The organism is Xanthomonas citri pv. mangiferaeindicae (assembly GCA_002240395.1).
GTDB classification, from domain to species: Bacteria; Pseudomonadota; Gammaproteobacteria; order Xanthomonadales; family Xanthomonadaceae; genus Luteimonas; species Luteimonas citri_A.
In genome coordinates this window covers 3,711,572-3,767,987 of record CP016836.1, presented here as the reverse complement: position 1 = coordinate 3,767,987, position 56,416 = coordinate 3,711,572, and the positions used below count along the sequence as shown (strand labels likewise).

At 68.1% G+C, this 56,416-nt stretch carries 47 protein-coding genes and 5 pseudogenes (1 of these 52 only partly in view); 34 read left to right on the top strand and 18 right to left on the bottom strand.

Going from position 1 to position 56,416, the window contains the following annotated elements; translation table 11 throughout:
* Positions 1-331: 331 nt before the first annotated feature.
* The 9 genes from BEN78_16445 to BEN78_16405 all read left to right on the top strand — a co-directional run bounded on the left by BEN78_16445 (position 332) and on the right by BEN78_16405 (position 9,160).
* Positions 332-2,455: a hypothetical protein gene (locus tag BEN78_16445; GenBank protein ID ASR44720.1), complete on the top strand. Its 2,124-nt coding sequence runs from the start codon at positions 332-334 to the stop codon at positions 2,453-2,455.
* A gap of 415 nt (positions 2,456-2,870) precedes the next feature.
* The gene (locus BEN78_16440; GenBank protein ID ASR44719.1) at positions 2,871-4,142 is read left to right on the top strand and encodes an MFS transporter; all 1,272 of its coding nucleotides are present in this window, start codon (positions 2,871-2,873) and stop codon (positions 4,140-4,142) included.
* Positions 4,143-4,201: 59 nt separating this feature from the next.
* Positions 4,202-4,666 (top strand): hypothetical protein, encoded by a 465-nt coding sequence (locus BEN78_16435; GenBank protein ID ASR44718.1) that lies wholly within the window; start codon positions 4,202-4,204, stop codon positions 4,664-4,666.
* Entirely contained in the window at positions 4,663-5,286 is a 624-nt protein-coding gene (locus BEN78_16430) for a hypothetical protein (GenBank protein ASR44717.1), read from the top strand. Before BEN78_16435 ends, BEN78_16430 begins: the two co-directional genes overlap by 4 nt.
* 64 nt (positions 5,287-5,350) lie before the next feature.
* The gene (locus BEN78_16425) at positions 5,351-5,716 is read left to right on the top strand and encodes a hypothetical protein (protein ASR44716.1); all 366 of its coding nucleotides are present in this window, start codon (positions 5,351-5,353) and stop codon (positions 5,714-5,716) included.
* Positions 5,717-5,840: 124 nt separating this feature from the next.
* Complete coding sequence (locus BEN78_16420) at positions 5,841-6,056, top strand: hypothetical protein (GenBank protein ASR44715.1); 216 nt, start codon at positions 5,841-5,843, stop codon at positions 6,054-6,056.
* Positions 6,057-6,164: 108 nt separating this feature from the next.
* Positions 6,165-7,724, top strand: coding sequence for a hypothetical protein (locus tag BEN78_16415; protein ID ASR44714.1), 1,560 nt, complete (start codon positions 6,165-6,167; stop codon positions 7,722-7,724).
* A gap of 465 nt (positions 7,725-8,189) precedes the next feature.
* Positions 8,190-8,942, top strand: a complete 753-nt coding sequence (locus tag BEN78_16410; GenBank protein ASR44713.1) for a sulfurtransferase — start codon at positions 8,190-8,192, stop codon at positions 8,940-8,942.
* On the top strand, positions 8,939-9,160 hold the full coding sequence (locus tag BEN78_16405) for a hypothetical protein (protein ASR44712.1): 222 nt from the start codon (positions 8,939-8,941) through the stop codon (positions 9,158-9,160). Before BEN78_16410 ends, BEN78_16405 begins: the two co-directional genes overlap by 4 nt.
* Positions 9,161-9,238: 78 nt before the next feature.
* On the opposite strand, the gene BEN78_16400 is transcribed toward BEN78_16405, so the two are convergent.
* Positions 9,239-9,994: a hypothetical protein gene (locus tag BEN78_16400; protein ID ASR44711.1), complete on the bottom strand. Its 756-nt coding sequence runs from the start codon at positions 9,992-9,994 to the stop codon at positions 9,239-9,241.
* A gap of 108 nt (positions 9,995-10,102) precedes the next feature.
* Positions 10,103-11,932: an ATP-dependent RNA helicase gene (locus BEN78_16395; GenBank protein ASR44710.1), complete on the bottom strand. Its 1,830-nt coding sequence runs from the start codon at positions 11,930-11,932 to the stop codon at positions 10,103-10,105.
* Between the two features lie 334 nt (positions 11,933-12,266).
* Here BEN78_16395 and BEN78_16390 point away from each other — a divergent pair, with 334 nt between their 5' ends.
* The 3 genes from BEN78_16390 (at position 12,267) to BEN78_16380 (ending at position 15,257) form a co-directional block, all read left to right on the top strand.
* Positions 12,267-12,947, top strand: a complete 681-nt coding sequence (locus BEN78_16390) for a glutathione S-transferase (GenBank protein ASR44709.1) — start codon at positions 12,267-12,269, stop codon at positions 12,945-12,947.
* Entirely contained in the window at positions 12,944-14,536 is a 1,593-nt protein-coding gene (locus BEN78_16385; protein ID ASR44708.1) for a hypothetical protein, read from the top strand. Before BEN78_16390 ends, BEN78_16385 begins: the two co-directional genes overlap by 4 nt.
* A gap of 118 nt (positions 14,537-14,654) precedes the next feature.
* Positions 14,655-15,257 carry a hypothetical protein gene (locus tag BEN78_16380; protein ASR44707.1) on the top strand — a complete coding sequence of 201 codons (603 nt, stop codon included), beginning with the start codon at positions 14,655-14,657 and terminating at the stop codon, positions 15,255-15,257.
* A gap of 128 nt (positions 15,258-15,385) precedes the next feature.
* Here BEN78_16380 and BEN78_16375 read toward each other — a convergent pair whose 3' ends face one another.
* Positions 15,386-15,955, bottom strand: coding sequence for a hypothetical protein (locus BEN78_16375; protein ID ASR45201.1), 570 nt, complete (start codon positions 15,953-15,955; stop codon positions 15,386-15,388).
* Between the two features lie 604 nt (positions 15,956-16,559).
* Here BEN78_16375 and BEN78_16370 point away from each other — a divergent pair.
* Positions 16,560-18,455: an ABC transporter ATP-binding protein gene (locus tag BEN78_16370; GenBank protein ID ASR44706.1), complete on the top strand. Its 1,896-nt coding sequence runs from the start codon at positions 16,560-16,562 to the stop codon at positions 18,453-18,455.
* 20 nt (positions 18,456-18,475) lie between these two features.
* Positions 18,476-19,825: an aminodeoxychorismate synthase, component I gene (locus BEN78_16365; GenBank protein ASR44705.1), complete on the top strand. Its 1,350-nt coding sequence runs from the start codon at positions 18,476-18,478 to the stop codon at positions 19,823-19,825.
* Positions 19,826-20,135: 310 nt separating this feature from the next.
* On the opposite strand, the gene BEN78_16360 is transcribed toward BEN78_16365, so the two are convergent.
* Together BEN78_16360 and BEN78_16355 are read right to left on the bottom strand one after the other, a co-directional pair.
* Positions 20,136-21,212, bottom strand: coding sequence for an alanine racemase (locus BEN78_16360; protein ID ASR44704.1), 1,077 nt, complete (start codon positions 21,210-21,212; stop codon positions 20,136-20,138).
* A 25-nt stretch (positions 21,213-21,237) separates the two neighbouring features.
* Entirely contained in the window at positions 21,238-22,554 is a 1,317-nt protein-coding gene (locus tag BEN78_16355) for a D-amino acid dehydrogenase small subunit (protein ID ASR44703.1), read from the bottom strand.
* Positions 22,555-22,707: 153 nt separating this feature from the next.
* On the opposite strand from BEN78_16355, the gene BEN78_16350 reads away from it, so the two are divergent.
* The 4 genes from BEN78_16350 (at position 22,708) to BEN78_16335 (ending at position 27,417) form a co-directional block, all read left to right on the top strand.
* Positions 22,708-23,199, top strand: coding sequence for an AsnC family transcriptional regulator (locus tag BEN78_16350; GenBank protein ASR44702.1), 492 nt, complete (start codon positions 22,708-22,710; stop codon positions 23,197-23,199).
* 50 nt (positions 23,200-23,249) lie between these two features.
* The gene (locus BEN78_16345) at positions 23,250-23,900 is read left to right on the top strand and encodes a DTW domain-containing protein (GenBank protein ASR44701.1); all 651 of its coding nucleotides are present in this window, start codon (positions 23,250-23,252) and stop codon (positions 23,898-23,900) included.
* Positions 23,901-24,430: 530 nt separating this feature from the next.
* On the top strand, positions 24,431-25,201 hold the full coding sequence (locus BEN78_16340) for a 3-oxoacyl-ACP reductase (protein ID ASR44700.1): 771 nt from the start codon (positions 24,431-24,433) through the stop codon (positions 25,199-25,201).
* 137 nt (positions 25,202-25,338) lie between these two features.
* A complete protein-coding gene (locus tag BEN78_16335; protein ASR44699.1) occupies positions 25,339-27,417 on the top strand; it encodes a hypothetical protein in 2,079 nt (692 codons plus the stop codon).
* 48 nt (positions 27,418-27,465) lie between these two features.
* Here the strand turns inward: BEN78_16335 and BEN78_16330 are convergent, their stop codons facing one another.
* Both BEN78_16330 and BEN78_16325 read right to left on the bottom strand, forming a co-directional pair.
* The gene (locus BEN78_16330; GenBank protein ASR44698.1) at positions 27,466-28,617 is read right to left on the bottom strand and encodes a hypothetical protein; all 1,152 of its coding nucleotides are present in this window, start codon (positions 28,615-28,617) and stop codon (positions 27,466-27,468) included.
* A 526-nt stretch (positions 28,618-29,143) separates the two neighbouring features.
* Positions 29,144-29,536, bottom strand: coding sequence for a hypothetical protein (locus BEN78_16325; protein ASR44697.1), 393 nt, complete (start codon positions 29,534-29,536; stop codon positions 29,144-29,146).
* A gap of 729 nt (positions 29,537-30,265) precedes the next feature.
* Here BEN78_16325 and BEN78_16320 point away from each other — a divergent pair.
* The 4 genes from BEN78_16320 (at position 30,266) to BEN78_16305 (ending at position 34,255) form a co-directional block, all read left to right on the top strand.
* Complete coding sequence (locus tag BEN78_16320; protein ID ASR44696.1) at positions 30,266-30,463, top strand: hypothetical protein; 198 nt, start codon at positions 30,266-30,268, stop codon at positions 30,461-30,463.
* A 1,706-nt stretch (positions 30,464-32,169) separates the two neighbouring features.
* Complete coding sequence (locus BEN78_16315) at positions 32,170-32,841, top strand: hypothetical protein (GenBank protein ASR44695.1); 672 nt, start codon at positions 32,170-32,172, stop codon at positions 32,839-32,841.
* Positions 32,842-33,207: 366 nt separating this feature from the next.
* Positions 33,208-33,477, top strand: a complete 270-nt coding sequence (locus BEN78_16310; GenBank protein ASR44694.1) for a hypothetical protein — start codon at positions 33,208-33,210, stop codon at positions 33,475-33,477.
* Between the two features lie 76 nt (positions 33,478-33,553).
* The gene (locus tag BEN78_16305; protein ASR44693.1) at positions 33,554-34,255 is read left to right on the top strand and encodes a hypothetical protein; all 702 of its coding nucleotides are present in this window, start codon (positions 33,554-33,556) and stop codon (positions 34,253-34,255) included.
* 55 nt (positions 34,256-34,310) lie between these two features.
* Here BEN78_16305 and BEN78_16300 read toward each other — a convergent pair whose 3' ends face one another.
* On the bottom strand, positions 34,311-34,661 hold the full coding sequence (locus tag BEN78_16300; GenBank protein ASR44692.1) for a ketosteroid isomerase: 351 nt from the start codon (positions 34,659-34,661) through the stop codon (positions 34,311-34,313).
* Positions 34,662-34,917: 256 nt separating this feature from the next.
* Between BEN78_16300 and BEN78_16295 the strand changes: the two genes are divergently transcribed.
* Both BEN78_16295 and BEN78_16290 read left to right on the top strand, forming a co-directional pair.
* On the top strand, positions 34,918-35,286 hold the full coding sequence (locus BEN78_16295) for an HNH endonuclease (protein ASR44691.1): 369 nt from the start codon (positions 34,918-34,920) through the stop codon (positions 35,284-35,286).
* A gap of 205 nt (positions 35,287-35,491) precedes the next feature.
* Positions 35,492-36,682 (top strand): hypothetical protein, encoded by a 1,191-nt coding sequence (locus BEN78_16290; GenBank protein ID ASR45200.1) that lies wholly within the window; start codon positions 35,492-35,494, stop codon positions 36,680-36,682.
* A 42-nt stretch (positions 36,683-36,724) separates the two neighbouring features.
* Here the strand turns inward: BEN78_16290 and BEN78_16285 are convergent.
* Positions 36,725-37,170 (bottom strand): annotated as a pseudogene (locus tag BEN78_16285) (peptidylprolyl isomerase).
* A 132-nt stretch (positions 37,171-37,302) separates the two neighbouring features.
* Between BEN78_16285 and BEN78_16280 the strand changes: the two are divergent.
* Positions 37,303-37,719, top strand: a pseudogene (locus BEN78_16280) (DNA methylase).
* A 120-nt stretch (positions 37,720-37,839) separates the two neighbouring features.
* Here BEN78_16280 and BEN78_16275 read toward each other — a convergent pair.
* A complete protein-coding gene (locus BEN78_16275) occupies positions 37,840-38,784 on the bottom strand; it encodes a hypothetical protein (GenBank protein ASR44690.1) in 945 nt (314 codons plus the stop codon).
* Positions 38,785-39,131: 347 nt separating this feature from the next.
* Between BEN78_16275 and BEN78_16270 the strand changes: the two genes are divergently transcribed.
* Positions 39,132-40,049, top strand: a complete 918-nt coding sequence (locus BEN78_16270) for a hypothetical protein (GenBank protein ID ASR44689.1) — start codon at positions 39,132-39,134, stop codon at positions 40,047-40,049.
* Between the two features lie 86 nt (positions 40,050-40,135).
* On the opposite strand, the pseudogene BEN78_16265 reads toward BEN78_16270, so the two are convergent.
* The 5 genes and pseudogenes from BEN78_16265 to BEN78_16245 all read right to left on the bottom strand — a co-directional run bounded on the left by BEN78_16265 (position 40,136) and on the right by BEN78_16245 (position 44,368).
* A pseudogene (locus BEN78_16265) lies at positions 40,136-40,378 on the bottom strand (hypothetical protein).
* Positions 40,375-41,691 (bottom strand): hypothetical protein, encoded by a 1,317-nt coding sequence (locus BEN78_16260; protein ASR44688.1) that lies wholly within the window; start codon positions 41,689-41,691, stop codon positions 40,375-40,377. The pseudogene BEN78_16265 and the gene BEN78_16260 overlap by 4 nt, the downstream one beginning before the upstream one ends.
* Before the next feature lie 20 nt (positions 41,692-41,711).
* Positions 41,712-42,872: a virion core protein (lumpy skin disease virus) gene (locus tag BEN78_16255; GenBank protein ASR44687.1), complete on the bottom strand. Its 1,161-nt coding sequence runs from the start codon at positions 42,870-42,872 to the stop codon at positions 41,712-41,714.
* 142 nt (positions 42,873-43,014) lie between these two features.
* Complete coding sequence (locus tag BEN78_16250; GenBank protein ID ASR44686.1) at positions 43,015-43,995, bottom strand: 23S rRNA (adenine(1618)-N(6))-methyltransferase; 981 nt, start codon at positions 43,993-43,995, stop codon at positions 43,015-43,017.
* Between the two features lie 100 nt (positions 43,996-44,095).
* On the bottom strand, positions 44,096-44,368 hold the full coding sequence (locus BEN78_16245) for a hypothetical protein (GenBank protein ASR44685.1): 273 nt from the start codon (positions 44,366-44,368) through the stop codon (positions 44,096-44,098).
* 367 nt (positions 44,369-44,735) lie between these two features.
* On the opposite strand from BEN78_16245, the gene BEN78_16240 reads away from it, so the two are divergent.
* On the top strand, positions 44,736-45,188 hold the full coding sequence (locus BEN78_16240; protein ASR44684.1) for a hypothetical protein: 453 nt from the start codon (positions 44,736-44,738) through the stop codon (positions 45,186-45,188).
* Positions 45,189-45,256: 68 nt separating this feature from the next.
* On the opposite strand, the gene BEN78_16235 is transcribed toward BEN78_16240, so the two are convergent.
* Positions 45,257-46,462 (bottom strand): hypothetical protein, encoded by a 1,206-nt coding sequence (locus BEN78_16235; GenBank protein ASR44683.1) that lies wholly within the window; start codon positions 46,460-46,462, stop codon positions 45,257-45,259.
* A gap of 527 nt (positions 46,463-46,989) precedes the next feature.
* On the opposite strand from BEN78_16235, the gene BEN78_16230 reads away from it, so the two are divergent.
* The 3 genes from BEN78_16230 (at position 46,990) to BEN78_16220 (ending at position 49,488) form a co-directional block, all read left to right on the top strand.
* Positions 46,990-47,262: a hypothetical protein gene (locus BEN78_16230; GenBank protein ID ASR44682.1), complete on the top strand. Its 273-nt coding sequence runs from the start codon at positions 46,990-46,992 to the stop codon at positions 47,260-47,262.
* Between the two features lie 226 nt (positions 47,263-47,488).
* Complete coding sequence (locus tag BEN78_16225; GenBank protein ASR44681.1) at positions 47,489-48,364, top strand: hypothetical protein; 876 nt, start codon at positions 47,489-47,491, stop codon at positions 48,362-48,364.
* A gap of 443 nt (positions 48,365-48,807) precedes the next feature.
* Positions 48,808-49,488: a methyltransferase gene (locus BEN78_16220; GenBank protein ID ASR44680.1), complete on the top strand. Its 681-nt coding sequence runs from the start codon at positions 48,808-48,810 to the stop codon at positions 49,486-49,488.
* A 74-nt stretch (positions 49,489-49,562) separates the two neighbouring features.
* Here BEN78_16220 and BEN78_16215 read toward each other — a convergent pair.
* Positions 49,563-50,294, bottom strand: a pseudogene (locus BEN78_16215) (endonuclease).
* Positions 50,295-50,653: 359 nt separating this feature from the next.
* On the opposite strand from BEN78_16215, the pseudogene BEN78_16210 reads away from it, so the two are divergent.
* The 3 genes and pseudogenes from BEN78_16210 to BEN78_16200 all read left to right on the top strand — a co-directional run bounded on the left by BEN78_16210 (position 50,654) and on the right by BEN78_16200 (position 54,893).
* Positions 50,654-52,830: pseudogene (locus BEN78_16210) on the top strand (diguanylate cyclase).
* Between the two features lie 71 nt (positions 52,831-52,901).
* The gene (locus BEN78_16205) at positions 52,902-53,945 is read left to right on the top strand and encodes an LD-carboxypeptidase (protein ASR44679.1); all 1,044 of its coding nucleotides are present in this window, start codon (positions 52,902-52,904) and stop codon (positions 53,943-53,945) included.
* A gap of 168 nt (positions 53,946-54,113) precedes the next feature.
* Positions 54,114-54,893, top strand: a complete 780-nt coding sequence (locus BEN78_16200; GenBank protein ID ASR44678.1) for a DeoR family transcriptional regulator — start codon at positions 54,114-54,116, stop codon at positions 54,891-54,893.
* 15 nt (positions 54,894-54,908) lie between these two features.
* On the opposite strand, the gene BEN78_16195 is transcribed toward BEN78_16200, so the two are convergent.
* Positions 54,909-56,012: an amidohydrolase gene (locus BEN78_16195; protein ID ASR44677.1), complete on the bottom strand. Its 1,104-nt coding sequence runs from the start codon at positions 56,010-56,012 to the stop codon at positions 54,909-54,911.
* A gap of 117 nt (positions 56,013-56,129) precedes the next feature.
* Between BEN78_16195 and BEN78_16190 the strand changes: the two genes are divergently transcribed.
* Positions 56,130-56,416, top strand: the 5' end (the start) of a protein-coding gene (locus BEN78_16190; GenBank protein ID ASR44676.1) for a glycoside hydrolase. The gene runs 1,810 nt beyond the window's last position; only the first 287 of its 2,097 coding nucleotides appear in the window; it begins with the start codon at positions 56,130-56,132; its stop codon lies off the right edge, out of view.

The window sequence follows — 56,416 nt, the reverse complement described above, 5'->3', positions numbered from 1 at the left end:
CTGACCGGTGCGGATGCAAAGACCAGGCATTTCCGCCGTCGACAAGCGAAGCAGGGCGTTGACAGTTCGTTAACGAACGATAATCATTCTCGTATTCGGCGCATTCATCCGGCGCTGATCCGCCGCAGCCGCCAACCGCGCGAGACCGCTCGCCGGCCAGCCCTCCCTGCCACCCGTCGCGACGCTCGAAGCGCGCGATGCGTGCCGCCTTTTGCCTGTCGTCCGAGGAACCCCCATGTCCCGTTGTACCGCTCGACCTGTCCGCCCCGCTGTGTCGTCTCCCGCGCTCGGCGCCTCGGTCCCCGCCACTGCGCCGCCGGCCCGTCGTCCATTGGCGCTGGCGCTCGGGGTGCTCGTGGCAGCCGCGCCGTTCATGGCGCAGGCCGAAGACAACGACAGCGGCCGGTACGCGGACGCAACCTCGCTCGACCAGGTCGACGTGCACGGCACGCGCTACGCGGCCGGCATCAAGCAGGCGGTGGACCTGAAGGACATTCCGCAGACGATTTCGGTGATCTCACGCGAGCAGATCGAGCTGCGCAATCTCTATACGCTCGAGGACGCGTTGTTGCAGACGCCGGGCATCACGGTGACGGGCGTCAGCTCCGAGGGGCAGACCTACATCTCGCGCGGGTTCAACATCAGCACCTATCTCATCGATGGCGTGCCCTCGACCGGCTACCCGGGTCCGCGTCCGGACCTGACCGTGTACGAGAGCGTCGAGGTCCTGCGCGGTGCGTCGAGCCTGTTCTCCGGTGCCGCGCAGCCCGGCGGTGCGATCAACCTCGTGCGCAAGCGCCCGCAACACACATTCCACGCCAGCGGCGCGCTGCTGGCCGGCAGCTGGGACAACACCCGCGCCGAGATCGACGTCGGCGGACCGCTGGTCGAAGGCGGGCAACTGCGTGGCCGCTTCGCCGCCTCGGCGCACGAATCGGACATGTTCTACGACGTCGGCCGCCGCGAGCGCTATGTCGCCTATGGCGTGACCTCGCTGGACCTGGGCGACGCCGCGACGCTGACGGTCGGTGCGCACTACCAAGATTATCTGGCGCCGATCCAGACCGGCCTGCCGGGGTACGTGGGCGGCGGCCTGTTGCCGGTCCGGCGTTCCACCTATCTGGGCGCCGACTGGAACGCGCTCGACAGCCAGAGCATTGTCGGCTTTGCCGAACTCGACTGGCGCCTGGGCGAGGACTGGCGCGCCAAGGTCACGTTCCAGCGCGCCCGCGACGAGTCCGAGAACTACTACGCCTATGTCGGCAACGGGGCGGTGCGGCCGGACAACGGCTGGGTCAGCCAGATCGCCTACTACGGCGACACCACCGAGCGCTGGACCAGCGTCGATGTCAACGTCGGCGGCGCGTTCGAACTGTTCGGCCGCGACCATGACGTGCTGATCGGCGCGGACCTGCAGAAGAGCGACTACAGCTACGTCGAATGGCGCGACAGCGCGTTTGCGCGCATCGACGTGTTCAACCCCGATACCGCGATCCCGCGTCCCGGCTATCAGCCCAACAGTGGCGGCCTGAGCAAGACCCGCCAGTGGGGCGTGTACGGCCACGCCAACCTCAGCCTGAGCGAGCGCCTGCACCTGCTGGCCGGCGCGCGTCTGAGCCAGTGGCAGATCCAAGAGCGCGACGGCTTCACCCGCGACCGTCCCAGCCTGAGCAATCCGCAGCCGGTGCGTCTGGGGCCGTGGACCGAAAACCGCATGCCCTCGGAAGTCACGCCGTTCGCCGGCCTGACCTACGAATTGAGCCCCCAGTGGACGGCCTATGGCAGCTACGTCGAGAGCCTGCAGCCGCAGCAGAATCGCACGGCGGCCGGCCGGCTGATCGATCCCTCGCGCGGCGAGCAGTGGGAGGGCGGCGTCAAGGGCGCACTGATGGACGGCCGTCTGTTGCTCAGCGCCGCCGCCTACCGCATCGACCAGGTCGGGCGCGCGCAGCCCGACCCTGACAACGAGGGTTTCTACGTCGCCGAGGGCGAAGTCGAGTCGAAGGGCGTCGAACTCGAAGCCAATGGCCGCATCACCGACAACTGGTCGATCTTCGGCGGCTACGCCTACAACACCAACGCTTACGCCAAGGACTCCACCAACGAGAACCGGCCGTTCACGCGGATCTCGCCCAAGCACGGCCTGAAGCTGTTCACGCACTACGACGTGACCGCCGGTGCACTCGCAGGCCTTCAGCTGGGCGCGGGCGTGAACTGGTACTCGCCGGTCGAAGGCGGCAGCGCGTACGTCGCCGTGCCGACCGTGGTGCGGCAGGGCGGCTACGCCGTCGTCGATGCGCTGATCGGGTATCGGGTGCGCGACAACCTGACCGTGCGCCTGAATGTCGGCAACCTGTTCGACAAGGTCTACTACACCCGAATCTCCGCCACCGGCCGCGGCAACTTCTACGGCGAGCCGCGCAACGTGACCCTGTCGCTGCGCACCACGTTCTGATCGGGGAGCGTGTCGGGCGGGCCCGCGCCCCCACCCGACACGCTGCGCGTGTCGACCTCCCCCGCACGCGGGGGAGGTTGATCTCGCGCGATCCCCGCACGCGGAGGAGGTGGATCCCGCGCGATGAGGGCTTTTGGCCCCTTCCCCCGCAGGCGGGGGAAGGCTGGGATGGGGGCCGCTTTCTGCGACCAGCCCGTGCCCCCGCTCGACGCGCTGTGCGTGTCGACCTCCCCCGCAGGCGGGGGAGGTGCTCTCGCGCGATGGTGGCTTTTAGCTTCTTCCCCCGTTTACGGGGCATTGCGCCCTTTACGGGTGGAAGGTGGGATGGGGGCCACGTTCCGCGGCGCAGTCCGCACCTTTGCAAGCCACGGCCCGTCCTGTCCAGAATGCCGGCTCCCCCCGCGCTGCCTTCGCCATGTCCTCGACGCCGCCCAACTCGAAAGGCCGTGTGCTGTTCGCCAGCCTGATCGGCACGACCATCGAGTTTTTCGACTTCTATATCTACGCCACGGCCGCGGTGCTGGTGTTTCCGGCGCTGTTCTTTCCCGACGCCGATCCGGCCGCAGCCACGCTGCAATCGCTCGCCACGTTCGCGTTGGCGTTCATCGCCCGCCCGATCGGCTCGGCGGTCTTCGGCCACTACGGCGACCGCATCGGCCGCAAGGCCACGCTCGTCGCCGCATTGCTGACGATGGGCATCTCCACCGTCGTCATCGGCCTGCTGCCCACCCACGCCCAGATCGGCATCGCCGCGCCGATCGCGCTGGCGCTGTGCCGCTTCGGTCAGGGCCTGGGCCTGGGAGGCGAGTGGGGCGGGGCGGTGTTGCTCGCGACCGAGAACGCACCGCCGGGCAAGCGCGCCTGGTACGGCATGTTTCCGCAGCTCGGCGCGCCGCTGGGGTTTTTCCTGTCGACGTCGACCTTCCTGCTGCTCGGCCGGCTGATGGACGAGGCCGCGTTCCTCGCCTGGGGCTGGCGCATTCCGTTCCTGGCCAGCGCCCTGCTGGTGCTCGTCGGCCTGTGGGTGCGCCTGCGCATCACCGAGACGCCCGATTTCCAGCGTGTGCTCGATCGCCATGCGCGGGTGCGCCTGCCGATGCGCGAAGTGCTGCTGCGCCATGGACGCGGCGTGGTGCTGGGCACGCTGCTGGCGCTGGCGACGTTCGTGCTGTTCTATCTGATGACGGTCTTCGCGCTGAGTTGGGGCACCGCGCAGCTTGGCTATACCCGCGAGCAGTTCCTGCTGCTGCAATTGGTCGGCGTACTGTGCTTCGCCGCGACGATTCCGGTCTCGGCGCTGTATGCCGATCGCGTCGGCCGTCGTCGCACGATGATCCTGGCCAGCATCGCGATCGCGCTGTTCGGCCTGGGATTCGCACCATTGTTCGTCGCGGGCAGTCCCGGTGCCACGCTCGCCTTCCTGATGCTCGGCCTGGGGTTGATGGGCCTGACCTATGGCCCGGTCGGCACCTTGCTGGCCGAGCTGTTCCCCGCCACGGTGCGCTATACCGGCGCGTCGCTGGCGTTCAACCTGGCCGGCATCTTCGGCGCCTCGCTCGCGCCGTACCTGGCGACCTGGCTGGGCGGGCGCTTCGGCCTGCACGCAGTCGGTGCCTATCTCGCGGTGGCGGCATTGTTGAGTCTCGGGGCATTGCTGGCCTTGCCGCGCGACCGCCCGGCGGCGTGAGCGCGCGCAGACGCGGGCCGCGGCACGTAGACTGATCCGCCGCCGTGCCGGAGTCCCGCATGAACATCTGGCTGTTGTCCAGCATCGCGCTCGCTGCGGTCGTGGGCATGGCGTTGCCGCTGCAGGCATTGCTCAACGCGCGCCTGGGCGCGCTGACCCACGGGGCGCTGTTCGCGTCCTTCGTCTCGTTCGCTGTCGGCACCTGCGCGCTCGGGCTGGTGCTGGTGGCCAGCCGCACGCCCTGGCCGACGCTGCGCGAGCTTGTCGCACTGCCGCCGTGGCTGTGGTTGGGCGGGCTGATCGGCGCGGTGTTCGTGTTCAGCGGCACCTTGCTGGTGCCGCGGCTCGGCGCGGCCGGCATGATCTGCCTGATCGTGGCCGGGCAACTGGTCGGCTCGCTGCTGGTCGATCACTTCGGCGTGCTCTCGCAGCCGCGCCCGATCGATGCGATGCGGGTGTTCGGCGCGTTGCTGGTGGGCGTCGGCGCACTGCTGGTGGTGCGGCCGTGGCGGGTGGCCACATGACCCGGCCGGCCCCGATCGCGTTGCCGGCGCCGATGCGCGCTGCGCTGGAAGCCGCCTACGCCACGCCGCCGCGCGCCTATCACAACCTCGAGCATGTGACCGAGCTGCTGCGCCATTACGATGCCGTCGCCGCGCGCGAGGGCTGGGCGCAGCCGGTCGAGGTGTGGCTGGCGGTGCTCTACCACGACGCCATCTACGAGGCCGGCCGCGGCGACAACGAGACACGCTCGGCGCAGCTGGCGGCCGAGGCGATCGCGCGTTGGCTGCCCGAGGCGGACGTCGATGTCGCGCGCGTGGTCGAGCTGATCGAACTCACCGCGCGCCACGGCAGCCTCGCGCCGGATGACTTCCCGCACGATGCGCAGGGCGACGACACCCGGCGCTTCCTCGACTGCGACATGGCGATTCTCGGCGCCGATCCAGCCGCGTTCGATGCCTACGATCGCGGCATCGCGTCCGAGTACCGCCACGTCCCGCGCTGGCTGTATGCGCTCAACCGTCGACGCTTTCTCAAGTCGTTGTTGGCGCGCGACCGGCTGTATCTCGACGACGGCTTCCATGCGCGCCTCGATGCCCAGGCGCGCCACAACCTGCGCCGCGCGGTGACGACCAAGCGCTGAGGTCGGGCTATCATCGGCGCACGCTGCCGCTGCAGCGCCGCCGTCTCCGTTTTCTTCGATCGCCATGGCCAAACTGCTGCTCAACCTGCGCTACGTGCCCGAAGACGAGGCCGCCGACGTGCGCGCCTTCCTCGACGAGGCACGCATCGACTGGTACCAGACGCGGCCCAGCCCGTTCGGGATCTCGCAGGGCGGTATCTGGCTGCGCGACAACGATGACCTGCCGCGCGCCAAGGCGCTGATGGCCGACTACCAGGCCAAGCGCCAGACCCAGGCGCGCGCCGCGCAGGCCCAGGCCGAGCGCGACGGGACCGCCGAGACCTTCGCCGAAATCTTGCGCGAGAATCCGTTGCGCGTGGTGCTGATCGTCGCCGCGATCGTGGCGACGATCGGGCTGATGGCGGTGCCCGGGTACATGCTCTCGCGCTGAGCCTACGTCACGCCGGGGCGACGTCAGGCGCTGCAAGCTCGCGCCCGTCCCGTCGTCGTCCTGGCCGGCATCGCTGCCGGCGGACGGGGACGGGCGATCCTTCGCACTCGATGAGCGCATCGCCATGTCCGGCACGCCGACCCGCGCGCAGCCCAAACCCAAGAGCAAGCCCTGGACACGGCCGAATCCGAAGCCGCGACCCGCACGCACCCGGTTGAGCACGGCGCAGAAGAACGCAGCGCAGCAGCGGGCCGACGAGAACGGCCGGCGCTATCCCAACCTCGTCGACAACATGTGGGCCAGTCGCCATCTTGCGAAGGACGGCTCGCCGAAAGCGTGAGCGCGGTTCGGCAGGCATGACCATCGGCACGGCGTCAGACGCGCCGGCATTGTTAAGGTCGATGGTTGCCCGCGTGCGCGGGCCCGCCCATCGCCCTTCGGAGATTCCATGCGCCGACCCCGACCGCTGCAGCCGCTGCTGCTCGCGAGCCTGATCGCCACGTTCGCCCTGCCTGCCGCCGCGCAGCGCGACATCCGCTTCGACAGCGCACAGGCCCCGGCCGGCGGCACGTTGGTGCTGGCGGTCCCGGAAGCGACCGATGGCGCGGTGCGCAGCAGTGCGTTCGCGCGGATCGACGACGCCAGCCAAGGCGCACTCTCGCGGGCCATCGCCGCTGCCGGCTTCAGCGGCAGGGCGGACAGCCAGCTCGATCTGCCGGGGATCGCCGGCTACGACCGCGTGCTGCTGATCGGGACCGGGGCGGGCACGCCCGATGCGCGCCGGATCGAGGACGTCGGCGGCCTCGTCGGACGGTTCGCCGCGCGCAGTCGGGCGCCGCAGGTCGACGTGCTGTGGGAGGGCACCGAAGCGGGCGCCGCCGCGCACCTCGCGTTCGGCGCCGCGTTGGGCCAGTACCGCTTCGACAAATACCGCAGCAGTGGCGATACCGAAGCAACCGGCACCGGCACCCTGGTCGTGCGCAGTCCCGCCGGCGCCGATGCTGCGCGTCAGTGGGACGGCGATTGGAAGGCGGTGGCCGAGGGTGTGGCGTTCGCGCGCGATCTCGTCACCGAGCCGGCCAACGTGCTGTACCCGGAGACGTTCGTCGCACGCACGCGTGCAGCCTTCGCCGGCAAGTCGAACGTCAGCATCGAGGTACTCGACGTGCCGGCGATGGAGAAGCTGGGCATGGGCAGCCTGCTGGCCGTGGGGCAGGGCAGTGCGCGGCCACCGCGGCTGATGGTCGTGCGCTACAACGGCGGCGCGCGCGGCGAGGCCCCGGTCGCGTTCGTCGGCAAGGGCATCACCTTCGACACCGGCGGCATCTCGATCAAGGGCAGCGAGAACATGTGGCGCATGAAGTACGACATGACCGGCGCGGCCAGCGCGACCGGTGCCGTGCTCGCGCTCGCCGGCCGCAACGCCAAGGTCAACGCCGTGGCCGTCGCCGCACTGGCCGAGAACATGCCCTCGGGCACCGCCGCGCGTCCCGGCGACGTGGTGCGTACCGCGTCCGGCAAGACCTACGAGATCATGAGCACCGATGCCGAGGGGCGCATGGTACTGGTCGATGCGCTGTGGTACGTCCAGCGCCAGGACAACCCGCGCGTGATCGTCGACATCGCCACGCTGACCGGCGCGATCGTCACCGCGCTGGGCAACGATTACGCCGGTCTGTTCACTCGTGACGATGCGCTGGCCGCGCAGCTCACCGCCGCCGGCCAGGCGGCCGGCGAGCCGGTCTGGCGCATGCCGATGCATCCGGGCTACGGCAAGCTGCTCGAATCGCCGATCGCCGACCTGCGCAACGGCGGCGGCCGCCCGGGCTCGGGCACGGCGGCGCACTTCATCGGCGAGTGGATCGATCCGGGCCGGGCCTGGGCGCATCTGGACATCGCCGGCATGGCCTGGCGCGACGGCAACGAACTGCCGACGACCCCGGCCGGCGCATCGGCCTATGGTGTGCGTCTGTTCGACCGCTTCGTGCGGGACAACTACGAGCGCTGAGGTCCAGCCACCACACGCCATTGCGATCGCGCGCCCTCCTCGCGGCGCGAGGGCTGTCCCGCAACAACGGCACCCCGATGCGATCGTGCTCCTTCCCCCGCGGCGCGGGGGAGGGTTGGGGGGGGCATGGGCCCGCGGGCGGAACGTCTCGACTCCCGAGATCGGCGCACATGTCTCGCTCCCGCTTTCCGCGGCCTCAACCTTTGCTCCTACCGATGAAGGGGCAGGGCGGCTGTGCCGCAACAACGGCACGCCGATGCGGTCGTGCTCCCTCCCCCGCGGCGCGGGGAAGGGTTGGGGTGGGGGGCATGGGCCCGCGGGCGGAACGTCTCGACTACCAAGATTGGCGCACATGTCTCGCTCCGGTTGTTCGGCGCCCCGATCGTTCGCGCGCTTCCAACCGATTCCCGCAGGGAGCGCACGTCGGCGCAGAGGCCGTGGGCGGGCACCGCTACAATTGCGTCCATGATCGACAACCTCGCCGCCTACCACTTTGTTGCCATCGACGACCCGACTGCCGTCGCCGACTGGCTGCGCGCGCTGGCCGAAGCCGGCGAGCTGCGCGGTACGGTGCTTGTCGCGCCTGAGGGCATCAATCTGTTCCTGGCCGGCCGCGTCGAGGCGATCGATGCACTGGTCGCGGCGGTCCGCAGCGATCCCCGCTTCGCCACGCTGCAGGTCAAGCGCAGTCGCAGTGAATCGGTGCCGTTCGCGCGCCTGAAGGTCAAGGTCAAGCCCGAGATCATCAGCTTTCGCCGGCCCGACGCAATGCCCCTGGCCGCACCAGCGCGCGCGCCCGACGTCGCGCCCGAAGATCTGGCGCGCTGGATCGCGCAGGGCCACGACGATGCCGGTCGCCGGCTGGTGCTGCTCGACACGCGCAACCGCGAGGAGGTCGCCCACGGCAGCTTCGCCGGCGCGCTGACCCTGCCGATCGACAACTTCACCGAGCTGCCCGATGCGCTCGCGCCGCACCGCGACGGGCTGCGCGATGCGACCGTCGTGAGCTTCTGCACCGGCGGCATCCGGTGCGAGAAAGCGGCGCTTTGGATGCGCGCCGACGGCATGGACAACGTGTTGCAGCTCGACGGCGGCATCCTGGGCTACTTCGAGCGCGTGGGCGGCTTCGGCTACGACGGCCGCTGCTTCGTCTTCGACGACCGCGTCGCGCTCGACCCCGCACTGCGCCCGCTGCACGACGGCGCGGAGGCCGCATGAGCTGGCTCGGCTTCGTGCTGGTCATCGTCGGCATCTGGCTCGCCTTCAAGGTGGCCGGCGTGGTGCTGCGTCTGCTGGTGACCGTCTTGATCCTGGTCGCCGCCTACTGGTGGCTGGCACCGTATCTGGGCTGGCCGCCGCTGGCCGAGGTCTGGCATGTGCTGGGGCCGGATGTCCGGCTGCCGGATGTATCGCTGCCGGACATCGGAACGCGGTAACGCGCGCACTGTGCCGCCCCGTCCGGCTCATCGTGGTGCATCGGCCCGCTGTGCTGGAGAGGAGGCGGGTGGGGCGGCTCAGCCAAACTCCCGCGACGGCAGCACGAAGCGGCGGTCGGGACGGCCGACCAGGTCGAGAAAGGTATTGAAGACCGCTTCGGCGCGCGCCTGCATCGGGGCGATGTGCTGGGCGGTGAGTGCGCGGATCGCCTCGGCGTCGTGCGGCAGGCCTGCGCTGGCGAGCTCGTCGCGATAGGCCGGCGTGCCGAGCCAGCGCTCGATCAGCGGCGCGTCCATCTCCAGGTGGAACTGGAACCCGTAGGCGTTGTCGCCGTAGCGGAAGGCCTGCTGCTCGCAACTGTCGGTGCGTGCCAGGTGCACGGCGCTGCTGGGGATGTCGAAATGCCGGCCATGCCACTGGAACACAGGCGCGCCTGCGCCGAGCGGGGCGAGCACGGGGTCGCTGAGCCCGGCCTCGGTGCTGCGTAGCGGATACCAGCCGATCTCCGGTCGTGCGATGCGCCGCACCGGCGCGCCGAGCACGTGCGCCAGCAACTGCGCGCCCAGGCAGATCCCCAGCACGGGACGGCCGAGTTCGAGCATGCGCTCGATCGCGCGCAACTCGGTCAGCAGGTGCGCCCGCGCATGCCGGTCCTCGACGTTCATCGGACCGCCCAGCACGATCAGGCCGCGGTAGCGGTCGACATTGGGCTGCGCATCGGGTTCGCGCTCGAAGTTGACGAAGCGGATTCGATGCCCACGCCGGCGGATCAGCGGATCGAGCGTCCCCAGCGGCTCGGCGGCGACATGCTGGAAGACAAGAATGCGGGGCATCCCCCGATTCTAGGCATTCCCAAAACCTGGGTCAGAGTCGAATTTCGACAACAACCGGGGTCAGAGTGGATTTTCGGGTGAAATTCGACTCTGACCGCGGTTTTGGAGTCAGTCGCGGCGGGGGCCTTTGCGCGGGCCGCCGGGGCGGAAGCCGGGCTTGCCGTGCGGCTTGCCTGCGAACGGCCGCTTGCCAGTGCGCGGCGGGGCGGCAGCCATGTCGGCCTCCTCGGCGCGGCGCATGCGGATCGACTGGCCGGCGACGCGGACTTTCTTCAGGTGCTCGAGCAGTTCGCGCGGCATGCCTTCGGGCAGGTCGACCAGGCTGTAGTCGTCGCGGATGTCGATCCGGCCGATGTAGCGGCTTTCCAGGTCGGCCTCGTTGGCGATCGCGCCGACGATGTTGCCCGGCTGCACGCCGTGCACGTAGCCGACTTCGATGCGGAAGGTCTCCATGCCCACGTCGGGCTCGCGCGGGCCCTGGTCGGGGCGCGGCGCGCGGGGCTCGCGGGGTTCCCGCGGTTCGCGTGCGGCGCGCGAGGCCTCGCGGCCGCCGGGTCGCTCGACGAACTCACGCTCGAACGGCTTCTCGGGCTTGCGCGGCGGGTCGAGCAGCAGCGGCGTGTCGCCCTGGACCAGGGTCGCCAGGGCCGCGGCGATCTCGACCGCGGGCACGTTGTGCTCGCGCTCGTAGCGTTCGACCAGATCGCGGAACTGCGCCAGCTGCGGGCTCTCCAGCGCGCCGGTGATCTTCTCCAGGAAGCGGTCGACGCGGCGCTCGTTGACGATCTCGACCGTCGGCAGTTGCATCTGCTCGATCTTCTGTCGGGTCGCGCGCTCGATCGCGCCGAGCATGCCGCGCTCGCGCGGGGCCACGAACAGGATCGCCTCGCCGCTGCGTCCGGCGCGGCCGGTGCGGCCGATCCGGTGCACGTAGCTCTCGGTGTCGTAGGGGATGTCGTAGTTGAGCACGTGGCTGATGCGCTCCACGTCCAGTCCGCGCGCGGCGACATCGGTCGCGACCAGCACGTCGATGCGGCCATCCTTGAGCTGCTGGATGGTCTTCTCGCGCTGCTTCTGGTCGAGGTCGCCGTTGATCGCGGCCGCGGCCAGGCCGCGCGCCGAGAGCTTCTCGGCCAGTTCTTCGGTCGCCAGCTTGGTGCGCGCGAAGATGATCATCGCGTCGAACGGCTCGGCTTCCAGGATCCGGGTCAGCGCATCGAGCTTGTTGGTGCCGCTGACCATCCAGTAGCGCTGGCGGATATTGGCGGCGGTCGTGGTGGTCGCCTTGATCGCGATCTCGACCGGCTCGCGCAGGTAGGTCTGCGCGATGCGCCGGATCTGCGTCGGCATCGTCGCCGAGAACAGCGCCACCTGGCGCGAGTCGGGCGTCTTCTTCAGCACGGCTTCGACATCGTCGATGAAGCCCATGCGCAGCATTTCGTCAGCCTCGTCGAGCACCAGCGCGCGCAGTTCGGACAGGTCCAGCGAGCCGCGCTCGAGGTGGTCGATCACGCGGCCGGGCGTGCCGACGATCACCTGCACGCCGCGCTTGAGCGCCGACAGCTGCTGGCCGTAGCCCTGGCCGCCGTAGATCGGCAGCACATGGAAGCCGGGCATGTGCGCGGCGTACTTCTGGAACGCCTCGGCGACCTGGATCGCCAGCTCACGGGTGGGGGCGAGCACCAGTGCCTGCGGCTTTTGGGCGGCCGGGTCGATGCGCGCCAGAATCGGCAGCGCGAATGCGGCGGTCTTGCCGGTGCCGGTCTGGGCCTGACCGAGCACGTCGCGGCCCTCGAGCAGCGGCGGAATGGTCGCGGCCTGGATCGGCGACGGCGACTCGTACCCCACGCCGGCCAGCGCGCGCAGCAGCGGCTCGGGCAGGGCGAGGTCGGTGAACTTGGGGGTCGAAGCGGGGGCGATGGGCGTCTCGGCGCTCATGGTGCGGTCTCTCGTAGCGCCGGCGCAGTGCCGGTCGGGGGAACCGCATAGTGTAACCCGCCATGGCGTCTGGATTGACGAAAGACGGCGCAAACACCAGGGGAACGCCGGTCAAGGGCGCAGCGCAGGCGTGGTCCCGGTTCTGGTGCGGGCACCTGCGATGAGGCCCGGCGAGGTCCTGATCCGGAGCGAGCGCAGCAAACGGGCATGGCCCATCGGGGGGGCAGACTTGCAGCGATTGCCGGGCCCCACGGTGCGCGGGCCACCCCGATTCTCCGCGTCTTGTCATGCCCTGGCCCATCATGGTGGCCACGAGCCGAACGCAGAGGACCCGATGGCGACGATCCGCGTGCATCACCTGAACAACTCCCGCTCCCAGCGCGTGCTGTGGTTGCTCGAGGAACTGGGGCAACCCTACGAGGTCGTGCGCTACCAGCGCGACGCCCGCACGATGCTCGCCCCCGAGACGCTGCGTGCGGTGCATCCGCTGGGCAAGTCGCCGGTGGTCGAGCTCGATGGCCGCGTACTGGTGGAGTCGGGGGCGATCGTCGAAACCCTGGTCGAGCGCTTCGACACCACACATACGCTGTCGCCCGAACCGGGCGACGAGGACGCACGGCTGCGCTACCGGCAATGGCTGCATTACGCCGAAGGCTCGGCGATGCCGCCGCTGCTGCTGACCCTGGTGATGGCGCGACTGCGCAGTGCGCCGATGCCGTTCTTCGTGCGGCCGATCGCACGCGGCATCGCCGACCGGACGATGCAGGCCTTCGTCGGCCCGCAACTGGGCACCCATCTTGGCTATGTCGAGCGCGAATTGCAGGCGCAGCCGTGGCTGCTCGGCGAGCGCTTCAGCGCGGCCGACATCCAGATGAGCTTTCCGCTGGAGGCCGCGGTGGCACGCGCCGGCGAGTACGTCGGTCCCCGCATCCGCGACTTCGTCGAGCGGATCCATGCGCGGCCAGCCTACCGACGCGCGCTCGAGGTCGGCGGTCCCTACGAGCTGGGGCGATGAGCGCGACGGTCCTGCCGCAGGTCGCGCTGGCGCATGGCCTGCGCTTCGACAACCGCTTCGTGCGCGAACTGCCGGGCGATGCCGAGGCCGGTAGCCGGCGGCGCCAGGTCGAGGGCGCGCTGTGGTCGCCGGTGCTGCCGACGCCGGTTGCCGCGCCGCGCCTGCTCGCGCATTCGGCCGAAATGGCGCAGGCGCTGGGCTTCGATGCCGACACCGTCGCCTCGCCGGCGTTCGCGCAGGTCTTCGGCGGCAACGCGCTGGCACCGGGCATGATGCCCTTCGCCGGAAACTACGGCGGGCACCAGTTCGGGCATTGGGCCGGGCAGCTCGGCGATGGCCGCGCGATCACACTGGGCGAGGGCGTCGCCGACGACGGCCAGCGCTGGGAACTGCAGCTCAAGGGCGCCGGTCCGACGCCGTACTCGCGCACGGCCGATGGGCGGGCGGTGCTGCGCTCGTCGATCCGCGAATTCATCTGCAGTGAGGCGATGCATCACCTGGGCATCCCGACCACCCGCGCGCTGTCGTTGGTGGCCACCGGCGATGCGGTCGTGCGCGACATGTTCTACGACGGCCATCCGGCCGCCGAGCCGGGCGCGGTGGTGTGTCGGGTCGCGCCGTCGTTCGTACGGTTCGGGCATTTCGAGCTGCCGGCCGCGCGCGGCGACCTTGCGCTGCTCAAGCGGCTGGCCGACTTCACGATCGCGCGCGACTTCCCGCATCTGGCCGGCCAGGGCGAGACGCGGTACGGCGACTGGTTCGCAGAGGTCTGTACCCGCACCGCGACAATGATCGCCGGCTGGATGCGCGTGGGCTTCGTGCACGGCGTCATGAACACCGACAACATGTCGATTCTGGGCCTGACGATCGACTACGGGCCGTATGGCTGGGTCGACGATTACGACCCGGAATGGACGCCCAACACCACCGATGCCCAGGGCCGGCGCTATCGCTTCGGTTGGCAGCCGCGCATCGCGCACTGGAACCTCGGGCGACTGGCGCAGGCGCTCGCGCCGCTGTTCGGTGAGGTCGCGCCGCTGCAGGCCGGGCTCGACGCCTATGCCGCTGGCTACGGCGCTGCCGATCGCAACAACACCGCCGCCAAGCTCGGTTTGCCGGATGCGCGCGAAGGCGACGTCGCGCTGATGCAGCGCCTGTACGGCCTGCTGCAGGCTGGAGAGGTCGATATGACGCTGTTCTTCCGAGGGCTGGCCGATCTCGACCCGGCCGCGCCGTCGCTCGATGTGGTCGACGAGGCGTTCTACGAGCCGGCGCGCCGTGCGGCGGTCGAGGACGGGCTGGTCGCGTGGTTGCGCGACTATGCCGCGCGCCTGGCCGACACCGCCGAACCTGCCGAGGGCCGGCGAGCGCGCATGCACGCGGCCAATCCGCGCTACGTGCCGCGCAACTACCTGGCCCAGCAGGCGATCGACCGCGCCGAGGGCGGCGATGCGGCGGGCATCGCGGAGTTGCTGGACGTGCTGCGCCGCCCCTACGCCGACCAGCCGGGGCGCGATGCCTTCGCCGGCCGCCGTCCGGACTGGGCGCGCACGAAGCCGGGCTGCTCGATGCTGTCGTGCAGTTCCTGACGGCGCGTGCCTGCCGGGGCGATCGCGCGGGGATGTGGCGCCGGTCGTGACCGCGGTCGCGGCCTGCCGACACGGGGCATGGCAGGCTGGCGTGGTCTCTGGCCGCCTGGAGTTATCCATGAAAGCGCTTGCCGCCTCGCTCTCGCTGCTGCTGCTCGCTGCGTGCTCCGACGCTGATCGTGCAACGACGCCCCCCAGCACCACGGCCGACCCCGGCGCTGCATCGCCATCGGACGCCCGCACCACGCCCGCTGCTTCGCTCGGCACAGCCGGCGCTGCGGCGCCGGCGCCGGAAACCGCCCCATTCTGTCCGGACGACGAGACCATCGTGTTCGGCTGCCGCCACGCGGCGGGCGTCGATGCGCTGTGCGGGTCGCCCGACGGCGCGCGCATGACCTACCGAAACGGCGCCGCGCAGGGCGCGGCGGCGCCCGCGGTCTATCCGTCCGACGACACCACGCCGTCGCAGGCATTTCGTGGCGGCACGTTGATGTACTCGGGCGGCGGCGGTGCCTTCCTGCGTTTCGACCACCAGGGGCAGGTCCATACGCTGTACACCGGCATCGGCCGTGGCTGGGAAAAGGCGGGCGTGGTGATCGCGTCGACTGGCGGCGCTGCAGTCGAGCGCAGTTGCGACGGTGATGCGGTCTCGCAGATCGGGCCCGCACTGTTCACGCAATACGGCATCCCAACCGACCCCGAAGGCTTCGAGATTCCCTGAGTGCGATGCGCGCGGTGCCCGGCATCAGGCGCGCCGATGGCCGGTCGCAGTGCAACCGGCCGAGCGCGTCAGTACCGGTACTCCGAGATGCACGCCGCCACCGGCCATCGCTGGTGGCGCAGCGGGGCTCAGTCCAGGATCGCGCTGGCGCGCGCGTAGTAGGCCTCGCGATCGGCCAGGCCATTGGTGCCGCCGTTGATCAGCCGCGTGACCTGGGTGAAGTTGCCGGCATCGGCGGCGGCATTGATGTCGCGGCTCTGCCAGTACCAGGCCGCTATCCGCGCGGCATTCTCGGGCTGCGCGGCGAGCTCGGGGTTGTTCACCAGGTCCAGGCCAAGGGCGCGCCCGGCCTCGGTGTAGTTGTGGCGGCCGGTCACCTGGATGTAGCCGCGGCCCTTGTAGCGCTCGCCGTCGCCCGGCTGGGTGTTGCCCAGGTCCGCGCGGCCTTCGTACGCCGCGCCGCTGGCGATCTCCTCCATGTAGTGGAAGCCGCCGCTCTCGTGCGCCAGCTGAGCGATGAACATCGCCTGGCGCTGCGGCGTGTCGATATTGGCCTCGGCCATCGCGGCGTTGAGGTGCGGCGCGACCGCCTCGGCCTTTGCGGCGCTGAGCGTCGGCACGATCTGCTGCAACTCGGCTGCGGTGACGCCGCCCGCGCCGCCTGTGGCTGGCGGTGCGGTCGGGTCCGGGCCCGTCACAGGACCGGCGCCGTCGCCACCGGTGCCGCCGCCCGTGCCGCCAGGCAGCTGGATGCGGTCGCCGACGCCAATCAGATCGGGGTTGCGAATCTGCGGGTTGGCCTCGAGCAGCGCCTGCACCGTCGTGCCGTTGGCCGAAGCGATGCCCGACAACGAGTCGCCGGGCTGCACGGTGTAGCTGCCGCCCGCCGCATTCGCGGCCTGGACGGTGTCGCCTGGGACGCTGATGCGATCGCCGGGATAGATGACATCGGGGTTCAGCACCTGCGGGTTCGCCGCCAGCAGCTTGTCGAGCGGCACACCGAGCTGTGCGGCCAGGCCGGACAGCGTATCGCCATGCTGGACAGTGACCGAGCGTCCGGAGGCCGGATCGGTGGCGGGCAGGGCGGCCTGCGGGCCGACGGCGGAAATGGCGTTCATCGACGTCTCCTTCGTGGCGGATCGCGATGCAGCGCATGCGGTGCGATCAGGTTGTCATCCTGGATACCGCCATGCCGCCGGCGCTCCAACTAGGGAAAGCCCTAAGGCGCCCGGTTCAGGGACGTTGGATCGTCGAGACTGAGACGGCGGTCCGGTCCGCGGCGCGGACCGCTACACTGTGCGGATGCCTTTGATGACCTTGAATGCCGTCGACTACAGCGTCGGCGGCCCTTTGCTGCTGGACGGTGTCGAGCTGTCGATCGACCGTGGCGAGCGGATCGCGCTGATCGGCCGCAACGGTGCCGGCAAGTCCACCCTGATGCGCCTGATCGATGGCGAGCTCAAGCCCGACGACGGCGAGATCCGCCGCGAGCAGGGCGTGCGCGTGACGCGCCTGGAGCAGGAAGTGCCCGCGGGCGCCGACGGCAGCATCTTCGACGTGGTGGCGGGCGGTCTGGGCGAGGCGGGCGCGGCGCTGGCCGAGTACCACCGCCTGCTGCACGCCGAGGACTACGACGCACTCGCCGACGTCCAGGCGCGCATCGACGCCCTCGACGGCTGGCGCATCGACCAGCGTGTGACCGAGGTCCTCGAACGCCTGCAGCTCGACGGCGATGCGGCATTCACCCGGCTGTCGGGCGGCATGAAGCGCCGCGTGCTGCTGGCGCGCGCAGTGGTGTCGGCGCCGGACATTCTGCTGCTCGACGAACCGACCAATCATCTTGATATCGCCGCGATCGACTGGCTCGAAGGCTTCCTCAAGCAGTGGCCCGGCGCGATCGTGTTCGTCACCCATGACCGCCGATTCCTGCGTTCGCTGGCCACGCGCATCATCGAGATCGATCGCGGCAAGCTCACCAGCTGGCCCGGCGACTGGGACAACTACGTGCGCCGCCGCGAGGAACGCCTCAACGCCGAAGCGCAGGAGCAGGCGCGTTTCGACAAGATGCTGGCGCAGGAAGAGGCCTGGATCCGCCAGGGCATCAAGGCCCGCCGCACCCGCGACGAAGGCCGTGTGCGCCGGCTCAAGGCGATGCGCGTCGAACGTGCGCAGCGCCGCGATCTCACCGGTAACGTGCGCATGGCGGCGGCCTCGGCCGGCAATTCCGGCAAGAAGGTCGTCGAGCTCAAAGACATCAGCTTCGGCTTCGGCGATCGCGTCCTGATCCGCGATTTCTCCACGACGATCTTCCGCGGCGATCGCATCGGCCTGATCGGCGCCAACGGCACCGGCAAGACCACGCTGCTCAAGCTGCTGTTGGGCGAACTGCAGCCGCAGACCGGTGAGGTGCGCGCGGGCACGCAGCTTCAGATCGCGTACTTCGACCAGTACCGCGCGACGCTGCGCGAGGACTGGAACGCGTTGGAGAACGTGGCCGAGGGTCAGGATTTCGTCGAGATCAACGGCACCCGCAAGCACGTGATCGGCTATCTGCAGGATTTCCTGTTCACGCCCGAGCGCGCGCGTGCGCCGATCACCCGCCTGTCGGGCGGCGAGCGCAACCGTCTGCTGCTGGCCAAGCTGTTCGCGCAGCCGTCCAACCTGCTGGTGATGGACGAACCGACCAACGACCTCGACGTCGAGACGCTGGAACTGCTCGAAGAACTGCTGGGCGAGTATCCCGGCACGCTGCTGCTGGTCAGCCACGACCGCGACTTCCTCGACAACGTGGTCACCTCGACGCTGGTGATGGAAGGCGAGGGTCACGTCGGCGAGTACATCGGCGGGTACGAGGACTGGCTGCGCCAACGCCCGCAGCCGGGCGAGGCGCTGCCGGCGATCACGCTCGCGGCGAAATCCGCGGCGAGCGCAGTGCAGGCCGCTTCGACGCCGGCCGTGGGCGAAGCGCCGGTCATGGCCAAGCGCAAGCTCAGCTACAAGGACCAGCGCGAGCTCGAACAGTTGCCCGGTCGCATCGAGCAGTTGGAGACCGATATCGCGCGCATGACCGAGGAGATGAACACGCCGGCGTTCTATCAGCGCGACGCCGCCGGCATCGCCGCGCATGGCCAGCAGTTGCAGCAGCTGCAGGACACGCTCGACGCCGCCTATCTGCGCTGGACCGAACTCGACACCTGACCTTCGACGACCGCCGCCCCGTGCTGATCACCCGACCGCTGCCCGCCGACACCGATCTGCTCGCGCTGCAGCGCGCCGCGCCCGCGCGCCATCCGCTGCTGCTGCAGTCGGTCGCGCACGGCACCGCACAATCGCGCTGGGACCTGCTGCTGGCGACCGACGGTGCCTTGCTGCGGCTGGACGCCGACGGCACCACCCGCGATGCCGACGGTCGCAGCCTCGAGGGCGCGTTTCTCGATCTGCTCGATGGCCAGTGGCGCGCCGCACGCATCGATCGCGACGAACCGCGCTGGCCCTTCCGCGGTGGCTGGGCGCTGTATCTGGGCTATGAGCTCGCCGGCCAGGTCGAGCCCGTGCTGGACCTGCCGGCCGCTGTCGGCCATCTGCCGGTCGCGATGGCCTGGCGCTGCCCGGCCGCGGTGCTGCGCGACCATGCCACCGGCGAGGTCGTCGCGGTCGCCGAACCCGGCCACGCTGCCTTGCTCGATGCGCTGACCGAGGCGGCCTCGGTGTCGCCCGCGCCGTTGCCGGCCTGGCGCGCGCCGCTCGCGCTCGACGAAGACGCCCCGTCGCGCTTCACCGACGGTGTGCGCCGTGTGCTCGACTACCTCGCCGCCGGCGACGTGTTCCAGGCCAACCTCTCGCGCGGCTGGCGTGCGACCTTCGACGGCGCGCTCGATCCTGCCGCGCTCTACGCCCGCCTGCGCGAGCACAACCCCGCGCCATTCGCCGGTCTGCTGCAGGGTGCGGGCTGGGCGGTCGCCAGCGCCTCGCCCGAGCGTCTGGTTTCGGTGCGCGGCGATCTGGTCGAGACCCGGCCGATCGCCGGCACCCGCGCCCGCTTCGACGGCGACGACGACCTGGCCCGCGTGCAGGAGCTGGTCGGCCATCCGAAGGAGCGCGCCGAGCACGTGATGCTGGTGGACCTGGAGCGCAACGACCTGGGACGCGTATGCGTGGCCGGCAGCGTCGAAGTCGACGAGCTGATGTGCGTGGAAAGCTATGCCCACGTGCACCATATCGTCAGCAACGTCCGTGGCCGGCTGCGCTCCGATGCGACGCCTGGGCGGACGATCGCCGCGGTGTTCCCCGGCGGCACGATCACCGGCTGCCCGAAGGTCCGCTGCATGCAGATCATCGCCGAACTCGAAGGGCAGGGCCGCGGCGCCTACACCGGCGCGATGGGCTGGCTCAACCGCGACGGCGACCTCGACCTCAACATCCTGATCCGCAGCGCCGAGATCGAAGGCGACACCGCCCGCTTCCGTACCGGCGCCGGCATCGTGGCCGACTCCGACCCCCAGCGCGAACTCGACGAGACCCGGGCCAAGGCCCGCGGCACCCTCCGCGCGCTGGGGTGCGATGGCTGACGCGTTCTTCGCGCGACGAAGGACGCCCTCTGCGATGACCTCCCGCCCGCGGGGGGAAGTCGGCGCGCATCGCGAGTCGAGTGAGGCAGGAGCTCGCGAAAAGCAGCCCCCATCCCAACCTTCCCCCGTAAAAAACGGGGGAAGGAGTTAAAGCGTCATCGCGCGGGATCACCTCCCCGCTCGCGGGGAGGTCGGCGCGCATCGCGCGCCGGGTGGGGGCATGGGCTCGTCGCGTAAAGCACCCCCTTCCCAACCTTCCACCCGTAAAGGGCGCAATGCCCCGTAAAACGGGGGAAGGAGGCAAGCGCTGTCAGTGCTCCGCCATCGACACCAGTGGCACGCGCTTGACGCCACACAGCAGCCGGTACGCGCTTGTCTGGCTGCGGGCGACGACCTCGCCGGCCGGGACCTGGCGGCCCCACAGTTCGACACGGCTGCCGACGCCAGCGTCCGGATGCTCGGTCAGGTCGACGGTGAGCATGTCCATCGACACCCGCCCGATCAACTGGCCCGGGCGCCCGTCGATCGCGACCGGCGTGCCGGTGGCGGCGAACTGCGGATAGCCGTCCGCGTAGCCCATCGCCACGACGCCCACGCGCGTCGGACGCGGTGTGACGAACGTGCCGCCGTAGCCCACGGGTTCGCCGGCCGGCAGCTCGCGCACGGCGATGACCTGCGACTCGAGCGTCATCACTGGCTGCAACTGCGCCGCGGCCAGATGGCCCGGCGCGAACGGCGAGGCGCCATAGAGCATCAGCCCGGCGCGCCCCCAGTCGCCGCGCGCCTGCGGCCAGGCGAGCAGGGCGGGGGAGTTGCACAGGCTGGTCTCGCCCGGCAGGTCGGCAGTGACCGTGGCGAACGTGGCGATCTGCTCGCGCGTGCGGTCATGCGCAGGCTCGTCGGCACGCGAGAAGTGGGTCATCTTCACCAGACGGCCGACCTGCGGCAGCGCGCGCAGCCGGTGCCAAGTGTCGGCGTAGGCATCGGGATCGATCCCGACGCGGTGCATGCCCGAATCGAGCTTGAGCCACACGTCCAGCGGCCGCGACACCGTCGCGCGCGCGAGCGCCTCGACCTGCCAGGGCGCGTGCACCACCATCCACAGATCGTGCTCGGCAACCAACGGCAGCTCATCGGCGGCGAGCACGCCCTCCAGCAGCAGGATCGGTGCGGTGATGCCCGCTTCGCGCAGCGTCAGCGCTTCTTCCAGGAACGCGACCGCGAACCCGTCGGCTTCGCTCGACAGTGCCTGTGCGCAGCGCACCGCGCCGTGGCCATAGGCATCGGCCTTGATCACCGCCAGGGCCTTGCCGCCGCCGAGCCGGCGAGCGAGTCGATAGTTGTGGCGCAGGGCGTCGAGGTCGATCAGCGCGCGAGCGGGGCGCATTGCGGTGTCCTTGCTGCGGAGAAAATCAGCGCGCCATTGTCGCGCCTGCGACGCTGCGCGTGTCCGACCGCGACGCAGTGTCCCGCGCGTGTCCGTAGCGAGAGAGGTCGAGCCCGTCGCCGCGGATCGCGGTCGGTTGCATCGCCATCAGGTCGGCCAGATAACGCCCGGAGCCACAGGCCATCGTCCACCCCAGCGTGCCGTGGCCGGTGTTGAGGAACAGGTTCCGGTAGCGGGTGGCGCCGACCACGGGTGTGCCGTCGGGCGTGGTCGGCCGCAGGCCGGTCCAGAAATCGGCCGCAGCGAGGTCGCCACCACGCGGATACAGGTCGCCGACCACTTTCTCCAGCGTCGCGCGCCGACGCGGGTCCAGGCGCATGTCGAAGCCGGCGACTTCGGCCATGCCGCCGACGCGGATGCGAGTGTCGAAGCGGGTGATCGCGACCTTGTAGCTCTCATCGAGCACCGTGGAGACCGGCGCCATCGCCGGGTCGCGGATCGGGATCGTCAGCGAATAGCCCTTGAGCGGGTACACCGGCACGTCCAGACCCAGCGGCCGCAACAAGGCCGGCGACCAACTGCCCAGCGCCATCACATAGCGGTCGAAACGTTCCAGGCGACCATCGATGCGCACGCCGTCGATCCGGTCGCCGCTGCCCTCGATGCGCTCGATCGTCTGTCCGAAGCGGAATGTCACGCCCGCGTCCCGGGCCAGTTCGGTCAGCCGCTCGGTGAACAGCCGGCAGTCGCCGGTCTGGTCATCGGGCAGGCGCAGCGCGCCGGTCAGGCGGTCGGCGACGCCGGCCAGCGCCGGCTCCACACGCGCGATGCCGGCGCGGTCGAGCAGTTCGTAGGGCACCCCGGCCTCGTCGAGCACTGCGGTGTCGCGCCCGGCGTGATCGAGCTGCGCCTGGGTGCGGAACACCTGGAGCGTGCCCAACTGGCGCGCCTCGTAGGCGATGCCGGTCTCGGCGCGCAGCGCGTCCAGGCAGTCGCGGCTGTACTCGGCCAGCCGCACCATCCGCTCCTTGTTCACCGCATAACGTGCGGCGGTGCAGTTGCGCAGCATCTGCGCCAGCCACAGGTACTGCTGCGGATCGGAGGTGAGCCGGATTGCCAGCGGTGCGTGCCGTTGCATCAACCAGCGGATCGCCTTGAACGGCACGCCCGGCGCCGCCCACGGCGACGCGTAGCCGGGCGAGATCTGGCCGGCGTTGGCGTGGCTGGTCTCGCAGGCCGGGCCGTTCGCCCGGTCGACCACCATCACCTCGAACCCGGCGCGCGCCAGATACCAGGCGCTCGTCACGCCGATCACACCGCTCCCCAGCACCAGCACCCGCATGTGCGCGACTCCGCAAGACATTTCGCCGGCGCAGGGCGCGGCCGGCACGCAATCCGCGCAGTATAGTGGCGGTCCGATAGTCGATTCCGCTGTTTTGAGGCACGGTTCACGGCGGATTGTCCTGTCGCGCGCCGCTCTTGCCCGGAGTTTTTCATGCCCGTCCCGCGCACCACCCGCAGCCGCCCGCTCGACCGCATCGACGCGCGCATCCTGCGCATCCTGCAGGAGGATGCGCGCATCTCGTTCACTGAGCTCGGCGAGCGCGTCGGGCTGTCGACGACGCCATGCACCGAACGCGTCCGCCGGCTCGAGCGCGAGGGCGTGATCCAGGGCTATCACGCCCGGCTCGACCCCGCGCGGCTGAAGGCCGGGCTGCTGGTCTTCGTGCAGATCGGCCTGGCCTACAAGTCCGCCGATATCTTCGAGGAATTCCGCCGCGCCGCCCTGCGCGTGCCCAACGTGCTCGAGTGTCACCTGATGTCCGGCGATTTCGACTACCTGATCAAGGCCCGCATCCCGGAGATGGCCGCCTATCGCGAACTGCTCGGCAGCAGCCTGCTGACGCTGCCGCATGTGCGCGAATCGCGTAGCTACATCGTGATGGAGGAGATCAAGGAGACGCTGGCGCTCGCGATCCCCGACTGAGACGGCGGACAGCGCGTCCGCCCAACGTCTCACCGACGCCCGCCCTTGCCATGGCCCGCATCCGCTGCCCCCGCTGCCTGCGCCCGGTCTCGCATTGCCTGTGCGCGTGGATCCCCGATCTGCCCAGTCGCAGTCGGGTCCTCGTGCTGCAGCACCCCGACGAGGCCGCGCATCCGCTCAACACCGCGCGGCTGGCCGCCCTCGGCTTGCGCCACGCCACGCTGTGGGTGGGCGAGCGGTTTGCCGACCTGCCGGCCTGGCTCGAGGCGCCCGGTGTGCGTGCGCTGCTGCTGTTTCCGGGCGAGACGGCCGTCGATCCCGAGGCCTGGACGGCGGCAGGCGAGGGCGCGCAGACGCTGCTCGTCGTGCCGGACGGCACCTGGCGCACGGCGCGTCGCCTGCTGCGCCTGAACCCCGAGCTCGCCGCGCTGCCGCGCCTGGCGCTCGCGCCGGACCGGCTCTCGCGCTACCGCGTGCGCCGCGCCCGCGAACCGCATGCGCTCGCGACCGTCGAAGCGATCGCCGCCGCACTCGACGTGCTCGAGCCCGGCGGCGGCTTCGAGGCGTTGCTCGCCCCGTTCGACGCGATGGTCGACAGGCAGATCGCGGCGCAGGCAAAGCGGGAGGCGGGCGAGGCGGGCGAGGCGGGGGTGTCGGCAGATACCGCGATTACGGACGAGGCCGGGGCTGCAGACAGGTAAGCCGTGGATGGCGCATGACGTGCGTTGTGCTCTCGCATGCGTGTTCGTGGGGGGGGCGCCATCGCGCCAGTCCGTGCCCCCACCCGCCACGCTGCGCGTGTCGACCTCCCCCACGCGTGGGGGAGGTGACCTTGCAACGCCACGCGGCTACTTCGTTCCCCGCTTGCAGTCAGGATGACGCCCCGCTTTGCTCCTTCCCCCGCTTGCGGGGCATTGCGCCCTTTACGGGTGGAAGGTTGGGATGGGGGGCGCTTTTCATGCCTGGGTCTGCTCCCCTCCGAGACGCTGCGCGCGTTGTTCCTTGCGGCGGATGTGTCTATGCGTCTCTGCACGGGTTACTTCGTTTCCATTTGCAGTGAAGGGCGCGCGTGCTACTCCTTCCCCCCCACTTGCGGGACATTGCGCCCTTTACCGTTGGAGGGCTGGGATGGGCGTGCTTCTCGCACATTCCGATCCGCTGGTCGCACGCGCCTTCAACCCGCGCAGCAATGGCATGCTTGCCGACTGTCCTCGCTTTTACGGATTTGCCGATGTCCCTCCCGCTCTCCGACCAGATCGTCCTCGTCACCGGTGGCGCCCGCGGCCTGGGGGCCGCGATCGTGCGCGCGTTCCTGGGCCAGGGCGCACGCGTGGTGGTCAATCATTTCCGCAGTGCTGCGGCCGCGCAGGCGCTGCAGGACGAATTTGGTCCCGAGCGCGCGCTCTCGCTGCGCGCCGATGTCACCGACCCCAAGCAGGTCGCGGCGTTGTTCGAGCAAGCGCGCGTCCGGTTCGGTGCGCCGGTGACCACCGTGGTCAACAACGCACTCGTCGATTTCGCGTTCGACGGCGATGCCCGCCCGCAGGGCGAGACGATCGAATGGACGCGGTTTTCCGCGCAGTTCGAGGGCAGCGTGCGCGGGGCACTGAATACGATCCAGGCCGCCGCGCCCGGCATGCGCGAGCGCGGCTTCGGGCGCGTGATCAACATCGGCACCAACCTGTTCCAGAACCCGGTCGTCCCGTACCACGACTACACAGCGGCCAAGGCCGCGCTGCTCTCGCTCACGCGCACGATGGCCGCCGACCTCGGTCCGCACGGCATCACCGTGAATATGCTGTCGGGCGGGCTGCTGCGGACCACCGATGCGAGCGCCGCGACCCCCGAGGCGGTGTTCGACCTGATCGCCGCCAGCACCCCGCTGCGCCGCGTGACCACGCCGGCCGAATTCGCCGACGCGGTGCTGTTCTTCGCCTCGCCATGGGCCCGCGCCGTGACCGGGCAGAACCTCGTCGTCGACGGCGGCCTGGTCAAGGACTGATCGGTCGCGGCTGATGCGACCGCCCCCGCGCACGCTGCCGCGACGGCGACCTGCAACCGGTGCACACTGCACCCGGGCATCCGCCAAGGCCGGTGGCAGGCATCGGCCGCGTTCGACGCAGGCACGCAGGAGGCAGCATGGCGACCACGACGACCCGCGCCGGCAAGGCGCTGCGCACCACGGCGGCCACGCCGCGGCTGTTCGACGCCCGGCCCGACACCGCCGACTTCCGCGACCGCATGTTCGAGCCCACGCTGGTCGACGTGCCCTCTGAGATGCCGCTCGAGCACTTCCTCGCGCTGAAGGTGCCCGTGCTCGACCAGCGCAGCGACGGCGCCTGCACCGCCTACGGCCTGGCCACCGTGGCCCACACACTGCTGCGCCGCCGCCGGCCCGAGCCGGTCACTCGGCGCGTGAGCACGCGCATGCTCTACGACATGGCACGCCGCTACGACGAATGGGAAGGCGAGGACTACACCGGCTCGAGCTGCCGCGGCGCGATGAAGGGCTGGCACCGCCACGGTGTCTGCGCCGAAGAGTGCTGGCCGGCCCGCCCCGGGCCGCTGCACGAGGTCTACACCGAGGAACGCGCCCGGGCCGCGCAGGAACATCCGCTCGGCGCCTACTACCGCGTCAACCACAAGGACCTGGTGGCGATGCATGCTGCCTTTGCCGAGGCCGGCGTGCTCTACGCCTCGGCCGCCGTGCACGACGGCTGGCTCGCGCCACCGGCCACCGGCGTCATCACCTGGGCCGAGCAGCCGGTCGCCGGCTGGCATGCGTTCGCGATCGTCGGCTATGACCGCGATGGCTTCTGGCTACAGAACTCCTGGGGCACGCGCTGGGGCCGACGCGGTTACGGCTGGGTGAGCTACGACGAATGGCTGCAGCGCGGCACCGACGTCTGGGTGGCGCGGCTGGCCGTGCCGGTGCGCCTGCAGCGCGTCCAGGCCACGGCCACCAGCAACTCGTTCCTGGCCCGTCAGTCCAACAGCTACGCCCAGGCCGACCTGCGCCCGCACATCGTCAGCCTGGGCAACGACGGCCGCCTGCGCACGACCGGCCGCTTCGGCACCAGCCAGGACGCCGTGCGCCACCTGGTGCGCGACGATCTGCCGCGCATCACCCGCGACTGGCCGAAGAAGCGCATCGCGCTCTATGCGCACGGCGGCCTGGTGCCCGAGGAAGCCGCCATCCAGCGCGTCGCCGATCTGCGCGAGCTGATGCTGCCGCAGCAGGTCTATCCGCTGTGCTTCGTCTGGAAGACCGGCTTCTGGAACACGCTGGGCAACCTGCTGCGCGATGCCGTGCGCCCGCGCACCGAGGGGCTGATGGACCGCGCCAAGGGCCTGCTGCTCGACCGCGTCGACGACACCATCGAGCCACTGGCCCGCGCTCTGGGCGGCAAGGCGTTGTGGGACGAAATGAAGGAGAACGCCCTGCTGGCAACCAATGCCGTCGTGCGCAGCGGCGATGCGATCACCGAAGCCGGCGGCGCGGCCCAGGTCGCCCGCCTCCTGGGCGAATGGATGCAGGCCGACCCCGACGTGGAACTGCACCTGGTCGGCCACAGCGCCGGGGCGGTGCTGCTGGCGCCGCTGGCGCAGTTGCTGACCGGCGACGGCCGCGTCGCCGACGGCCCGGCCGCCACGATGCAGGGCATCGGCCAGCGTATCGCCAGCCTCACGCTATGGGCGCCCGCGATGACCATGGACCTGTTCGAGCAGACCTTCCTGCCGGCGCTGCAAAACGAACGCATCGGCCACGCCGCGCTGTTCACGCTGACCGACCGTGCCGAGCAGGACGACCATTGCGCGCGCGTCTACAACAAGTCCCTGCTGTACCTCGTGGCCCATGCCTTCGAGGTCCGGGCGCGGAGCTGGGTACGCAGCGAACACCGCCATGGCACCCCGTTGCTGGGCATGGCCCGCTTCATCGAGGCCCACGCCGGCATCCGCGACCTGCTGGCCACCGATCGCCTGGACTGGATCCCGTCGCCCGCGCGCGAACCGCCCGCCACGGTGGCCGACGGCAGCGCCGCAACCCGGCACGGCGATTTCGACGACGACCCGGAAACCCTGCAGGCCACCGTGTGCCGGATCCTTGGCCGTCGCGACGGCCGCGTTCCGGTACGCATCCACCGTACCGAATCCGGGCTGGAGGAAAGCCGCAACCGGCTGTGCGAGGCGTTGGACGCCGCGCCGCCGCTACGCTAGGCGAGGGCGGCGCGCATCATCGCGTCGGCCATCGAAGGCCGGCGATGCTCAGGGCGCCTCGAGCCGGCACCGCGGCGGGGAAAACATCGTGTTCGCGCACGGCGACCTGCCCAGCTGGACGAGCCGCAGGCTGTCCAGTACCGCTGCATGCCGCACCACGGCCGCCAGCCAGCGGATCTCGAATTGCGAGCCGATGCAGGCGCCAGGGCCAGCGGAGAAGGGCATGAATGCGGCCGGTCGTGGGTCCTCCTGCCAGCGCTGGGGCGCGAAGGCGCGCGCATCGGGCCAGGCGTCGCGATGCCGATGCAACACGAACACCGGAATCACCAGGTCGTCGTCGCGCAGCGCCTTGACCGGCCCCACCTGATGGTCCTTGAGCACGCGTCGGCCATGCGCCGAGGCCGGCGGCCACAGGCGCAGCAACTCCAGCGCGACGTGCTCGGGCTTGCAGGCGAACAGCAGGGCCCGCGTCTCGGCGGAGGTGTCGATGCCGGCCACCGCGTCCATGTGCAACACGCACGCGAGCCACGCCAGCATCACGCCCGACGCGCCGACCACCGACAGCACGGCGTGCAGGTAGACCTCGCCGCGCGCGGCTCCCGTCAGGACGCCATCGGTACGCAACACCGCCGGCAGCTCGGCATCGCAGGTCGTGAGCATCGCCGCGACCCGCGAGGCCAGCCCCTGGGCGCGTGCGATCTGCGCATCGTCGAGTTGCGCATTGACGAGCTTGGCGTGGAAGACATCGCCGATGTACACCCGGACCGCGGCTGCCAGTTCGGGATTGCAGTCGAAGCCCAGCATGTCAGCGACCGAATCGAGCGCGGCCAGCAGGGCGGCGCGATGCAGATCGCCCGAGGCCGCCGCGAGCGCCACGACCGCGACACGCGCTGCCGCATCGACATCGTGCCGAGCGGCCGCACCGTGCAGCCAGCGGTTGAGTTCGGTGACCGTGGCGGCGGGCACCCGCTGCTTGTCGCCGAACTGCCACACGCTCGGCTCGCGCGCCAGGCAGTTGTCGCTGTCGAGCAAGGCCCGGCGTGCCAGCGCGGCATCGCACACCACCACATCACCGATCCAGGCACGGTAGACCGGCCGGCGCTCGCACTTGCGCAGCAACGCCTTCATGCGGCGCCAACCCGCGTTGTCGGCGACGCGGCCGCCCAGGAATCGGCCCACGACGGGGAGCTTGTCGAGCATGGATGTCCTTCTCCACAAAACAAACGCCGCGCAGCATGACGCTACGCGGCGCAGTGTCGACGCGCGACTCAGCCCAGATAGATGCTCGGCCAGAGGTAGGCGTACTTCCACACGGCCTTCTGGCGGCCAGACCCGGTACGCAGCACCGAACGCACGAAACGCTTCATGATCCTGTCTCCTTGTGTCGTCATGAGATCGAGAACAACGGGGCAAACCGCCGATACGACCGCAAACCGACCGCGGGACATACCGACACCCGTTGCGTTCCAACTGTCCTAGCGCGAACCGATGCGTCTGCGCATCTTCCCCCACAAGCGCCGCGATCCGCGCCGCCAGTCTAGGCACAGTTTTTGGTTGCGTGCAATCGCTGGCCGCGCCGCTGCTCTAAAGGGGGGGTGCCATGGCAGCGCGTTGGGCAGAGAATGCGCGCAGCGGCGTCGAGACGGACGAGTCGCGGGACATTCGAAGGTCCTACAAAGAAGCCCCGCACGAAGCGGGGCTGCTCACTTGCCCGAGTGCTTACCCGTCACGGGGCGCCAAGCGCCATCCGGGCGATGTAACCCGACCGGCTTTCGCCGGCCGCCCGGGCCCGCTCGTCGAGCCGATGCAGCACGCGGCGCGGAATACTGATATTCACCCGCTCGATTCGATCGTCGAGCGCGGCGGGATCGACCTTGACGAAGCCGAACGTCCAGCCCGAGTAATCGTCCTCGTTCGCCCAGCGCGCCACGGTGGAGGGCGCAGGAATCTCCATGCCCTGATCGATGGCGGCCTCGATCCAGTGATGGATCGCCTCTTCAGCATGCGTCATGGCCTCGTCGATCGTGTCGCCGGCCGAAAAACAGCCCGGGAGATCGGGAACGACAACACCGAACGCCGTGCCGTCATCGCCCGGTTCGATTGCGATTGGATAGCGCATAGGGCCTCCTCAAATGCCTGCGGCCTTCTTCAGTTTCGCCACCAGTCCCCGGTCGAGGTCTTTCTTGGGGTGCGGGATCGAGAGGGGGTAATGACTTGGCTTGGTGAAGATGTGGTGCGACGTCGAGCGTCTTTACATACACTCGTGAGTACTTCGAGTGCCGTCTGAAGGAGCAAGGCAATCCTAGAGATGTAATTATCAAGACTTCTTGTCTGGTCGATGAGCGGAAGTATCCATGGTTTGGCCGAATCGGAAAATTCTTTGTTCTTCTATGCGTGTATTTCCTTAGGCGCATGCTCTTGGTGTTTAGACGTATTGCAGATAAATTAATTTCCCATATAAAATAGGAATTAATATGACTTGCGAAGCGGGCTCAAGTTAAATGAATTGTTATCCGGCGCCGCGACCGGCCAAAGCCCGAAGATAAGCGATTCCTGAGTGTGTGAGGGTATCCCTGTAGAGCCCATGCTCGCGGAGATCTTCGATGAAACGAGGTGGGAGATTTCGAATAATCTCTTCAAAGCGACGCCTGATGCTTGGCGGTGACGATTCTAGGATCTCACTTCGACCAATTTTGTCCACAACATGGCTTAAGGCGAAGCTGTTCATAGCTTTGTCTTCAGGAAGCTCCGCAGACGACGATGAGACCTTCGATCTGACCTTGTCCATCAAGATCCTTCTATTGATTTTAGATATCTCAAGCTGAGCATCTTCAAGTTCTTTCTCTTTTTGCTTGAGTTGTTCGGTAATCTGTTCTTTCTCTCCAGCCTGCAGCTGCGATCTCTCAAGAAGATCTCGGACAATGCTATTGCGCGCCTCTATGGTCTTCCGAAGATCCTCTTTCTCTTCCTCAAGCTTTTGCTTCGTTCGCTCTATCTCCTCAGGGTTGTTCGGCTTAGAGCCAGCCTGAAAATAGCTTCGCATTGATGCATAGCCTTCGTCTAGATTTCTGAGTCGCTCTCCGAATCCGCTCTCCATCTTGGCAAGAAGCTGAGCTATGTCACGGGTGAACTTGTAGGTATTGTCATAGAAAGTGTTGCTCGTTTCAGTTGCCTTGAAATAAAAAAGCGCCGATAGCCACATCGCGAACAGGGCTAGCAGTAGCGAAATCAGTGTGGCGGCATCGAGCGCAACCGAGAACGGAGTTGTCAGAGTTTTTATACATAGAACAATGGTAATTGCCGCAAGACTTGCAGCCTTGGAAAGGCCCCATAAATCTCGCTTCGGCTTCTGGCTTTGCTCTGAACTCATCGGAATCCTCTTCTTGTAGTAGCTATATAGCGCCTGAATTAAGCGGCGAGGTGCCGCGAAGCGGTATCGGCTTGCATGAATTGTTAAAAATCAAACGTGCGGCCATAGGCTCGCGACGTAGGCGAGCTCCGCATCCACCATAGGTTTGAAATTTTTCCCAGTGGCTGAGTAGGTGAAAAGCTTGCTGTTGCGAACGTCCAGGACGCTGAACTGCGTGCCGGCAGCGTGTGATGCGCCAAGAACATGGTTCATGAGCGTGACAATCAGATCTGCCTTTGTTTTGGCCAGTGCGTCGGTTTTTAGGTAGAGCTTCACGACGTGTGCTTGACCATTGACCTTCAGTCCAATCTCTGGGTTGATTGCAACGTCAATTCCCGAGGTAGTGTAGGTATCTCCAGGCGGGACAAACCACTCAAGCGTCTTTTGTCCCCACCACTTCTTGTATCCAGCAACCATGGGTGGGTAGTTAGCGGCTTTCTTTGGGTCCGCAAGCCCCTTGGTCAAGTTAGCCAGGTCGGCTTTAGAACCGCCCTTTCTGTGGAGCGAGACAAGGCCTTCTCGAAGTGGCTTGTAAAAATCCGTCGCCGGATCGTAGGCCTGTCTATTTTTAAGCTGACTGACCTTCGTTGCTTTTGGACTCCCTGACTTCGTCACGACCTCTATAAGATCCGTGAGCGTGATTCGTGGCACGAAACTCTCCTTGTGATGCCTAACGCCTACTGGACCGCTTAAACGCGGTGGTGCACGCAGTATGGCGCAGGTTAGGGGCGGTGGAAACAGGCAGAACCTGCCATCCATCAGTAGGTTGCCGGGTCGCGCCCGGTCCCGCATACGGGGGGTGCCGTTGTGTTATCCGGCGATTGAAAAGGCGTATGCATTGCCCCTGCGAACAGGTTGGCGTAACGGAGCGGAGACCGCCCAGATTGCTGTAGCAAGTTCGCGATTGACGGTGGGTTCGGCGCGCTACAGCTTGCGGCGGAGAAGGCTCCTTTCGGAGGGTTGATCCGATTCTACCTGGCTGACGGCCAGCCCTTGCTGGCGGACAAGAAGCGCATCGGTAGAGGCCTTCCTGGCACGGCTGGCAGCACTCGCAGATTCTGGGCGCAGCAGCTGAGAATGCCCTTGACACCTCGGTTTGCCCGTCGCAGACTCAATCCCAAGGAGCGTCGAAACTCCTCTACGAGCGGTCCCCACCTCCGTCAAACTGGTGGGTTTTTTGTGCCCGTGCGCTTGCGGGCATGGACCGACGCGATGCCTGCGTCGGGAGGGCGGCTAATACAACACCCTTCGGGGAAATACGCCCGCCGGCTCGTAGCGGTTTCGAACCTCCCGACTTCCCGTCCTCCGTCTGGCGGACGGGCACTTCATGGAATGAGGAGACGATGATGGCGAAGTTCGAGACTGAAGACCAAGGGACGTTTGCCTATCTGCTGTCCGAGGACGGCGAGCTGCGGCTGCGCAAGCTGCACCAGCACCTTGAATTGCTGGCGCGTCTGTCGGAGCCCCGCATGGGCGAGACGGAAAGCGGGCCCCCGATCGATCCACCGGCGCTGTCGAGTTACTTCGAGATGCTGGCGGAGCAGGTGCAGTTGGTGATGGACGAGGTGTCCGAGCCGAAGGCCCGGCACAGGCAGGGCGTGATGGCGGCTGCGGCGGAGGAAGCCGAGGACGGCGATGAAGCCGGCAGTTCGGATGCGGCGTTCCCCGTCGGCCCGGACGCTCCGGGCGCGTCCGTCGACCACGACTATGCGTTCGGCGTGACGCTCGATCAGCTCGACGAAGTGAACCGGCTGCTCGATCAGTTGACGGCGCAAGGCGACCTGTTGATGGCCAGCGAAGGCGGAGAGCTCGCGCCGGGCACGCTAATTGTCACTGGCACCACCATCTTCAATGACGCCGATGCCGCGCACACGATCATGCGGCAGGTGAGCGCGCAATCTCTCGACAACGAGCCCGCGCCCGGACTTCGGGTTCGGGAAGTGCCGCCGCTGTACAACGTGCATGCGGGTGGGGCCGCCAAGCGGCAGCGCGACCATCGCAGCGATCTGCATTGAGCGAACGCGGCCCGCAGCCGCTTTGTGTGCTGCGGGTCGCATCGGTGTCGGGCGGCACTCGCACCGATTTGGAGTGATCGCTTGCTGTCTCGTCGCATGGTCCAACGGCAAAGGGCAGTGCACCGCTGCGCGTACACAGGCACCGGCACGTTGACGACGCGGATGCCGGCGTGGACTTTGCCCGCCCGCAACCGCCTGATGGACGCAGCATACAAAGGTCTTTCTGCCATCTAGGGGCTGCCCTAGATATGGAAATGAGCGGTCTTTCACCTGCCATTTACGTAGTCCAATCTCGCCTGAAGGCGCATGGAGGCGACTGCAAGAACGCCGCTATATTCCGGACTCCCCCGAAGCAGGAGAACCCGAATGTTGCTCACCCCTCAGCGTCGTAGAACGGCGCAAATGATCGGCGTGGCGCTTGTTGCCTCTGTGGCCCTTGGTGGCTGCGCTACCTACAAGGAAGACTTCGCACGCATCGACTCGCGCCTGGATTCCCTCGACTCGCGCGTGCAGGGTGCGGCCCAGAGTGCGGAATCCGCCAACCAGTCCGCGACGCAGGCCAACCAGCGGTTGGATCAGATGGAGCGTCGCGTCCAACAGCTCGAAACTGCGCCGCGCCGTACGCCGCGCGGTTGATCTGATCGGACCGGGACCCGCTGGCTTGCCGGCCACGGGTCCCGGTGTTTCATCTGTCTTGTCGAGGAGTTGTTCCATGGCCCAGTCCACACACGCTGCGAGGCGGGTCTTTCACGGTGCCCTGTTGCTTGCATTGGCTTCCGCGAGTGTGGGCGTGGCGATGGCCGAAGATGCCGCGGCGCCACCTGTCGCTTCGGTCGACCAGCTTCCGCCGGGGCAAGAGGTGTCCGACACGGTGATCGAGCTCGCGGGCTGGGTCATCGCGGCCAACGACAACCACGGCTATCCGTTCGCGGTGATGGACAAGGCCGCTGCGCAGATTCTGGTGTTCGGTGGCGACGGCAGGCTGCGAGGCGCAGCCCCTGGGCTGTTCGGGTCTGCGGTGGGCGACCATGCCGCGCCCGGCATCGCCGGCCTTGCGTTGCGCGAGATTCCGGGGCGCGATCGCACCACGCCGGCCGGTCGCTTCGTGGGTGGCTATGGTCCGTCGATCGACGCCGGGCGCGTGCTCTGGGTGGATTACGACTCGGCGGTCTCGCTGCACCCGACTGCGAGCGGCACGCCGGCCGAGCGACGCGCCGAACGCCTGGCATCGCCTTCGCCGGACGACAATCGGGTGACCCACGGATGCATCAACGTCGCATCGGACTTCTATGATCAGGTCGTCCGCTCGACGTTCGAGAAGGGCGGCGTGTTCTACATCCTGCCGGACAAGGATTCGATTGCCGAGACCTTTCCGGACTTCGCGGCAAGCCGCGCGGCGAAGGGCGCCGATTGATTTAAGTTGCGGCGCCAGGGACGTGCCCCTGGCACCCGTAGGGAACGCGGGCCGGCTACGCGCGGTCGATGACGAACGCATGCAACTCCGCGAGTTTCCCGTCGCGAAGACGCCACGCGTCGCTGTAATCGGAAGTGGTGCGCTTGCCGTCGGCAGAGATGATGGTGATCGTGCCAATCGCGACCACATGGTCGGCGTCGGCGATTAGCTGGTCCACCACGACCTCCGGTGGAGTGACGTAGGTCTCGTCCATGAAGCGCCGGATCGCCTCCTTGCCTGTGATCGTGCGGTCTCCGACGAAGTGCCAGACCACGTCGTCGGTGCAATGGGCAAGGAAGCCGGCATGGTCGCCGCGCGAGACGGCGGCATTGGCTTCGGTCAACACGGCAGCGGGATCGATGGGCATGGTGCGTCTCCTGTCAGGTTGGCCAGACCTTAACGGCGAGAACGTAAGCCGGCGTGACTTGGACGAGAAGGCCGAGCTTGCCTTTGCGGGCTAAGTCACGCGAGCAGTCGGATCACAGTCTCCAGACAGGAGCGCGCGTCGACCCGTGATGCGGGCCCGGGATGCTCAGGTGTTCGAGGCCTCGAGCGGGCTGCCTTTGCACGCCATTTCTCGGATCTGTGAATCTGGCGCTGTCCCGTGGCGCTAGACTCGGCCGATGACACCCGACCAGACCAGGCTCGACCGCATCGTTGCCGAGGCCCGCCGCAGCGCCGAGCAGCGCAACAACGGATACCGCGAGCGGGCGTTGAAGCTGTACCCGTGGATCTGCGGCCGCTGCGCGCGTGAGTTCACCCGCGCCAACCTGCGCGAGTTGACGGTGCACCACCGCAACCACAATCACGACGACAACCCGCCCGATGGCAGCAATTGGGAGTTGCTGTGCATCTACTGCCACGACAACGAGCACGCCCGTCAACTCGACCACACCGGTGTGAGCGCACGCGACGCCGAGGACGTGCCGGCCGCGGCCACCTCCAACCCCTTTGCGGATCTGAAGGCGCGGCTGGAGAAGGCGCGGTCCTGAGTGATATCGCCCATCTGGATACTCATGCACGGTGCTGGGCAAGTGGGAGGTGTCCACGCTCGCTGTCACACGGCCTCAATCGCGGTAAGTTCAGCGGCGAGCGGGTCGGAAACCTTATAAAGCTCGGGCAGCTCTATAAGGTTTCTTGCTTTTCCTTATAGTAGCATTGGAGCATCATAAGGTTTCGCGTCCGGGAGGAATGGTCATGCGCCGAAGTCAGATCGCCGTTGAGCGGCATCCGTACTTGGTGCCAGTGGCCGGACATCCGAACGTCCATGCAATGGTGGCCCCCCCGACGCCTCGCCGGCTGCCGGAAGGCGCCTCCTATCACGCGGAGTTCGCTCAGGCGCACGCCGCATTGGGGCGATTGCAGGGTGTGATGGCGCACCTCCCGAATGCCGACATGGTGACCCGTACGCTGGCCCGGCGAGAAGCGGTGGTGAGTTCGCAGATCGAGGGAACGAAGGCGAATCTCTCGCAGTTGCTGACCTATGAAGCGACCCAGGGCGCGACGGGCATGCCCGCAGACGTCAAAGTGACCGAGCGTTACGTGAGCGCGCTGCAGCATGGCCTGACGCGCATTCGCCAGGAGGGACGCCGTGCGCTGGATCTTCGTCTCATCCACGAACTGCATGCGGAGCTGATGCAGGATGAGGCAGACGTGTTTCCAGTAGGCGCTTATCGGACAGAGCAGGTCTGGATCGGCTCCAGTCGTCGGATCGAAGACGCGACTTTCGTGCCGGCGCCGCCCGCATGTATCCAGGACTGCATGGAGGAAATGGCCGCCAGCATTTTGCAGTACGCGCCGCGAGATGATGAGCAGGGCGCCTTGTCATTGGTGGCGCAGTTGGCGATCGCCCATGCCCAGTTCGAGACCATCCACCCCTACCATGATGGCAATGGCCGCACCGGTCGGTTGCTGATGCCGTTGCTGCTGGCGGCCGAGCGGTATCCGCCGCTGTACTTGTCCGGCGCGTTGCTGCGTGCCAAGACGGCCTACTACGCGGCTCTGGCTGCCGTGCAGCTGCAGGGCAACTGGCGGCCGTGGATCGAACTGCTGACCGCAAGCGTGGTGGAGGCGTGCGACGAGTCGATCGCCATCGGACAGGATCTGGTCGCTATTGCCGAGCGCTGGGAACAGCAGCTCGGACACTATCGCGTGCATTCGGCAACGCGCCGGCTGCCTCGCTTTCTGCTGGGGCATCCCGTGCTGTCGGTACAGCAAGCCGTCGAAGGCCTCGACGTTTCGCAGCCTGCAGCGAATGCGGCCCTCAACAACCTGCTTGCTGAAGGCATCGTCAGTCTGGTCAACGAGCGGCAGTGGGGGCGCGTGTTTCAGGCGACCGAGATCATGGCGCGGCTGGACCGACCGCCTCAAGGGGCCGGAGCGGGCTGAACTGCTGTCACGCCTTCTCAACAACCGTGACACGCACCTTCATTACCGGTGCGTCCGGACCTCCAACAGTTCCACCTCGAACACCAACGATGCGCCCGGCGGAATGACCTTGCCGGCACCACTGCTGCCGTAGCCGAGCCAGGCGGGAATGTGCAGTTCCCGCGTGCCTCCGGGCCGCATGCCGGCCACGCCCTCGTCCCAGCCGCGGATGACGCGGCCGGCGCCCAGTTCGAATACGAAGGGCTGGCCATGATCGCGCGAACTGTCGAACTTGGCGCCTCGTTTGTCGGGCGCGTGCTCGTCGTAGAGCCAGCCGGTGTAGTGCACCGCCACTTCGTCGCCGGCCGCTGCGGGCGCGCCTTCACCTACCGTCATGTCGATGCGCTGCAACTCGGCAACATCGCCCCGGTGTAGGGCGCTGGACCGCCGCACGCGGCGAGCAGCAGGACAGCGAGCAGGACGACATGGCGATGCGTTCGATAGGACATGGGCAAAAGTACGACGAAGGAGCGGGGCAGCATAGCGCCAAGCGCCGCTCACCGCGCCGGGTTCACAGGGAGCATGGCGAACTGTCATCAAGCGCCGGGGCCTGTCCAGTGCGCACATGGAGATGAGGACGCATGCGTCGCCAGTTGCTGCCGCGTGATCTCGGCTTCGAGATCAAGCCCCATGACGAGTCGACCCTGTTCAAGTGGTTCCTGGCCAGTTTCCTGTTCGGCAACCGCATCTCGCAGACCATCGCGGCCGAGACGTGGCGGGTGATCGTGGAGGTGCACCGTCGCGACACGCCCCGCAAGCTCGGCGCCTGCACCCATGCGCAACTGGTGCGGATGCTGGGCGAAGGCGGCTATCGACGTTACGACGAGTCGACCGCGACCCGCCTGTCGCTGCTGTGCCGCACGCTGATCGACGACTACGACGGCCGCATCCTCGGCATCGCCGAGGCCGCCGGCAGCCGCGAAGACTTCGAGCGCCGCCTGCTTGCGTTCAAGGGCGTGGGCCCAGTGACGCTGGGGATCTTCATGCGGGAGGCGGGGGGGCGGTGTTTGGGGATGGTTAGGGTGACATCTATGCCGGCTTCGATACTCAATGGCGCCGGTTTTCATCACTCTTGTTGACCGCCAATTCTTTAACGACAGAGGCCTGACGATTGGAGGTCACGATGTTGCCGGGTATCGCAGCGCGAGCAACTGTGCGACAAGGTTGCGCTTGTCAGACGGAATCACCTCATCGCCATAGGTGAACCAATCGCAGCCCTTGCCCATTGGAGTGAACACAAACACATCCGAGGACTTTCCAGCCCCGTCCTTCTCGACGAACCAGCCAGGCAACGATACGGCCGGGACGACTTGAATATCTTTCCCGAGGCTCTCGCGTAGGACGCCAGCAAGGAAGGCAGCCTGCCTTCGTGCTTGATCAATCGGCTTACGGGTTATGAAGTCACTGAATCGAAGTGTGTTGCCATCGAAGCTGACGCGCGCTTTGGTTTGCGTAGAATCTTTTTGTGGCTTGCGGAAGGACTTGGTCTCTACCGCAAAGATGCCACGTGGTGCGATCACGACGTGATCGATATTGAAGTCTCCGCATGGTAGGTCGTGCATCACGGTGCATCCTTGGGCGACTAGACGGTTGAGCTGCATCCCAGTCACGCGCTCTGCCAGCAAGCCGTCGCGTGCCTGTTCCTTTCGCTTGACATGAAGCTGGTAGTGCCAGAAGCCGTAGAAGAAAAAGATCGCCCAGCCGGCAAGAAAGATGAGCTCGATGGTGCCGAACTTGACTTCCGCCCAGTCGATTCGCGTTGTCGCCCAGATGAGAAAGAGCATCGGCAAGGAGATCGTCATTACGGTGAAGCCGAAGTCCATTTCTTGGTCGGCCTTGTCGATGCGCTGAATGAGCTGCTGGCCCGGCAGATGCCCGATCTGCCGTCCATGCAACGGCGAGCGACGTTCCCTTTGCTTTCGCAGAAGCTTGAACGAGAGCACGATGAAAAGCGTGATCAGGCAAGAGCTTATGAACACGGCATGGCCAATGAACATCTGCCATTTCACGCTTCGGTTCCCCGCTTGCCTACAGGTGAATTGCTGCCTGCCATCCGTATCCATTTCATCCGCTCAAACTCCTCCCTGTTCGATATGAAGAGTACTGCATGGTGGCGATGTCGACGACCAGGCCAAACAAAGTTGGAGTAGGCCTGCGCGTGCCGCACTGCCTCTGTCTTGGGGCATGCGTGTGCGCGCTCATGCTACACATAGGTGCGAGTGGCTTTTTAGGTGGGCGTGATGTCCACGACATCAATTATTGGGCGCGCTGCCTTCGTGACTGGCATGCGAAGATGTGCGGTCAAGTCGCGGGGGGGATACGAATGCTTGGTTGGCTGTTCGGCAAGAGAAAGGCGCGTGCGTCCGTAGCAGCGGACGTCCACGAGGCGAAACCGAGAATGTCGGTTCACATGATCTGGCGCGATGATGCATCGCTGCCAGTGCCGGACTGGGCCGTCATGCAGTCGGAGGCGCCGGTCAGCACCGACGACGCGGGCCTGTTCGCCTATTACGACGCTGCGGCGATGGCGTGGCTCGACGCGCTCGCCGATGCGCTGCCTTCAGACTATCGGACATCTGGCACCGAGAACTTTCTGCTGTTGTCGGCGCAGCCGCCGCGTGAATCGGCGCTGGTGTTGCGCACCTGCGAGCAAGCATTGCAGGCCATCAAGGGACGCCTTGGGGCGCTCGCCAGCGATGAAGGCTATGGCCGTTACATCGTGTTGGTGTTTGCCAGTCTGGAGGAGTATGAGACGTATGTGTCGCAGTATCAGGGCGACACCGATGAGGCGCCGGTGTCCAGCGGCGTCTTCATCGATGCGGGTTATGGACACTTCGCGAGCTGGCATGACGGCTTGGATGAGTTGGAAGCGGTCGTTGTGCACGAGCTCACACATGCGCTATTGGCGCACCTGCCCATGCCGCACTGGCTGCATGAGGGGTTCGCAGTGAACGTGGAGCGGACGCTGTTGCCGCGGCTCGCCGACCCGCGCTTGGCCTTGTATCGGCCAGATGAAATGGCCGCACGGCATGCCGCTTGGTGGAACGCGACCACGATCCAGACCTTCTGGTCGGGGGCGGCCTTCCACATCGCGAACGACGCGGTGGATCTGGCTTACGACCTTGCGCGCTCGATCACCGCGCTGGCTGCTCGCGACGATGAGGCTGCGTTCCGCGCGTTCGTCACCACGGCCACTGGCGACGATGGAGGGGCGCGAGCGGCGGGCGATGCCCTCGGTTACCCCCTCGAACACCTGGTCGAGGCTGTACTGGGCGAGGGAGACTGGACGCCGCGTCCGGAAGTATGGACAGCTGTCGACGCGCGCTGATCCGCACGTCGTCTCAGGGCCGCCTACTGGGGCGGTTCGCGCTTGCGGTCTGGCGGTTCGCGATCACCATCGCCTGCCGCACTCACCACCCGCCGAACCCGCGTCCGGTAGTCGCGCAGGTTGTCGCCGCGGATGCGGGTCGCCTGCGTGCCTTTCACCGTGCCGACCTTGGTGTCGGTGCCTGTGACAGGGGCGGCCTCGACGGTGGTCTCGCGCTCGAACGCGTGTGATTTGTCGGTGTTGCGATAGAACCGGTACAGACCCCAGTACAGGGCGGTCGCGCCCAGGGGGCCGGCGGCCAGCAGCCAGAGTCCGTTTTCGTCGCTCATACGGTGCTCACCAGAAATGCGATGACGGCCGATTCGATGATCGTGCCGGTGACCAGCGCGGCCAGCAGCAGCTTCCACTGCTGCACCGGCACGCTGCCCATGGTTTCGCCGGTGCGGCCGTTGACGGCGATGTAGTGCAGCAGGCCGCCGTTCCTGCCGGGCTGGTGGTAGGAGTACAGCCAGACGGGCAGGTACATCGAGACCCAGCGTGTCCCATGGACCTCGAGCTGTTCTTGCTCCCAGCGCACGCCGCGGTCGTAGCGGCGCGCCGAGCCTTCGACCTGGGCGCGGGCGATCGACAGCAACTGGTCTTCCAGCCGCGGGCGCAGGTGCTCGACGTTGCGGTTTCGCTTCTCGGAAGTGAAGCCGCTCAGGTAGGAGGCGTTCCAGCGCACAGCATTCTTGGTGTCGAACGGCAGGATGGTGTTGATGATGTTGTTGGTGTTGGCCTGGATATCCAGGTTGCCGCGCTCGGCCGAGGACTCCAGCGGCAGGTCGTCGACGGTGAAGTCCACTTGTCGTTCGACGCGGTAGACGTCGGCGTCGTAGTAGGTCTTCTTGTTGTTGTCGGTGCCGCGGGTATAGCGACGCGTCTCGATCTCGCCTTCGCCGGCCACTGCGGCGCTGGCCCGGGCATCGACGATCATGTAGGGCAGGTACACGCCGACGACGTTCTCGGGCGTGAACTGGTCCTTGAATGCCTTGAGCGCAAGCAGCCGACGCTTGTCGACGAACTGGCGGATGCGTGCGACCGCATCGTCCTTCTTGATGTGGAACGGCAGCACGGCATCGGGCACGGCGCCGTTGGGCACCTGCTCGTTGATGCCGAAGACATGGCGGCACCAGTGGCACCGCGCGGTCATCGCGTTCTCGGTGTTGACGGTGACCTCGGCGCCGCAGCCGCTGCACTTGAAGCTCATCAGCGCCGCGGCGTCGGCAGCGATGTCGCGAGCGCCGGTGGCGACGACGGTGCCGGTCAGCGAGTCCAGCCCCGCGCCGAAGCCGAAGACCTCCTCCACGCGCTCGCCATGCCATTCGTTGCGGCAGTACTGGCAGATGAGCAGGTCGGTGCCGGGCTTGTGGCGGATGTCGGTCGAGCCGCACTTGGGGCAACGGTTGAGGCCGTCGCGCAGTTCGGCCGAGGCGGTGTCGATGGCGACGGGGTCGGGCGCCTCGAGCTCGTCACGGATCGCGCCCGGCAATGTGGCCGGGTCGATCGGATACGTCCCGGGCAGCGGCGGGACATCGCGCGGGGAGCCAGGGCCGTCGACCGGCCGGGCCGGTAACGGCGGGGGCAGCTTGGGATCGGACATGGGCGCGGTTGCCGGTGGCCTTACAGACCCAGTGCCTTGGCCTTGAGCGCGTCGTAGTCGGCCTGGGTGATCAGGCCGAGGTCGAGCATTTCCTTGGCCTTGGTGAGCTTGGCGACCGGGTCGTCGGCAGCGGGGGCCGCGGCCGCGGGCGGCGTGGCGGGCTGCTGCAGGCTGCCGAGCCCGCCGGCCATCCCGGAGGCCATGCCCAGCCCGACCAGGCCCGCGGCGCCGCCGTTCTCGCCCGCCGACTGCATGCCCTGGGCGACGCTGGCCTGCAGGTTGGAATTGCCGCGAGCGCCGGCCAGCGCGTCGGCGCGCTGCACGGTCTTGAGCAGTTCGCGGGTGTTGGCGTCGTACTCGATCGAGACAATGGCCGTCTTGACGATCGCAAGCCCGCGGTCGGACTTCCATTGGTAGCCCTGTTCGACGGCGGCCGACAGGCTCTGGGCAAAGCCCAGCGAATCCTGCTGGAGCTTGGTGATGCGATTGCCCTTGGCCGGATCGTTGGTGTACAGGCTGAAGGCCGGGGCGAGCGAGCCGACGACCTCGTTGAACAACTGGCTGGCCGCGGCGTTGTCGATGTCGGTGAAGTCGAACACCTGGCCCGGCTGCAGGTAGCTGGCGGGCACGAAGTTCTTCACGAACAGGATCGGGTCGACGATCTTGAGCGTGTACGAGCCGCGGGTGATCGCGCCGACCTGGGTGCCGAGGAAGCCGTCGTCCCAGTAGATCTCCGACTGGGTGCCGAAGCGGTTGTCCGGCAGTTCCTTGAGCGAGACGAAGAACGCCGCCTGCTGGGCGCCGGGCTGGCCGCCGAACTTGAAGCGCTCCCAGCTCTGGCGGATCAGCGGGCTGACGATGCCGTCGCCAGCGAAGATCGACTGCGAGTTGACGTCGTCGGCGCGCCATTCGTAGCCGCCGGGTTCGGCGACGAAGCCGGTGATCGCGCCGTCCTGCATCAGCAGCAGGCCATAGCCTTCGGGCACGACGATCTTCGAGCCGTTGGTGATGATGTGGCTCGAGCCGCGGGTGTTGGACCCACGTCCGGCGTTGGTGCCCTGGGGCACGGCGGCGAACAGGGCGGCGGTCGGGGGCAGGCCCGCCGGCACCGTGAGGAAGTCCTTCCACTGGTCCGCGAACACGCCGCCGACCGCGCCTTTCACTGCCTGCACAAGACCCATGGACACTCCTGCGTTCGATCGGCGGACACTGCGCCCGCCGTGTCGCCGGACTATACCCGCGCGCGGGGCTGTGGCGCGTCGGGGGCATCCCCAGGTCAGCGTGTCCACAGGTTGGGGTGGCGGGGTGTTCCCGCCGACGGCCTCAGGACTGGCCTGCGCGCCACTGCGCGCGGGCGGCAGCGTCGTGGAACGTCCAGGCCACGAACCGGCTCTGCTTGCTGCCCTGGGCCATGGCGACTTCGCGCACCTCGACGGCTTCGGCTTGGCGCAGTTGCCGGCGCAGGCCCGACAGGTGCTCGGCGCGGGCGACGAGGCTGGTGAACCACAGCACCTGCCGGCCGATGGCGGTACTTTCGCGGACCATCTTGCGCAGGAACTCGGCTTCGCCGCCCGGGCACCACAGTTCGTGATCGTGGCCGCCGAAATTGGGCGCCGGCGCCGGTGTGCGCTTGGCGGGCGGCGCCTTGCCGAGCTGGCGGCGCTTGCGCTGGTGCGCGCCGGCGGCCTCGGCTGCGGAGGCATGGAACGGCGGATTGCACAGCGTGAGGTCGAAGCGCTCGTCCGTGCGCACCACGGTCTGGAAGATGCGGTTGCGCGCCGGCTGGTGGCGCAGTGCGATGGCCTTGTCGAGGCGATTGGCGTGGACGATCGCGGTGGCGACCTGCAGCGAGGTGGCGTCGACGTCGCTGCCGACGAAGCGCCAGCCGTACTCGGCATGGCCGAGCAGCGGGTAGATGCAACTGGCGCCGACGCCGACATCGAGCGCGCGCACCGAGGCGCCGCGCGGGATCGTGCCATCGCCGGAGGCGGCAAGCAGGTCGGCCAGGCCATGCAGGTAGTCGGCGCGGCCGGGGATCGGTGGACACAGTGCGCCGTCGGGCAGGTCCCAATGCGCGATGCCGTAGTCGCTGCGCAGGATCGCGCGGTTGAGCGCACGCACCGCGGTGGGGTCGTCGAAGGCGATGCTGGTGTCGCCGCGCGGGGTGGTCAGCAGGTGGGCGGCCAGGTCCGGACTGGAGGCGACCAGCCGGGGAAAGTCGTAGCGGCCCTGATGGCGGTTGCGCGGGTGCAAAGCGGGGGCGCTGCGCGCAGCGGTGCGGGCGGCGCCGGGAGAAGCGGGCATGCGGACACTCGGTGGGACGGACGGCGGGCGTCAGTATGGCGGCTCGGGGCGCTGCAAAAGAAAACCCCGCCGGAGCGGGGTACTGTCGGGCGGCGCGGGTCTACGGCAGCTCGCACTGCATCTTGGCATCGACGTAGTAGGGCTTGGGCACGTCGGGGTTCTCACTGGTGCGCTCGAACACCACTTCGAACGAGTCGGCGTTCGGCGTCCCCTTGCGCTCGGTGCAGGCGGCCTGGAGCTTGTCCTTGACGGCGGCGATGCCGGCGTCGCGATTCGCGCCCTCGGCGCTGTTGGTCAGGTTGACGACCTCGGCGGACGCCTGGGCGCTAACGGCCAACAGGCCGGCGAACAGGATGGCGGGCAGGTGCCTCATGGGATCTCCTCGTCATGGTGGCGGTGATGGGGGACTGCGCGGCAGCGGTGCGAAGCCGTTGGCGCCGCGGGCCGTCAGCGTAGGGCGGTGAGGTTAAGGCGGCGTGCGCGTGACCGGTGAAGCCCAGATGCGTGCTCCAGTGCAGCGGGACGGCCGAGCGCTACGGTGGCGCATCGTCAGGTCGCGGCGCCATGTGCGGCACGGTCGCCGACTGGCGGTGACGGAGAAGGTGCCACAATCGAGGCGTCGACCACCTCTCACGGAGAATCCGGCCATGCGCCTCGTATCCCTTGCGCCGCTGCTGTTTGCGATCGCCGTACCGTCGGCGGCCCACGCCCAGTCGCAGCCTGCCCCAGGAGATGCCCCCATGTCCCACGCCTCTCAACCGAGTTCGACGGCCGCGATCGAAGGCACGTGGCGGTTGGTGTCCTACGAGGTGGAGGTCAAGGCGACCGGGGAGCTGTTCCCACCGATGGGCGAGAAGCCCTCGGGCTATACGATCTTCGCGCCCGAGGGGCGGGTGTGGTTCATGCTCACCGCGCAGGGTCGCGAGCCGGGCGAGAGCGAGCGCGAGAAGGCGCGCCTGCTCGAAACGGTGATCGCCTACACCGGCCGCTACCGGATCGAAGGCGATGCCTGGATCACCGCGGTGGACGTGGCCTGGAACCCGGCCTGGGTCGGTACCGAGCAGCGGCGGCAATTCAAGCTCGAGGGGGACCGGCTGCAGGTGCTCACGCCGTGGCGGGTGATGCCCAACTGGGCCGACAAGGGCGAGACGCGCAGCATCATTACCTTCGAGCGCGCGCACGAAACGCGCTGAGCAAGGGGTCGGCGATAGCGCGCCGCGGCACGCCGGCGTACCGGCGTGCCGCCTTGCACGCGCGTGCGTCAGTTCGTGACCAGGGTGACGCCGTAGGTGCTGAGCATCGGGGTCAGCCGCTGGTACCAGCTGCGGCGCTGGTTCTGCGCGATGCCGCAGTTGGTGCCATCGCTGCCAAGTGCCCCGCCGGAGGTGACGCCCTGGGCATGGCCTGCCGAGGATATCCACGAGCCGCCCGAATCGCCCTGGCCGGCACAGGCGTTGGACTCGCGCAACCCGTTCACGGTGCCCTGGGCGTAGTTCACGCTGACATTGGTGCGGGTGATCGTGCCGCAGCGCCAGCCGGTGCGATAGCCAGAGCGGCACACCGCCGAGCCGACCGAGGCTTCCGCGCTGCCGACGACTGGCGTCGTGCTGCTGCCGCTGTACTGCCACACGCGGCCGAACAGCGTGTCCTGCTGGCGTACCGTGGCCCATGCGGCGTCGGAGCCGGGGAACGTGCTGGACTGGAAGCTGCCGACCGTCGTGCCGCCGATGCGGACGGTCGTGCCCGCGCTGCCGCAATGGCCGGCGGTCACGAAGCCCTTGGTGCTGCCGCGGGTCACCGGGAAGCCGATCGAACAACCGTTGTACTGGATGCCGCCGTAGATGTTGATCAGCGTGGACGGGATCTGCTCGGACACTTCGAAGTGCAGGGCCCCTGTGTCGACATCGCTGCGCGCCAGGAAGTCCATCACCGCTTCGCTGCGGCCGGCGCCGGGCGACAAGGTGACGACGACCCGGTTGTTGGGCAGGTCGACGCCCCAGGATTGCACGCCGTCGAGCCGGCGCATGATGCGCGAGGTGGCTGACTGATCGAGCGCGTGCACGGCCTGCTCGAGCTCATACAGGCTGTAGCGCACCTGGCGCACGTCGGCGCCTTCGACCGCCGGCAGCCGCTGGCGGCCCTGGACTGCGGTGCCCACCACCAGGCGCGGATGCCCGTCGGCGTCGTGTTCGATCCAGGTGCCGGCGTAGCTGTCGCCATACAGTTGGCGCGCCGTGGCTTCGGCCGCAGGTACTTGGCGCTCGACATCCACGGTCACGCGGTACTGGTCCTGGGTCATGCCCAGGTCGCGTTCCAGCGCGGCGACCATGCCGGGGTCCAGGCTCGGCAGGCCGGGTTGCGCGGCCAGGGCACTGCCGCCCGCGGCGGCAGCCGAGAGCAGGGCGAGGGCGAGGGTGCGGCGGACGGCTGCGTGCAGGGTGTGCATGGGTGCTTCCTCCTTGTGCATTCGAAGTGGGCCGTCCCAGCGGTCCGCCTCGGGTCCGACGTCGAAGGCAACGCAGTGCGGTCGTCGACCGCCTCGTCCATCCGTCGACGCCGCAGGACATGATCGTGGTGCGGCATGCGCCTGGTACAACCGCACGGTGGATGTCGATGACCCGGTGGCGACAAAAACGATGGACGTGGACCACTGCGATTGCCGTCCGGCATCCTGATCCGGAACGAGCTTGCTGACACGACGCGCCGCGATCGCAAGGCCTCTGCCGCGTGTTCCCGGCGCATTTCGACCCTAGGGCGGCCGAGTGATTGCGGTCAAGCGCGAATGCGCTGACTGAATGCCAACCAGCGCTCCTTTTCCGACATTGAGGCGATGCCGATGCCCGGGGTGGCGGGAAACTGTGCACTCGGTCCGCAATGAGCTGTCGAGGCCGTCGCGATGCCACGCACGTTGTCATGCGCGCGACACCCGCATTCAATCTCCTGGTCTTGCAGCGCGTGCATGATGCGGGCTCCCCCAAGCGAATGGAGACCAGGATGAAGACGCGGACAATCACCGGGGTTCTGCTGCTGGCGGCCCTGTCGAGCACGGCGGCGTTCGCCGCACGCCATCATTACGACGTCGTCGGCGAAGGCTATGGCCGGACCCAGCAGGAGGCGCTCGAGTACGCCGAGCGTGCGGCTTACGAGCAGTGCTACAACAACTGGGGCCAGGCCGGCCAGGAGCTCACCGTGCTGGCCGAGTGGGTCGATCCGGCCACCGGCTACATCCACATGCGCGTGTCGCTGGGCTGCACCGTCGACGACTGATCGCGGCGCTGCCTCATCGATGCGGGAATCGCCGGCTCGCAGGGGCCGGCGATTCCGTCGCGATGCGGTCGCGAGCGGCGCGCTGTCTTTGAAGAGATGGCGCGCGTCGTCTCCGATGACGCGCATGGCGCATGGCCGAAGGCATATGCGCGGATGCGGCCGACCGCTGCCGGCAGGGGGGCGTTCCTTTACCCTGTGCGCCCTTTCCGGTCCGCAAGTGGTCCACATGAAGCTGCAACTGTCCCTCGAGTGGTTCCTCAATCCCGACCACCTGCCGTTGATCGCCGGCATCGAACTCGGCTGGTATCGCGATGCCGGGCTCGACCTCGCACTGCAGGTGCCGGACGACCATTACGATGGCTTGGCCGCGGTGGCGGCCGGCGAGATCGCGTTCGCCTGCAACGAGCCGCTGCACATGATCGACGCCGACCGACCCGGTCTGCGCGCATTGGGCTGCTTCTTCGAGACCGATGGCGGCATCGTGCTGCAGCGCGCCGCAGGAACGCGGCTGCTCGAAGGCGGTGAGGTGCGCTTGGCCTCGCCGGTTGCCGGCGGTGTGACCGATGCGATCGCAGTGGAGATCCTGGCGCGCTGGTGCACGGCCCGGGGCGCGGCATTCGATCCTGCGCAGGTGCGGATCGAGAGTGCCGGGTTCGAGCATCTGGCCAATCTGCGCGCGGGCTTCGATGGGGCCTGGCTGTGCTTTGCCAACTTCGAGGGCGTCGAGGCACGGCAGGCCGGGCTGGACACCGACTTCATCACCACCGATGACGTGGGGCTTGCGAACTTCTCGGCCCTGGAACTGTTCACCTCGCAGGGCTTTCTTGCCGAACACCCCGAGGTGGTCGCGACCGTGACCCGGCTGATCGGGCAGGGCGCGCGGCTGTGCCGCGAGGATCCCGGCCAGGCAGCCGCGCTGTGGTACGCCTACAGCGGCACCACGCCGACCCCGCTGATGGACGCGATCATTGCCGACACCTGCCCACGACTGATCGATCCGGTGGTCCGCGACGCGACGCGCTGGCACGCCATGTGGGCGCAGTTCGACCGCCTGGGCCTGAGCCAGGTCGATCGTGACGGCTACGCCGCGCTGTACGCCTGACGCCGCCGCGCGCCGATGAAACCTCCCCGCGCGCGGGGGAGGTCGCTGCTCTTCGGGGATGACGAAGACCGCGTTGCCAAACCTCCCCCGCGCGCGCGGGAGGTCGCTGCTCTTTGGGGATGACGAAGACTGCGTTGCCAAACCTCCCCCGCGTGCGGGGGAGGTCGGCACGCTTCGCGTGCCGGGTGGGGGAGGGCCTCGGCTCTTGGTCGCGGAGCCTCACGCCCGCACACGTGAGCATCGGCCGCTGACTGCATCGAGCGCCCGCCACGCCTCAGCGGGTCCAGGTGCGTCGCCAAGTGGGTCACAGGGGGCGGCCACGGTGACGCTGCACCTCTCTCAATGTATCTTTTGATGATACAAATAAGCACCCTCCCACGCCCGCTCCCACACCGGATGCCCATGGCGCCCGATCGCAAGCTCCACCGCCCGGTACAGCACGCATGACACGCCTCGACGCCTCCCCATTCGACGATCCCACGGCCGTTGCGTCTTACGCCGCGACGACGCCGACCAAGGTCCCGGGCCTGGCCGACCTGCATCGCATGACCACACTGCTGTTGGCCGAGGGCGCGCCGGCGAAGGCGCAGGTGCTGGTCGTCGGCGCCGGCGGTGGGCTGGAACTGGCGGCGATGGCCGAGGCGCAACCAGGCTGGCACTTCACCGGCGTCGATCCCTCGCGTCCGATGCTGGATCTCGCGCGGCGGGCCGTCGTGCCGTTCGCCGATCGCGTGACGCTGCTGCCAGGCACGGTCGAGCAGGCGCCCGCAGGACCGTTCGATGCCGCGACCTGTCTGTTGACCTTGCATTTTCTCGACCGGGCGTCGCGCTTGCGGACGCTGCGTCAGATCCATGGCCGCTTGCGGCGTGGCGCGCGACTGGTGGTGGCCCACCATGCGCCGCCGGCCGATGACGCGGCGCGTTGGCTGGCGCGGTCGGCCGCGTTTGCCGACCGTGCAGGCAGGGCGCCTGAGGCCGCGATCGCGACAGGGCGCACGATGGCGGCGCGTCTGCCGTGGCTGGCGCCTGAGGATGAAGAGGCGTTGCTGCGCGAAGCCGGCTTCGACGCTGTCGCGCTGTTCTACGCGGCGTTCTCGTTTCGCGGCTGGGTCGCCACCGCCTGAGCTCAGCGGGCGCGTCGGGGGGCGCGTTTGGCGACGCGACGGGGTCGTGGCTCGGCTGCCGCCGGCGGGTCGCCGTACAGCCGCTGGCAGGTGTCGCACCAGAAGGCGCGCCGTTGTGCGGCACCCAGGTGCTTGCGGTACTGCAGTGGTGTGCCATCGCGCGGGCAGCTGCGCTTGGTGTGCACCTGGTAGTGCTTGCGCAGTTCGAAGGCCTGCTTCCAGCGGTAGAAGTCGAAGCTGTAGGTGCGCGCCTGGGTCACCAGCTCCGACAGCTTGCGCGCCGGCAGGGCGCCGATCCGGCTTTCGGGGTGCACGCGGATCCGGTGCAGGACTTCGTTCTTGATGATGTTGCCGACCCCGGCGAACACGTCCTGGTCGAGCAGCACGTCGGCCGCCAGCGCCTGCGGCCTTGCGCGCAACTTGCGGCGCGCCGCGGCTGCGTCCCAGGCATCGCTCATGACGTCGGCGCTCCAGTCGTACACGGCGTCGAGGTCGTCTTCGATGAAGCGCACCGAGCAGGCATAGAAGTTCAGGCATTGGCCCTTGTTGAAGCCCAGGCCCAGCCTGACCGGTGCGTCCTTGCTCTCGTCGATGCGATAGCTGCCGAACAACAGGAAATGGATGCGCACGCTGAAGCCCTGGAATTGCAGCAGCAGGTGCTTGCCCCAGCTGCGCACGGCGATCAGTGTGCGGTTGCGCAGTCGCTGGATGTCCTGCGTGCTGTTGCCTGTCACATGCAGCACCTTGCGACCGGCGAATTGCGCGGCCGCTTCGCGAAGGATGACGATCGATGGACCCTCGGGCATGCGGCGAGTATCGCGTTGCGCCGTGAGTGCCGGGTCAGGCGGCGGGGCGGGGGCGTGCAAAACTCGCTGCCCCCACCCGGCGCAGTGCGCGCCGACCTCTCCCGCGATGCGGGGGAGGTGTGCAAGCCCTCGGGCATGCGGCGAATATCACCTTGCGCCGTGAGTGCCGAGTCAGACGGCCGGGTGAGGGCGTGCAAAATTCGCTGCCCCCACCCGGCGCGCGGTACGCGCCGACCTCCCCCGCGATGCGGGGGAGGTGTGCAAAGGCCGGCGTTCCGGAGCCGGCCGGCGGCGTCGCAATCACCGTACGTCGGCCCGGAACACGCTAATCTGGCCGCCAATCGACAAGGTGCACGCCGATGGGGCCCGTTCCGTTTCCGATTCCGTCCGACGAAGCGCTGCGGGCCAGTACGCTGGCGGAGTACCACGTGCTCGAGTCGCCCCCCGAGCTGGAGTTCGACCGGCTGGTGCAACTGGCCTCGCGACTGTTCTCGGTGCCGATTGCACTGATCTCGCTGGTGGCCAGCGACCGTCAGGTGTTCAAGGCGCGCGTCGGCCTGGACGTGTGCGAGACCGCTCGCGATGTGTCGTTCTGCGCGCATGCGATCCTCAGCGATGAGGTGATGGTCGTCCCCGATGCACTGGAGGACCCGCGCTTTGCCGCGAACCCCTTGGTGCTCGGGCCGCCGTTCATCCGTTTCTATGCCGGCAAGCCCCTGGTCACGCCCGGGGGCAGCGCTTGGGGACGGTGTGCCTGATCGATACGCAGCCGCGTGCGACGTTCAGTCAGTCGGAACGGGACAACCTGTCGGACCTCGCCGAGCTGGTGATGGATCGCATGGAACTGTTGCGGTTGGCGCATGTGCGGACGGTCGGCCAGGCGCGGTTCGAGAACATCGCAGTCACTTCGCCCGATGCCATCATCTGCACGACCGACGTCGGCGCGATCACGTTCTGGAACCATGCCGCCGAGCGGCTGTTCGGCTACACGGCCGAGGAGGTGACCGGCCGCTGCGGCAGTCTGGTCGTGCCCGACAGCTGGCGCGCTGCGTACTTCGAGGATCTTGCCCGGCTGCGCGAGGGCGCGGCGATGTCGGCCGCTGGTCAGACGATCGTGCGTTCGGGCCTGCGCCGGGACGGCAGCGAGTTTCCGGCCGAGATCTCGCTGTCGTCTTGGCGGGAAGGGCGCGCGACGAGCGTGGGCGCGATCGTGCGCGACATCACCGAGCGGCGCCGCAACGAGGACCGGCTCTATCGGCTGGCCTCGCTCGATGCGTTGACCGAGTTGCCCAATCGAGCCGCCTGGCGCGCCTGCATCCAGGACACGCTCGAGCAGGGCACGCCGGTGTCGGTGCTGCTGCTGGACCTGGACGGCTTCAAGGAGGTCAACGACACCCTGGGCCATTCGGCCGGCGACCAGGTGCTCAAGATCGTCGCGGCGCGCTTGAAGGCCGAATGCCCGGATGCGCGGATGATCGCGCGGTTGGGCGGCGACGAATTCGTGCTGCTGCTGACCGGCGATGACCGCCGTGGCGCGGGCGCCGTTGCCGGCGCGCTGGTGCGCGCGTTGTCGCGCCCCTACGACCTGCCGGGGCATGCGTTCGAGATCGGCGCCAGCGTCGGGATCGCGCTGTATCCCGCGCATGGTGCCCGCGCCGAGGATCTGCTGGGCGCGGCGGACCTGGCGTTGTATCGCGCCAAGGCAGCAGGCAAGGGGCGCTATGTGGTATTCGAGCGGGCCTTTCGCGAGGTCGCGGTGGCGCGCCGCGAATTCGAGCGCGAGTTGCGGCGTGCGTTCGAGCAGGACCAGTTCGTGCTGCTCTATCAACCGCAGATCGACCTGCGCGACGGGCGGATCCGCGGCGCCGAGGCGCTGCTGCGCTGGCAGCATCCCACGCGCGGCCTGCTGTCGCCGGTCTCGTTCATCGACGTGCTGGCGCAGAAGCCGATCGCGCCCGCGGTCGGCGAGTGGATCATGCGCACCGCCTGCGCCCAGGCGCGCGGTTGGCGCGAGCGGGTGCCGGGGTTCCGGATCGGCGTGAATCTGTTCGAGGCGCAGGTGCGATCGGCGCAGTTGCGCAACGTCGTCGAGCGCGTGCTGGGCGAGACCGGCTTGCCGCCCGAGGGGCTGGAGCTGGAACTGCTGGAGAACACGATGATTCGCCACGACGGCGCCTTGCTGCAGGTACTGCAGGCGCTGCGTGCGATGGGGGTGGGCCTGGCGTTCGACGACTACGGCACCGGCTTCGCCTCGCTGAGCCTGCTCAAGCGGTTCCCGGTGAGCCGGCTGAAGATCGACCGCTCGTTCATCCGCGACGTCATCAGCGATCCCGAGGACGCGGCCATTGTCCGCGCGGTGATTTATCTCGGCCGCAGTTTCGGGCTGGAGGTCATCGCCGAGGGCGTGGAGACGAAGGCGCAACTCGATTTTCTCGCCGCCAACCAGTGCACGCAGGCCCAAGGCTATCTGTTCGGGCGGCCGATGACCGCGCAGGCGTTCACTTCGGAGCTGGCGCGCGCGGCGGTCCTGCCCTGAGCGATCGGCGGGGATTGGTGTCGAGCGTCGCGGTTGCTAGTCTGCGGCGACCCCCGAGCGACAGGCGCGACATGCACCGGCGACAGTTCCTCTCCCATGCCGCACTGGCGGCGCTGGCGTCCACGCTGCCGCTGGGCGCGCTCGCCCAGGCGCAGGCCGCCTCGCCCGGCGCGCTGCTTGCCCCGGCCCTGCGGCCCGGCGACACCGTCGGGCTGATCAGTCCGTCGTCGCCGGTCGATGAGCCGTTTGATCTCGAACTGGCGCAGGAGGTGATGCGCGCGCTGGGCTTCCAGGTCAAGACCGGCGCGCATTTCGCTGGCCGACGCGGCCATCTGGCCGGCACCGATGCCGAGCGGGCAGGGGACCTCAACGCGATGTTCGCCGACCCCCAGGTGCGGGCGGTCATCTGTGTGCGGGGCGGTTCGGGCGCCGCGCGGCTGTTGCCGCTGCTCGACTACGACACGATCGCGCGCAACCCCAAGGTGCTGCTCGGCTATTCGGACATCACCGCGCTGCACAGCGCAATCCATGCCCGCACCGGACTGGTGACGTTCCACGGCCCCAACGGCACGGGCAGTTGGAACCGCTTCAATGCCGACCAGTTCCGCCGGCTGTTCTTCGCGCGCGAGGCGATGGTCTACCGCAATGCAGTGGACGACGCCGACGAACTGGTGCCGCGCCGCAATCGCACCACGACCATCACGGGTGGGCGGGCCCAGGGCGTGCTGGTGGGCGGCAATCTGACCGTGCTCAGCGCGCTCGCCGGCTCGCCGTATCTGCCCGACTTCGACGGCAAGATCCTGTTCCTGGAGGACGTGGACGAGGCGCCGTACCGGATCGACCGCATGCTCAGCACGCTCAAGCTGATGGGCGCGCTCGACCGGATCGCGGGCCTGATCTTCGGCCAGTGCACCGACTGCGACCCGGGGCCGGGCTACGGCTCGCTGACACTGGCGCAGATCCTCGAGGACCATGTCCGGCCGCTGGGCATCCCGGCCTATCGCGGGGCGATGATCGGGCATGTGCGCGAGCAGTTCATCGTGCCGGTGGGCGGCCGGGTCGAGTTGGATGCCGACGAAGGCGTGTTCCGCCTGCTGGGCCCGGTGTTGGCCTGAGCAAGGCGCCGGCGCCGCGCGCCGGCACGGACGTCCTGGGGATTCGGCCCTGCGGATCGGCAGCGCAGGCGTCTGCGGTCATCGTCGCGTCGGCCCGATGTTTCGTTGTTCGCTCAATGGCGAAATTTAACGAAAAGGGGCATACTCCGCCGCATTGTGAGAACGTCCATGACAGGAAGCCGGGATACCAGCCAGCGCAGGTTGCGAATCAGCGAACTGGTGCGTCAGCACGGCAGTGTGCAGGTCGCCTCGCTCGCCGAGTTGTTCGGGGTCAGCGTGCAGACGGTCCGCAAGGATCTGCGCTACCTCGCCGAACGCGGGGTCATGGCGCGGGCCTACGGTGGCGCGATCGACAGCAGCGTGGTCGGCGGCCCGGCGGCCGAGCCGGCCTACGAAGTCAAGCGCAGCGAACGCCTGGACGCCAAGCGCCGCATCGGTCGGCTGGCCGCCACGCTGATCAAGGCCGGCGACACGATCGCGATCGACTCGGGCACCACTGCCATCCAGTTGGCCGAAGCGCTGCCCAACATCCAGGTGACCGTGGTCACCAACGACTTTGGCGTGCTGACGGCGTTGACGCCCAAGAACAACGTCGACATCGTCATGCTCGGCGGCGAACTGCGTCGCAAGAACATGGCCTTCTACGGCGGCATGACGGTCGATGCGATCGACGCCCTGCACGTGGATGTGGTGTTTCTCGGGGTCGACGGGTTCGACCTGGAGCGCGGGATCACGACCCACTACGAGCCCGAGGCGATGCTCAATCGCAAGATGATCGAGGCCGCGCGCAAAGTGGTGGCGATCACCGACAGTTCGAAGTTCGGGCGCATCTGCCTGCACCGGATCATGCCGGTCGCGGACCTGCATACGCTGATCACCGATTCGGGCGCGCCCGAGGACGTGCGCGAGGCCAGCCGGCAACTCGGCTTCGAGCTGCTGCTGGCCTGACCCGCGCCCCGCGGCTCAGCGCCGGTGCGGGGCGAACACGCGCATCGCGTTGGCGTAGTACACCTTGTCGATCACCTCGCGCGGCAGCGCCAGCCCGCGCACGTCGGCGCGGATGGTCTCGATGCGCTGGGACTGCGCGGTCGCCAGGAACATCCAGTCTGAGCGCCAGGTCGCGTGCGCGGCCTGCCGGAACGCGTCGGGGTCGGTGCCCGGCTCCTGGGTGAGATCGGTGCCGTAGAGCAGGCGGTCCTGGTAGGCGATGAAGAACGCGCGCACCTTGTCGTGGTCGCGCACGGCCTGATATTGCACCTGGGCCATGCGTGCGGCGAGATCGACCGTGGCTTTGGGATAGCGGTCGAGGAAGGCGGCGAGGCGGTCGACATCCCATTCCAGGCTGGCCATGTGCGCGCCGACGAAGCGCAACTGCGGATGCGCGTCCAGGAAGCGGTCGCGGACCGCCATGTGGGTCTCGTAGCCGGGCTGATCGGGATGCAGATACATGTGGTACTCGGGATGGTTGCCGAAGTACTCGCGATCGTTGTCGGTGGTCATCTGCTCGAGCGGCAGCCAGCAGTTGTGCGGCTCGCCCTGGTGGCCGATCAGCGGAATGTCGAGCGCGCGGATGCGTTCGGCGATCGGCGACAGCGCGGGATGGTCGAGCATGATCGGCCGGCCCTGCGCGTCGGTTTCGACCATGCCGACGTTCTTCCAGATCTTGACCGCGAGCGCGCCGCGCGCGACCTCGGCCGCCAACGCATCGCCGACCGACTCCGACCAACCGGGGGTGTCGAAGCCGGTCATGCGGAAGGTTGCCGCCCAGTGGAACCGCGCGGGATCGGCGGCCGCCTGCTTGAGCGCAATCGCGTGCTGGGTCTCCACCGGCGGGAAGGCGGGATAGTCGACATTGATCGACAGCAGCTCGAAGCCGTCGGCGCGCGCCTGCTCGAGGAACGCCGTCGAGTCGGCATTGGCATGCACATGGGCATCGAACTTGCGGACGGCGGCGAAGTCGTCCATCGCATAGACGGGCGCGGTGGAGGCGGTGTCGGGACGGGGCGCGGCGCAGGCGCCGAGGACGCAGGCGGCGACGAGCGCCGCAAGCCGGGACGGGAAGGGCATGCCGATCTCCAGTTCGATAGCGAAACTTTTTTATCACATAACGAAACAAATGTGTTGCGGTCTTCGGCTGCTTTGACGCAGACTCGGCGACACCGAACGAAAGGGAGAACCCGGCACATGCTGCCCGTCCGACGTCGTACCGTGCTCAAGCTCGTCTCCGGCACCGCGGCCTATGCCGCCGCATTGCCGTTGGTCCAGGCCGCCTCACCGGCCACCGCCGCCCAGGCTCGCGCGATCGCGCACGACAGCCTGCTGTCGCTCGAATTCGATGCGGCGTTGCGCAGTCGGGTGCTGGCGCGCGGCGAGCCGATCACCGGCTTCGACCCCAGCGAGGCCTTGTTGCTGGCCGACGGCCGCGCGATCGAACAGTTCGCATTCGTCGACGAGCGGGTGGAGCGGGTCCG

Excerpts from the sequence above, each read along its gene's own strand:
- BEN78_16440 (ASR44719.1), top strand. The coding sequence starts at position 2,871 with ATGTCCTCGACGCCGCCCAACTCGAAAGGCCGTGTGCTGTTCGCCAGC.
- BEN78_16435 (ASR44718.1), top strand. The coding sequence starts at position 4,202 with ATGAACATCTGGCTGTTGTCCAGCATCGCGCTCGCTGCGGTCGTGGGC.
- BEN78_16430 (ASR44717.1), top strand. The coding sequence starts at position 4,663 with ATGACCCGGCCGGCCCCGATCGCGTTGCCGGCGCCGATGCGCGCTGCG.
- BEN78_16425 (ASR44716.1), top strand. The coding sequence starts at position 5,351 with ATGGCCAAACTGCTGCTCAACCTGCGCTACGTGCCCGAAGACGAGGCC.
- BEN78_16420 (ASR44715.1), top strand. The coding sequence starts at position 5,841 with ATGTCCGGCACGCCGACCCGCGCGCAGCCCAAACCCAAGAGCAAGCCC.
- BEN78_16415 (ASR44714.1), top strand. The coding sequence starts at position 6,165 with ATGCGCCGACCCCGACCGCTGCAGCCGCTGCTGCTCGCGAGCCTGATC.
- BEN78_16410 (ASR44713.1), top strand. The coding sequence starts at position 8,190 with ATGATCGACAACCTCGCCGCCTACCACTTTGTTGCCATCGACGACCCG.
- BEN78_16405 (ASR44712.1), top strand. The coding sequence starts at position 8,939 with ATGAGCTGGCTCGGCTTCGTGCTGGTCATCGTCGGCATCTGGCTCGCC.
- BEN78_16400 (ASR44711.1), bottom strand. The coding sequence starts at position 9,994 with ATGCCCCGCATTCTTGTCTTCCAGCATGTCGCCGCCGAGCCGCTGGGG.
- BEN78_16395 (ASR44710.1), bottom strand. The coding sequence starts at position 11,932 with ATGAGCGCCGAGACGCCCATCGCCCCCGCTTCGACCCCCAAGTTCACC.
- BEN78_16390 (ASR44709.1), top strand. The coding sequence starts at position 12,267 with ATGGCGACGATCCGCGTGCATCACCTGAACAACTCCCGCTCCCAGCGC.
- BEN78_16385 (ASR44708.1), top strand. The coding sequence starts at position 12,944 with ATGAGCGCGACGGTCCTGCCGCAGGTCGCGCTGGCGCATGGCCTGCGC.
- BEN78_16380 (ASR44707.1), top strand. The coding sequence starts at position 14,655 with ATGAAAGCGCTTGCCGCCTCGCTCTCGCTGCTGCTGCTCGCTGCGTGC.
- BEN78_16370 (ASR44706.1), top strand. The coding sequence starts at position 16,560 with ATGCCTTTGATGACCTTGAATGCCGTCGACTACAGCGTCGGCGGCCCT.
- BEN78_16360 (ASR44704.1), bottom strand. The coding sequence starts at position 21,212 with ATGCGCCCCGCTCGCGCGCTGATCGACCTCGACGCCCTGCGCCACAAC.
- BEN78_16355 (ASR44703.1), bottom strand. The coding sequence starts at position 22,554 with ATGCGGGTGCTGGTGCTGGGGAGCGGTGTGATCGGCGTGACGAGCGCC.
- BEN78_16350 (ASR44702.1), top strand. The coding sequence starts at position 22,708 with ATGCCCGTCCCGCGCACCACCCGCAGCCGCCCGCTCGACCGCATCGAC.
- BEN78_16345 (ASR44701.1), top strand. The coding sequence starts at position 23,250 with ATGGCCCGCATCCGCTGCCCCCGCTGCCTGCGCCCGGTCTCGCATTGC.
- BEN78_16340 (ASR44700.1), top strand. The coding sequence starts at position 24,431 with ATGTCCCTCCCGCTCTCCGACCAGATCGTCCTCGTCACCGGTGGCGCC.
- BEN78_16335 (ASR44699.1), top strand. The coding sequence starts at position 25,339 with ATGGCGACCACGACGACCCGCGCCGGCAAGGCGCTGCGCACCACGGCG.
- BEN78_16330 (ASR44698.1), bottom strand. The coding sequence starts at position 28,617 with ATGCTCGACAAGCTCCCCGTCGTGGGCCGATTCCTGGGCGGCCGCGTC.
- BEN78_16325 (ASR44697.1), bottom strand. The coding sequence starts at position 29,536 with ATGCGCTATCCAATCGCAATCGAACCGGGCGATGACGGCACGGCGTTC.
- BEN78_16315 (ASR44695.1), top strand. The coding sequence starts at position 32,170 with ATGATGGCGAAGTTCGAGACTGAAGACCAAGGGACGTTTGCCTATCTG.
- BEN78_16310 (ASR44694.1), top strand. The coding sequence starts at position 33,208 with ATGTTGCTCACCCCTCAGCGTCGTAGAACGGCGCAAATGATCGGCGTG.
- BEN78_16305 (ASR44693.1), top strand. The coding sequence starts at position 33,554 with ATGGCCCAGTCCACACACGCTGCGAGGCGGGTCTTTCACGGTGCCCTG.
- BEN78_16300 (ASR44692.1), bottom strand. The coding sequence starts at position 34,661 with ATGCCCATCGATCCCGCTGCCGTGTTGACCGAAGCCAATGCCGCCGTC.
- BEN78_16295 (ASR44691.1), top strand. The coding sequence starts at position 34,918 with ATGACACCCGACCAGACCAGGCTCGACCGCATCGTTGCCGAGGCCCGC.
- BEN78_16290 (ASR45200.1), top strand. The coding sequence starts at position 35,492 with ATGCGCCGAAGTCAGATCGCCGTTGAGCGGCATCCGTACTTGGTGCCA.
- BEN78_16275 (ASR44690.1), bottom strand. The coding sequence starts at position 38,784 with ATGGATACGGATGGCAGGCAGCAATTCACCTGTAGGCAAGCGGGGAAC.
- BEN78_16270 (ASR44689.1), top strand. The coding sequence starts at position 39,132 with ATGATCTGGCGCGATGATGCATCGCTGCCAGTGCCGGACTGGGCCGTC.
- BEN78_16260 (ASR44688.1), bottom strand. The coding sequence starts at position 41,691 with ATGTCCGATCCCAAGCTGCCCCCGCCGTTACCGGCCCGGCCGGTCGAC.
- BEN78_16255 (ASR44687.1), bottom strand. The coding sequence starts at position 42,872 with ATGGGTCTTGTGCAGGCAGTGAAAGGCGCGGTCGGCGGCGTGTTCGCG.
- BEN78_16250 (ASR44686.1), bottom strand. The coding sequence starts at position 43,995 with ATGCCCGCTTCTCCCGGCGCCGCCCGCACCGCTGCGCGCAGCGCCCCC.
- BEN78_16245 (ASR44685.1), bottom strand. The coding sequence starts at position 44,368 with ATGAGGCACCTGCCCGCCATCCTGTTCGCCGGCCTGTTGGCCGTTAGC.
- BEN78_16240 (ASR44684.1), top strand. The coding sequence starts at position 44,736 with ATGTCCCACGCCTCTCAACCGAGTTCGACGGCCGCGATCGAAGGCACG.
- BEN78_16235 (ASR44683.1), bottom strand. The coding sequence starts at position 46,462 with ATGCACAAGGAGGAAGCACCCATGCACACCCTGCACGCAGCCGTCCGC.
- BEN78_16230 (ASR44682.1), top strand. The coding sequence starts at position 46,990 with ATGAAGACGCGGACAATCACCGGGGTTCTGCTGCTGGCGGCCCTGTCG.
- BEN78_16225 (ASR44681.1), top strand. The coding sequence starts at position 47,489 with ATGAAGCTGCAACTGTCCCTCGAGTGGTTCCTCAATCCCGACCACCTG.
- BEN78_16220 (ASR44680.1), top strand. The coding sequence starts at position 48,808 with ATGACACGCCTCGACGCCTCCCCATTCGACGATCCCACGGCCGTTGCG.
- BEN78_16205 (ASR44679.1), top strand. The coding sequence starts at position 52,902 with ATGCACCGGCGACAGTTCCTCTCCCATGCCGCACTGGCGGCGCTGGCG.
- BEN78_16200 (ASR44678.1), top strand. The coding sequence starts at position 54,114 with ATGACAGGAAGCCGGGATACCAGCCAGCGCAGGTTGCGAATCAGCGAA.
- BEN78_16195 (ASR44677.1), bottom strand. The coding sequence starts at position 56,012 with ATGCCCTTCCCGTCCCGGCTTGCGGCGCTCGTCGCCGCCTGCGTCCTC.